The organism is Rhodococcus sp. 66b (genome assembly GCF_002076325.1).
GTDB lineage: Bacteria > Actinomycetota > Actinomycetes > Mycobacteriales > Mycobacteriaceae > Rhodococcus_F > Rhodococcus_F erythropolis.
The window spans coordinates 115344-172350 of sequence record NZ_MUZB01000002.1 but is presented as its reverse complement, the minus strand read 5'-3'; the positions used below and the strand labels follow the sequence as shown (position 1 = coordinate 172350).

General features: G+C 62.6%; 57 protein-coding genes (2 of these 57 only partly in view). 27 read left to right on the top strand and 30 right to left on the bottom strand.

Going from position 1 to position 57007, the window contains the following annotated elements:
• Positions 1-588: the 3' portion of a hypothetical protein gene (locus tag B0E55_RS03795; RefSeq protein WP_060938175.1), read on the top strand. 453 nt of this gene lie to the left of the window's left edge; 588 of the gene's 1041 nt are visible here — the last part of the coding sequence; its start codon lies beyond the left edge, outside the window; the stop codon is at positions 586-588.
• 20 nt (positions 589-608) lie between these two features.
• Here the strand turns inward: B0E55_RS03795 and B0E55_RS03790 are convergent, their stop codons facing one another.
• Entirely contained in the window at positions 609-1880 is a 1272-nt protein-coding gene (locus B0E55_RS03790) for an MFS transporter (RefSeq protein WP_020908746.1), read from the bottom strand.
• 177 nt (positions 1881-2057) lie between these two features.
• Between B0E55_RS03790 and B0E55_RS03785 the strand changes: the two genes are divergently transcribed.
• Both B0E55_RS03785 and B0E55_RS03780 read left to right on the top strand, forming a co-directional pair.
• A complete protein-coding gene (locus B0E55_RS03785) occupies positions 2058-3974 on the top strand; it encodes a propionyl-CoA synthetase (protein WP_080909124.1) in 1917 nt (638 codons plus the stop codon).
• Between the two features lie 93 nt (positions 3975-4067).
• A complete protein-coding gene (locus B0E55_RS03780; protein WP_031333755.1) occupies positions 4068-4913 on the top strand; it encodes a mycofactocin-coupled SDR family oxidoreductase in 846 nt (281 codons plus the stop codon).
• An 815-nt stretch (positions 4914-5728) separates the two neighbouring features.
• Here the strand turns inward: B0E55_RS03780 and B0E55_RS03770 are convergent.
• Positions 5729-6115 (bottom strand): DUF1304 domain-containing protein, encoded by a 387-nt coding sequence (locus B0E55_RS03770; RefSeq protein ID WP_046379045.1) that lies wholly within the window; start codon positions 6113-6115, stop codon positions 5729-5731.
• Between the two features lie 87 nt (positions 6116-6202).
• Here B0E55_RS03770 and B0E55_RS03765 point away from each other — a divergent pair, with 87 nt between their 5' ends.
• Both B0E55_RS03765 and B0E55_RS32535 read left to right on the top strand, forming a co-directional pair.
• Positions 6203-6796: a TetR/AcrR family transcriptional regulator gene (locus B0E55_RS03765; RefSeq protein ID WP_080909123.1), complete on the top strand. Its 594-nt coding sequence runs from the start codon at positions 6203-6205 to the stop codon at positions 6794-6796.
• A gap of 12 nt (positions 6797-6808) precedes the next feature.
• Positions 6809-7036 (top strand): GNAT family N-acetyltransferase, encoded by a 228-nt coding sequence (locus tag B0E55_RS32535; RefSeq protein WP_302622414.1) that lies wholly within the window; start codon positions 6809-6811, stop codon positions 7034-7036.
• Here B0E55_RS32535 and B0E55_RS03755 read toward each other — a convergent pair.
• A complete protein-coding gene (locus B0E55_RS03755) occupies positions 6994-7584 on the bottom strand; it encodes a TetR/AcrR family transcriptional regulator (RefSeq protein ID WP_020970457.1) in 591 nt (196 codons plus the stop codon). The genes B0E55_RS32535 and B0E55_RS03755 overlap by 43 nt on opposite strands.
• Positions 7585-7696: 112 nt before the next feature.
• On the opposite strand from B0E55_RS03755, the gene B0E55_RS03750 reads away from it, so the two are divergent.
• The 3 genes from B0E55_RS03750 to B0E55_RS03740 all read left to right on the top strand — a co-directional run bounded on the left by B0E55_RS03750 (position 7697) and on the right by B0E55_RS03740 (position 10041).
• Complete coding sequence (locus tag B0E55_RS03750; RefSeq protein ID WP_080909122.1) at positions 7697-8935, top strand: MFS transporter; 1239 nt, start codon at positions 7697-7699, stop codon at positions 8933-8935.
• 134 nt (positions 8936-9069) lie between these two features.
• On the top strand, positions 9070-9516 hold the full coding sequence (locus B0E55_RS03745) for a hypothetical protein (protein WP_080909121.1): 447 nt from the start codon (positions 9070-9072) through the stop codon (positions 9514-9516).
• 156 nt (positions 9517-9672) lie between these two features.
• Positions 9673-10041: a VOC family protein gene (locus tag B0E55_RS03740; RefSeq protein ID WP_020970460.1), complete on the top strand. Its 369-nt coding sequence runs from the start codon at positions 9673-9675 to the stop codon at positions 10039-10041.
• A gap of 4 nt (positions 10042-10045) precedes the next feature.
• Here the strand turns inward: B0E55_RS03740 and B0E55_RS03735 are convergent, their stop codons facing one another.
• Together B0E55_RS03735 and B0E55_RS03730 are read right to left on the bottom strand one after the other, a co-directional pair.
• Complete coding sequence (locus B0E55_RS03735; RefSeq protein WP_080909120.1) at positions 10046-11392, bottom strand: cryptochrome/photolyase family protein; 1347 nt, start codon at positions 11390-11392, stop codon at positions 10046-10048.
• Between the two features lie 10 nt (positions 11393-11402).
• Positions 11403-11990 (bottom strand): TetR/AcrR family transcriptional regulator, encoded by a 588-nt coding sequence (locus tag B0E55_RS03730; protein WP_080909119.1) that lies wholly within the window; start codon positions 11988-11990, stop codon positions 11403-11405.
• A gap of 76 nt (positions 11991-12066) precedes the next feature.
• Between B0E55_RS03730 and B0E55_RS03725 the strand changes: the two genes are divergently transcribed.
• Positions 12067-12444 (top strand): DUF952 domain-containing protein, encoded by a 378-nt coding sequence (locus B0E55_RS03725; protein WP_080909118.1) that lies wholly within the window; start codon positions 12067-12069, stop codon positions 12442-12444.
• On the opposite strand, the gene B0E55_RS03720 is transcribed toward B0E55_RS03725, so the two are convergent.
• Entirely contained in the window at positions 12441-13436 is a 996-nt protein-coding gene (locus B0E55_RS03720) for a hypothetical protein (RefSeq protein WP_080909117.1), read from the bottom strand. The genes B0E55_RS03725 and B0E55_RS03720 overlap by 4 nt on opposite strands.
• Positions 13437-13525: 89 nt before the next feature.
• Between B0E55_RS03720 and B0E55_RS03715 the strand changes: the two genes are divergently transcribed.
• The 3 genes from B0E55_RS03715 to B0E55_RS03705 are packed head-to-tail and all read left to right on the top strand — an operon-like array spanning position 13526 to position 16186.
• Positions 13526-14101, top strand: a complete 576-nt coding sequence (locus B0E55_RS03715; RefSeq protein ID WP_029256004.1) for a TetR/AcrR family transcriptional regulator — start codon at positions 13526-13528, stop codon at positions 14099-14101.
• Between the two features lie 40 nt (positions 14102-14141).
• Positions 14142-14846, top strand: coding sequence for a response regulator transcription factor (locus B0E55_RS03710; RefSeq protein ID WP_003939853.1), 705 nt, complete (start codon positions 14142-14144; stop codon positions 14844-14846).
• Positions 14843-16186 carry a sensor histidine kinase gene (locus B0E55_RS03705; RefSeq protein WP_020908761.1) on the top strand — a complete coding sequence of 448 codons (1344 nt, stop codon included), beginning with the start codon at positions 14843-14845 and terminating at the stop codon, positions 16184-16186. The genes B0E55_RS03710 and B0E55_RS03705 overlap by 4 nt, the downstream gene beginning before the upstream one ends.
• Positions 16187-16191: 5 nt before the next feature.
• On the opposite strand, the gene B0E55_RS03700 is transcribed toward B0E55_RS03705, so the two are convergent.
• Positions 16192-18468, bottom strand: a complete 2277-nt coding sequence (locus tag B0E55_RS03700) for a SulP family inorganic anion transporter (RefSeq protein WP_019744889.1) — start codon at positions 18466-18468, stop codon at positions 16192-16194.
• 318 nt (positions 18469-18786) lie between these two features.
• Between B0E55_RS03700 and mgrA the strand changes: the two genes are divergently transcribed.
• Positions 18787-19818: an L-glyceraldehyde 3-phosphate reductase gene (gene mgrA, locus B0E55_RS03695; RefSeq protein WP_080909256.1), complete on the top strand. Its 1032-nt coding sequence runs from the start codon at positions 18787-18789 to the stop codon at positions 19816-19818.
• Between the two features lie 13 nt (positions 19819-19831).
• Here the strand turns inward: mgrA and ppk2 are convergent, their stop codons facing one another.
• Positions 19832-20797, bottom strand: coding sequence for a polyphosphate kinase 2 (ppk2, locus tag B0E55_RS03690; protein ID WP_080909116.1), 966 nt, complete (start codon positions 20795-20797; stop codon positions 19832-19834).
• A gap of 211 nt (positions 20798-21008) precedes the next feature.
• Between ppk2 and B0E55_RS03685 the strand changes: the two genes are divergently transcribed.
• Positions 21009-23426, top strand: a complete 2418-nt coding sequence (locus B0E55_RS03685) for a lysylphosphatidylglycerol synthase transmembrane domain-containing protein (RefSeq protein WP_019744892.1) — start codon at positions 21009-21011, stop codon at positions 23424-23426.
• 9 nt (positions 23427-23435) lie between these two features.
• On the opposite strand, the gene B0E55_RS03680 is transcribed toward B0E55_RS03685, so the two are convergent.
• Both B0E55_RS03680 and B0E55_RS03675 read right to left on the bottom strand, forming a co-directional pair.
• Entirely contained in the window at positions 23436-23726 is a 291-nt protein-coding gene (locus tag B0E55_RS03680) for a hypothetical protein (RefSeq protein WP_080909255.1), read from the bottom strand.
• 21 nt (positions 23727-23747) lie between these two features.
• Positions 23748-23891 (bottom strand): flavin reductase family protein, encoded by a 144-nt coding sequence (locus B0E55_RS03675; RefSeq protein ID WP_060938168.1) that lies wholly within the window; start codon positions 23889-23891, stop codon positions 23748-23750.
• A gap of 122 nt (positions 23892-24013) precedes the next feature.
• Between B0E55_RS03675 and B0E55_RS03670 the strand changes: the two genes are divergently transcribed.
• Positions 24014-25225: a low temperature requirement protein A gene (locus tag B0E55_RS03670; protein WP_080909115.1), complete on the top strand. Its 1212-nt coding sequence runs from the start codon at positions 24014-24016 to the stop codon at positions 25223-25225.
• A gap of 10 nt (positions 25226-25235) precedes the next feature.
• Here B0E55_RS03670 and B0E55_RS03665 read toward each other — a convergent pair whose 3' ends face one another.
• The 7 genes from B0E55_RS03665 to B0E55_RS03635 all read right to left on the bottom strand — a co-directional run bounded on the left by B0E55_RS03665 (position 25236) and on the right by B0E55_RS03635 (position 32815).
• On the bottom strand, positions 25236-26474 hold the full coding sequence (locus tag B0E55_RS03665; protein ID WP_080909114.1) for a helix-turn-helix domain-containing protein: 1239 nt from the start codon (positions 26472-26474) through the stop codon (positions 25236-25238).
• 105 nt (positions 26475-26579) lie between these two features.
• Complete coding sequence (lpdA, locus tag B0E55_RS03660; RefSeq protein WP_080909113.1) at positions 26580-27977, bottom strand: dihydrolipoyl dehydrogenase; 1398 nt, start codon at positions 27975-27977, stop codon at positions 26580-26582.
• A 6-nt stretch (positions 27978-27983) separates the two neighbouring features.
• Positions 27984-29501: a 2-oxo acid dehydrogenase subunit E2 gene (locus B0E55_RS03655; RefSeq protein WP_080909112.1), complete on the bottom strand. Its 1518-nt coding sequence runs from the start codon at positions 29499-29501 to the stop codon at positions 27984-27986.
• A gap of 2 nt (positions 29502-29503) precedes the next feature.
• The gene (locus tag B0E55_RS03650) at positions 29504-30553 is read right to left on the bottom strand and encodes an alpha-ketoacid dehydrogenase subunit beta (RefSeq protein WP_019744899.1); all 1050 of its coding nucleotides are present in this window, start codon (positions 30551-30553) and stop codon (positions 29504-29506) included.
• 10 nt (positions 30554-30563) lie between these two features.
• Positions 30564-31487 (bottom strand): thiamine pyrophosphate-dependent dehydrogenase E1 component subunit alpha, encoded by a 924-nt coding sequence (locus B0E55_RS03645; RefSeq protein WP_044479496.1) that lies wholly within the window; start codon positions 31485-31487, stop codon positions 30564-30566.
• Between the two features lie 236 nt (positions 31488-31723).
• Positions 31724-32185, bottom strand: coding sequence for an RNA polymerase sigma factor SigD (locus B0E55_RS03640; protein ID WP_020970474.1), 462 nt, complete (start codon positions 32183-32185; stop codon positions 31724-31726).
• A 63-nt stretch (positions 32186-32248) separates the two neighbouring features.
• Positions 32249-32815, bottom strand: coding sequence for a hypothetical protein (locus B0E55_RS03635; protein ID WP_020970475.1), 567 nt, complete (start codon positions 32813-32815; stop codon positions 32249-32251).
• A 256-nt stretch (positions 32816-33071) separates the two neighbouring features.
• On the opposite strand from B0E55_RS03635, the gene B0E55_RS03630 reads away from it, so the two are divergent.
• Genes B0E55_RS03630 through B0E55_RS03615 form a run of 4 tightly spaced genes read left to right on the top strand, consistent with a single transcriptional unit; the run spans position 33072 to position 36248 of the window.
• Positions 33072-33728 carry a hypothetical protein gene (locus B0E55_RS03630; protein WP_020970476.1) on the top strand — a complete coding sequence of 219 codons (657 nt, stop codon included), beginning with the start codon at positions 33072-33074 and terminating at the stop codon, positions 33726-33728.
• Positions 33721-34284: a hypothetical protein gene (locus tag B0E55_RS03625; RefSeq protein WP_020970477.1), complete on the top strand. Its 564-nt coding sequence runs from the start codon at positions 33721-33723 to the stop codon at positions 34282-34284. Before B0E55_RS03630 ends, B0E55_RS03625 begins: the two co-directional genes overlap by 8 nt.
• Before the next feature lie 12 nt (positions 34285-34296).
• A complete protein-coding gene (locus B0E55_RS03620) occupies positions 34297-34974 on the top strand; it encodes a response regulator transcription factor (RefSeq protein WP_020908777.1) in 678 nt (225 codons plus the stop codon).
• On the top strand, positions 34971-36248 hold the full coding sequence (locus tag B0E55_RS03615) for a sensor histidine kinase (RefSeq protein ID WP_080909111.1): 1278 nt from the start codon (positions 34971-34973) through the stop codon (positions 36246-36248). Before B0E55_RS03620 ends, B0E55_RS03615 begins: the two co-directional genes overlap by 4 nt.
• Before the next feature lie 64 nt (positions 36249-36312).
• Here the strand turns inward: B0E55_RS03615 and B0E55_RS03610 are convergent, their stop codons facing one another.
• The 3 genes from B0E55_RS03610 to B0E55_RS03600 all read right to left on the bottom strand — a co-directional run bounded on the left by B0E55_RS03610 (position 36313) and on the right by B0E55_RS03600 (position 40481).
• Complete coding sequence (locus B0E55_RS03610) at positions 36313-38028, bottom strand: glycerol-3-phosphate dehydrogenase/oxidase (protein WP_019744907.1); 1716 nt, start codon at positions 38026-38028, stop codon at positions 36313-36315.
• A 48-nt stretch (positions 38029-38076) separates the two neighbouring features.
• Entirely contained in the window at positions 38077-39585 is a 1509-nt protein-coding gene (glpK, locus tag B0E55_RS03605) for a glycerol kinase GlpK (protein ID WP_020970480.1), read from the bottom strand.
• Between the two features lie 65 nt (positions 39586-39650).
• The gene (locus B0E55_RS03600; protein ID WP_021345269.1) at positions 39651-40481 is read right to left on the bottom strand and encodes an MIP/aquaporin family protein; all 831 of its coding nucleotides are present in this window, start codon (positions 40479-40481) and stop codon (positions 39651-39653) included.
• A gap of 239 nt (positions 40482-40720) precedes the next feature.
• Here B0E55_RS03600 and B0E55_RS03595 point away from each other — a divergent pair, with 239 nt between their 5' ends.
• On the top strand, positions 40721-41704 hold the full coding sequence (locus B0E55_RS03595; protein WP_007733475.1) for a sugar-binding transcriptional regulator: 984 nt from the start codon (positions 40721-40723) through the stop codon (positions 41702-41704).
• Here B0E55_RS03595 and B0E55_RS03590 read toward each other — a convergent pair.
• Positions 41639-42442, bottom strand: a complete 804-nt coding sequence (locus tag B0E55_RS03590; protein ID WP_019744910.1) for a TetR/AcrR family transcriptional regulator — start codon at positions 42440-42442, stop codon at positions 41639-41641. The two genes, B0E55_RS03595 and B0E55_RS03590, sit on opposite strands and share 66 nt — an antisense overlap.
• Before the next feature lie 93 nt (positions 42443-42535).
• Between B0E55_RS03590 and B0E55_RS03585 the strand changes: the two genes are divergently transcribed.
• Positions 42536-43489: an ATP-binding cassette domain-containing protein gene (locus B0E55_RS03585; protein ID WP_080909110.1), complete on the top strand. Its 954-nt coding sequence runs from the start codon at positions 42536-42538 to the stop codon at positions 43487-43489.
• Positions 43486-44247, top strand: a complete 762-nt coding sequence (locus B0E55_RS03580) for an ABC transporter permease (RefSeq protein WP_019744912.1) — start codon at positions 43486-43488, stop codon at positions 44245-44247. Before B0E55_RS03585 ends, B0E55_RS03580 begins: the two co-directional genes overlap by 4 nt.
• A gap of 92 nt (positions 44248-44339) precedes the next feature.
• On the opposite strand, the gene B0E55_RS03575 is transcribed toward B0E55_RS03580, so the two are convergent.
• From B0E55_RS03575 to pdxH, 5 genes are all read right to left on the bottom strand, one after another.
• Entirely contained in the window at positions 44340-44702 is a 363-nt protein-coding gene (locus tag B0E55_RS03575) for an FKBP-type peptidyl-prolyl cis-trans isomerase (RefSeq protein WP_019744913.1), read from the bottom strand.
• Positions 44703-44769: 67 nt separating this feature from the next.
• Positions 44770-46068, bottom strand: coding sequence for a citrate synthase (locus tag B0E55_RS03570; RefSeq protein ID WP_003940509.1), 1299 nt, complete (start codon positions 46066-46068; stop codon positions 44770-44772).
• A 358-nt stretch (positions 46069-46426) separates the two neighbouring features.
• Positions 46427-47374, bottom strand: coding sequence for an aldose 1-epimerase family protein (locus B0E55_RS03565; protein ID WP_080909109.1), 948 nt, complete (start codon positions 47372-47374; stop codon positions 46427-46429).
• 41 nt (positions 47375-47415) lie between these two features.
• Entirely contained in the window at positions 47416-48681 is a 1266-nt protein-coding gene (locus tag B0E55_RS03560; protein ID WP_019744915.1) for an MFS transporter, read from the bottom strand.
• Entirely contained in the window at positions 48678-49391 is a 714-nt protein-coding gene (pdxH, locus tag B0E55_RS03555) for a pyridoxamine 5'-phosphate oxidase (RefSeq protein ID WP_007733483.1), read from the bottom strand. The genes B0E55_RS03560 and pdxH overlap by 4 nt, the downstream gene beginning before the upstream one ends.
• 245 nt (positions 49392-49636) lie before the next feature.
• Between pdxH and B0E55_RS03550 the strand changes: the two genes are divergently transcribed.
• The 4 genes from B0E55_RS03550 to B0E55_RS03535 all read left to right on the top strand — a co-directional run bounded on the left by B0E55_RS03550 (position 49637) and on the right by B0E55_RS03535 (position 53904).
• Positions 49637-50764 carry a citrate synthase 2 gene (locus B0E55_RS03550; protein WP_003940025.1) on the top strand — a complete coding sequence of 376 codons (1128 nt, stop codon included), beginning with the start codon at positions 49637-49639 and terminating at the stop codon, positions 50762-50764.
• 63 nt (positions 50765-50827) lie between these two features.
• Positions 50828-51949: a phosphoserine transaminase gene (serC, locus tag B0E55_RS03545; RefSeq protein ID WP_007733484.1), complete on the top strand. Its 1122-nt coding sequence runs from the start codon at positions 50828-50830 to the stop codon at positions 51947-51949.
• Positions 51950-52148: 199 nt separating this feature from the next.
• Complete coding sequence (gene sepH, locus B0E55_RS03540; protein WP_080909108.1) at positions 52149-53072, top strand: septation protein SepH; 924 nt, start codon at positions 52149-52151, stop codon at positions 53070-53072.
• Positions 53073-53118: 46 nt separating this feature from the next.
• The gene (locus B0E55_RS03535) at positions 53119-53904 is read left to right on the top strand and encodes a DUF6928 family protein (RefSeq protein ID WP_080909107.1); all 786 of its coding nucleotides are present in this window, start codon (positions 53119-53121) and stop codon (positions 53902-53904) included.
• A 20-nt stretch (positions 53905-53924) separates the two neighbouring features.
• Here the strand turns inward: B0E55_RS03535 and B0E55_RS03530 are convergent, their stop codons facing one another.
• Genes B0E55_RS03530 through B0E55_RS03520 form a run of 3 tightly spaced genes read right to left on the bottom strand, consistent with a single transcriptional unit; the run spans position 53925 to position 55627 of the window.
• Entirely contained in the window at positions 53925-54185 is a 261-nt protein-coding gene (locus B0E55_RS03530; protein ID WP_019744921.1) for a DUF2537 domain-containing protein, read from the bottom strand.
• Positions 54182-54988: a TrmH family RNA methyltransferase gene (locus tag B0E55_RS03525; RefSeq protein WP_020970487.1), complete on the bottom strand. Its 807-nt coding sequence runs from the start codon at positions 54986-54988 to the stop codon at positions 54182-54184. The genes B0E55_RS03530 and B0E55_RS03525 overlap by 4 nt, the downstream gene beginning before the upstream one ends.
• A 48-nt stretch (positions 54989-55036) precedes the next feature.
• Positions 55037-55627 carry a TetR/AcrR family transcriptional regulator gene (locus tag B0E55_RS03520; RefSeq protein WP_019744923.1) on the bottom strand — a complete coding sequence of 197 codons (591 nt, stop codon included), beginning with the start codon at positions 55625-55627 and terminating at the stop codon, positions 55037-55039.
• Positions 55628-55697: 70 nt separating this feature from the next.
• On the opposite strand from B0E55_RS03520, the gene B0E55_RS03515 reads away from it, so the two are divergent.
• Positions 55698-56246, top strand: coding sequence for a hypothetical protein (locus B0E55_RS03515; RefSeq protein ID WP_020908793.1), 549 nt, complete (start codon positions 55698-55700; stop codon positions 56244-56246).
• On the opposite strand, the gene B0E55_RS03510 is transcribed toward B0E55_RS03515, so the two are convergent.
• Positions 56230-57007 carry the 3' portion of an MFS transporter gene (locus tag B0E55_RS03510; RefSeq protein WP_007733487.1) on the bottom strand. It continues 530 nt past the right edge of the window, so the window shows 778 of its 1308 coding nt (coding positions 531-1308); its start codon lies beyond the right edge, outside the window; it ends in the stop codon at positions 56230-56232. The two genes, B0E55_RS03515 and B0E55_RS03510, sit on opposite strands and share 17 nt — an antisense overlap.

Here is a 57007-nt window from a genome sequence, read left to right as displayed (position 1 = left end):
CTCTCGGACCTCGCTCTCGGTCAGCTAGACGAGATCCAGTACAACCACGCCCTCCGTGTACTCGACGGCGTCGAAGACCGCAGCCTCACCGACCTCGTCGATTCGATCAAAGCCGGCCTGCATTCACAGACTCCGCCGACCGGCGGTATCGAATCGAAGATCACTCGTGGCCGCAACGCGTTCTTCCACCGCGCCGAGGAACTGCTCCGGCACCGTGTCGTCCGCCGACTGGTACTGACCCTGTTCGTACTGCAGGCTCTTCTGGCGATTGTCCAGGTGATCTACGCGTTGGTTTCCGAGAACGTCGTCGAGGCCGACGACGTCTCCGATTTGGTGGTCCAGATCTCCACCGTCGCAACCGGAGTTCTTGTGGTTCTGGGAGTGTGGTTCCTCTTCCGCGGCCCGTACCTGCGAGCCCTGAGACTCCTGCGGGCATCCCTCATCGTGAGCCTCCTGGTGACGCAGGTCTATCTGTTCACGCAGGACCAGTTCGGCGCGCTTTTCGGTTTCGCAGTGTCACTGTTCATGCTCGCGACACTTCGCATCGCGATTCGAAGCGAAGAGGCCGCCGCGGCTCTACCGCGGTAATTCTCTACCGCGGTAATTCTCTACCGCAGCGAGATCGCCGGCCGACTCGGTAGATCGCGGATCCCGCGGAGCGGGCCTAAGAGCAGGACCAATCCACACGGCGCGATCAGGCAGGCCATGATCCACATCGTCCCGCGCGGTCCCACCGCGTCGCCGAGGTAGCCTGCCGTCAGCGCACCGAGCGGAATGCTGCTGTGCAGCAGGAACATACTCGTTGCCACTACTCGTCCGAGGCGGTCCGGCGGACAGTAACTTTGACGGAAACTGCCGAGCACCACGTTGCACGACACGACACCCGCAACCATCACCATGCCGCCGATGCAGAACCAGAACAGGCCGGCACCGTACGTCGTCAGAGGCGCCAACAGGATGAACGGTCCCGTTACCAACTGACAGATGAGAACGCTTCGGGCAGTGCCGAATCTGCGGCCGAGCGGGCGCGCGATCATCGATCCGACAATTCCGCCCACCCCGGCAATCGCCAAGAGAAGCCCGAGTCCGAACTCCCCCACACCAACCGTCTTTTCCAAGAACACGATCTGAATCGTGGTGTACCCGGTGAGACCGAAATTGAGCAGAGTGCCGTAGACGACGATCGACCGCAGATACGGATCACCGGCGACGAATCGCAGTCCGAGCGCAATCTGCCGTCGCAACGGTTCCCGCTGATTCTGTCCGCGATGGACGGTCTCCTGCACACGAATCAGCCAGATGCATACGAAGCAGAAGGCGAACGTGAACGCGTCGACAACCAGACCGGCCGCAAGCCCGACAGTTGCAACCACCAGCCCACCGACGCTTGGGCCGATCACCCGAGTTGCGGCCTCGGCGCCCTGAATCTTCGAGTTCCCTTCGACAAGATCCGCTTCGGCGAGCACCGTGGGGAGATACGAGTGATAGGCCGCCTGGAAGAAGACCGTGGCTGTACCGGTGAGCAGCGCGACCAGGAGCAGGTGGCCGTATGTCATCGCCTCCAGGAAGCCGGCGATCGCGAGGCTCGCGAAGAGCAGCGCGCACGCAGCGTTCGCGATCATCATGATCGGACGCCGTGGCAGCCGGTCGATCCAGGCACCGGCAGGTAGTCCGACGATCAACCACGGCAACCACACTGCCGATGCCAGCACACCGATCTGGAAGCTACTCGCGTCCAGTTCGCGAAGCGCGACCAGCGGCAGTACGACGGTCGTGACACCGTTTCCGATACCGCTGACTGCGTCGCCGGTCCACAGCAGTCGGAAGTCACGCAGAGCGAGGACTCCCCAGAAGCCTGCGCGTTGCGCTGCACCTGTCACATCGATCCCCCTTTCCGTCCCTGGCTTATCCCACCCCTACGCGCCACTGGCCGACGGGACAGGCCCGCCCGGCGCAAAGGGACGGTACCCGCACCGCCACTGAGGCGCACCGCACTGACAGTGACCTAAGGTGTTTCAGGTCACCGGTAAGCGAAGTTCACGAGAGGACACACGTCGATGAGCTCTTCCGAGCAGGCGTCCCACACCACGTATGCCGACGCATATCGCGAGAGCATGGATCAGCCGGAGAAGTTCTGGCTCGACGCTGCGCGGGCCGTCGACTGGGATGTCGCCCCCACGAAGGCTCTCGACGATTCTGCCGCGCCGATCTATCGCTGGTTCCCGGATGCTTCGCTCAACACCAGCTTCAATGCCCTCGATCGGCACGTCCGCGACGGCCGCGGCGATCAGACCGCGCTGATCTTCGACTCCGCGATGGTCCCAGCCAAGACGACCTACACCTACGCCGAATTGCTCGAGCAGGTCTCACTCTTCGCCGGCGTCTTGAAAGATCAGGGTGTGGTGGCGGGCGACCGCGTGATCATCTACATGCCGATGATCCCCGAGGCCGCGATCGCGATGCTCGCGTGTGCGCGAATCGGCGCGGTGCATTCGGTGGTGTTCGGCGGCTTTGCGGCCAAGGAACTCGCAACCCGTATCGACGACGCCGGTCCAGTGGTGCTCGTGACGGCGTCCGGCGGCCTCGAACCCGGACGAACAATCGAGTACCTGCCGATGGTCGAGAAGGCTCTGCAACTGTCCGCCACGCCCGCGCACACCGTGATCGTGAAGAATCGCGAGCAGATTCCCGGCGCAGCTGCCGACTACAAGTCAAGTGCCGCAGCCTGGTTCGACTGGGACGAGCTGATCGCTGATGCAACTCCTGCCGACCCGGTGTCGGTCGCCGCGACGGATCCGCTCTACATTCTCTACACCTCGGGAACGACCGGTAAGCCCAAGGGCGTCGTCCGGGACAACGGTGGCCATGCCGTTGCCCTGACGTGGACGATGAAGAATCTCTACGACATCAGCCCCGGCCAGGTCTGGTGGACCGCCTCAGACGTCGGTTGGGTGGTCGGCCACTCCTACATCGTCTACGGGCCATTGCTCGCCGGAGCTACGACGGTCATGTACGAAGGCAAGCCCGTCGGGACCCCCGATGCAGGTGCATTCTGGCGCATCATTTCCGAATACAAAGTGTCGGCACTCTTCACCGCTCCGACAGCGATCCGCGCGGTCCGCAAGGCCGACCCGGATGCAAAAGAGCTTGCCAAGTACGACATCTCGTCGCTCGACACACTGTTCGCGGCCGGCGAGCGCTTGGATCCCGACACCTACGAGTGGGCTACTCGGATTCTCGATCGCCCGGTGGTCGATCACTGGTGGCAGACCGAAACCGGTTGGGCCATCTGCGCGAACCTGCGCGGCCTCGAACCGATGGAGATCAAAGCAGGCTCACCCACCGTCGCCTGCCCCGGATACCGTGTCGAAATCGTCGACGGCAAGGGCGAACTCGTGGGTCCGAGCACCGAGGGCAACATCGTGATCGGCCTGCCGCTTCCTCCCGGAACACTCGCCGGACTGTGGCGTGACGAGGACCGGTACGTGAAGTCCTACCTGTCGACTTTCGAAGGCTATTACCTCACCGGCGACTCCGGATACATCGACGAGGACAACTACGTCTTCGTGCTCGGACGAAGTGATGACGTGATCAATGTTGCCGGACATCGCCTTTCGACCGGAAGCATGGAGGCCGTCGTCGCCGGCCACCCGGCTGTCGCCGAATGCGCGGTCATCGGCATTCACGACGAACTCAAGGGGCAACGCCCCAGCGGCTACGTCGTGCTCAAGTCCGGCGTCGACATCGATCCCGAAACACTCCGACAGGAACTGGTCGCCCGGGTGCGAGACCAGATCGGTGCCGTCGCCACGTTCCGGGACGTCACCGTCGTCGCTGCACTACCGAAGACTCGTTCCGGCAAGATCCTCCGCAAGACCATGCGGCAGATTGCCGACAACGAGGAGTACACGGTCCCGTCGACCATCGAGGACGCGAGCGTCTTGGACGAGTTGTCCAAACTCCTTCGCGGATAAGGATTCAGAGAATTCCCCTGCCTGGCTCGCACCGAACGTAGCAGTATGAACACGTTCCAGTTTTCAACGATTCAGACGGGCAGGGGAAGTTCGATGGGCAATTTGGACGGTCAGGTCGCATTCATCACCGGAGCGGCGCGCGGTCAAGGGCGCGCACACGCCGTCAAGCTCGCGTCCGAGGGCGCGGACATCATCGCGGTGGATCTGTGCGCGCCGGTCGCAACGGCGGGGTACGACATGGCCACCGAAGCCGACCTCGACCAGACCGTCGCCCTGGTCGAAGCTCAGGGCCGGCGCATCGTCGCATCCGTCGCGGACACTCGCGACCTCGATGCCCTGAAATCAGCGGTCGACGCCGGAGTCGAGAAACTCGGCCGACTGGACATCGTGATCGCCAACGCGGGAATCGCGGCGTCGGCGAAATTGTCCTGGGACCTGAGCGCCGAAGAGTTCCGCGAGCTGATGGACATCAACGTCACCGGCGTTTGGTTGACGACCAAGGTGTCGATTCCGCACATCATGAACGGCAATCGAGGTGGATCCGTCGTGTTGATCAGCTCGATGGCCGGGCTTCGAGGCGTGCCGGGTATCGCACACTATTCCGCGTCGAAGCACGCCGTTCGGGGGTTGGCGAAGTCTCTGGCCAACGAACTCGGCTGGGCGGACATTCGGGTCAACTCCGTACACCCAGGCAATGTGCGAACGACGATGATCGACAACGAACCGATGGTTCGTGCGTTCCGTCCAGACTTGGAGAATCCTGTCCTCGCCGATACCGCTCCGATCATGTCGAAGCTGAATCTGCTGCCCCACCCGTGGGTCGACCCCGAAGTGATTGCGGATGCGGTGTTCTATCTGGTGGGGCCGGCCGGGCGCGGGATCACCGGCATCGCGTTGCCGATCGATCTCGGCACCTCGGAAAAATTCGCCGGCGGCTGAAGGCCCGAACTGATGCAGAATTGCCTCTGCCGGATGGGTCTCGAGCACCATCCGGCAGAGGCAATTCCGGCTTGATCAAGCCTTCGTAGCAACAGAACAAGTAGTCGACAACCTCATAGGCGCTCCTCGTCTGGCGTGGGAAAAACCGTTGTGGGATGCGCAACAAACCCAAGACCCAGCGTAGAAGCATTTGGCCGCAAACGCGCGTCATTCGGCACTATTTTTTTGGATTCGGGCATACTGGACAACGCTCCCACCACGTATTATGGACCCGAGTTCACACTTACAGGGGGTAGGCACAGTGACGGTCAAATACGCCGTAATGGACCCGATTCACGGAAAAGTCGAGATCTCGTTCGATGTCGACACGGGGGTCGTTGACGTCCGAAACGGCAACTCACACGCTCTGTTGACGCGTCGAGTCGATTCCCCGCGCCGTGAAGGCACACCCATCGGAACGCGCGCCGCCGCCGACTTGTTCTTCACTGTCGGTGGCGACGAAGTCGAACTCACTGTCGGCAAAGGGTTTCTGTCCCGTCGCTCGTACTCTGTCTCGGCACTCGTCGACGGCGTGAGTTTGAACTTCGCCCCAGTCGACGACGCGAACAGTGCATTCACCCGCGACGGATTGCGATCGGGCACTTCTCCAAGAACGAGGAATCCGATCCCAGACAGACCGACGCAGTCTGGTCGAGCACGCCGAGCACCGACGAACTTGTCATCGGATACGCCCTGGCCGAAGCCTTCGATTGTGGAGCACTCAACGGGGCTTTTGCCTTGATCGAATCACTGGTGCTCGGCGGCGGATAGAGCACTCAGAGCAGGTGGATTACCAGCAGAACAACGGCAATAACTGGGAAAAGCATCTGCACGACGGCTGCGCGGGCTTTGTCGGGAGACGAGAGAATCAGCACCAATCCCGCGGCAACCATCGATCCTGTGCCCGCCAGGACGAGGGCAATTCCGACCGACGCGGAGCCGGTCGCCGCAATCACGATGCCGACCGCCGAGACGATCGCCAGGAAAAGGTTGTAAAAGCCCTGGTTGAAGGCGAGCGGCTGCGTGGTGATCGCCTCTTCCTCGGACTTCACGCCGAACGTGGCGCGGGTCTTCGGGGCCGTCCAGAGAATCGATTCGAGGACAAAAATGTACACGTGCACTGCTGCGGCCAGTCCCGCGAAGATGTAGCCGGCGACGTTCATCGGTGAGCTCCTGTTGCTTCGAGTGAATTCTGTATCGTTCGGTCCAATATATACTGGACCGAACGATACAGAAAGAGCGAGGCTTTGATGGGCAGATCACAAGAATTCGACACAACAGCCGTGGTCGCTGCCGCCTTGGACGTTTTCTGGGCACGCGGATACGAAGGCGCCTCACTCGGAGACCTCGAATCCGCGACGGGGCTGAGTCGGTCAAGTCTCTACAACTCGTTCACCAACAAGCGCGGATTGTTCGACGCCGCAGCGCAGATGTACCTCGAACATGTCATCCGGCCACGTCTGCGCGGCCTCACGACAAATCCCGGGACAGACGCCGTCGACGACTACCTTTCCTCGCTTGAGCACGCGATCGGCACCATGACCGCCGACTCGCCTCGGCGCGGTTGCCTACTTCTCAATACGGCTGCCGGACTCGGCGCGCACGACGATGCGGCGGCAGCCGTGATCCGCGCCTATCGGCAAGAACTTGCCGTTGCAATTCGCAGCGGGCTACAAGCCACATTTCCGACCGAGACAGACGCCACGCTCTCAGACCGCACTCGAATCCTTCTCTCCTGCACAGTAAGTGCACTGGTCCTCGCGCGAGTTGACACCGAAGAGGCGATCGCAACTCTGGAATCCGCGCGCCGCCTGAACGAAGAGTGGCAGAGCCGGAACACGTAGGCTGTAACCGCACTGTCCGAGTGGGCATTCCGCGAAGTAGGGTTTCATCGCTTGGAACTCGAGCACTCGATCCACAACCCACGATCGTGCCGAGTCGCCACCAAAGCAGGCTTCAGCGAAGAAGGTGTTCGACGAGGCTCCGCCAGGCACGCCGACGGCTGGCACGACATGCATGTCCACGCCCGACTACGTAGCGATCAGCCTTCGGCACCGACCCGCGCCGCGAGCGCAAGTGTCTGATCCACCAATTCCGCAACTCGCTGCGGCGCGACCGGTTCGAGGTCGAACAGAATTCGGTAGATGATCGGTGCCACCACGTGGTCCACTACCGAATCACCATCCACGTCAGCAGCTTCCGGCCAACGAGCTAGTATCACGTCGATCTGTGTCCGACAGAAAAAGGCGCACTTGAACTTCTTCGTGCCGTCCGGTGCGTGCGTCTGGTCGTCGCTCATCAGCACATCTCGCAGCGATGCGCGACCGACGGGTGCAGACATCTCCTCCAGATAGTCCTGCGCCCAGATCGTCAGATCCCCTCGGAGCGAACCCGTTTCACGCGGGTCGGCGTCCGGTCGCAATCTCTCGATCGAGACATCGGCAAAGACTTCGTTGATGTCGCCCCACCGCCGATAGATGGTCGACGGGGTCACACCCGCATCGGTTGCGATCATCGGCACCGTGATCTCTGCCCGATCACGCTGTTCCAACAACTTGCGCGCCGACGCATGCACTGCCTGTTGGATGCGCGCACTGCGGCCACCGGGGCGCGGACCTGCGGACGGACTCATAAATCAATACTAACGCAAAGATGTTGCATTAGGCTACGGCCAGGCGTAGCGTCCCAAACGCAAAGTATTTGCGTTTGAAGTCTTCACCACCCGCACGGGAAGCGCTACGACAATGACAACGACCATTTCACCACCGACCGAGAGCACTTCACGCCCACGCTTGGGGCGAGGCGTCGCTTTCACACTCATCGCCGTCATCATCGCTACGTTCCTGGGCGCCTCCGCGACCCCGACACCGTTGTACGAGCACTATCAACAGTTGTGGGGATTCTCCTCGCTCGCGTCGACGCTCGTGTTCGGCATCTACGCTCTCGCATTGCTCGCCACGCTCTTGACCGCCGGATCCCTGTCCGATCACATCGGCAGGCGCCCGGTCCTGCTCGGAGCGCTCGCCTTGGAGGCGGTCTCGCTCGCCCTGTTCGCGTCGGCCGATGGTTTGACCATTCTGCTGATTGCCCGGGTCGTGCAGGGTGTTGCCACCGGCGCTGCAATCAGCGCTTTGGGTTCGGCGTTGATCGACCTCGAACGCACTCCGGGACGCGGATCGATCATCAACAGCGTTGCTCCGACGGTGGGGCTTGCCGTCGGAGCCGTGGGTTCGAGTCTCATCAGCGAGCACCTGCCCAGGCCAACCAGCACTGTCTACCTGGTCCTTCTCGTACTCGTCGTCCTCGAGATCCTCGGGGTTTGGGCCACTCCCGAGACTTCGGGCGGACGCCCCGGAGCCTGGCAGTCGCTACGCCCCACCCTTGCTGTTCCTCGCGAGGCCCGAACCATGATTGCGCTCACCGCACCGTGCCTGATCGCGGTCTGGGCGCTGGGCGGTTTCTACCTCTCACTCGGACCGGCGCTGGCGCGCAACGCACTTGACGTTCACAGCTCGCTCATCGGTGCCATCATGGTCGCAACACTGACGGGATTCGGAGCCGCAGCGGTGCTCACCTTCCGCAAACTCGGCGGCCGAACCGTGATGCTGATCGGAACAACCGCCTTGGTGCTCGGGGTGGCCGTCACACTCATCGGTGCTGAAACATCCTCTGCAGTATTGATTCTGGTTGGTACGGCTGTTGCCGGGATCGGCTTCGGAGCAGGATTCCAGGGAACCATCCTCACTGTCATGCCGCTGGCCGAGAACCACGAACGCGCGGGGTTGTTGTCCACCGTCTACGTCATCGCATATCTGGCCAACAGCCTTCCGGCATTGCTGGCCGGCTACCTGGTCGGCAAGGTGGGGTTGGTGGATACGACGCGTGGCTACGGCGCACTCGTCATGGTTCTCGCGGCCGCCGCACTGATCGGACTGCTGGTCACCGGCGAGCGAAAGGTCGAAGCTGTCTCCGTGTCGGAGTAGGTGTCCCCCGATCGGTGGACACACCGTTCCTCCTGCACAGGGTCCCGGAAGTGGACATACGACATCGATCCACTCCGACATAGTTGTCTTCGAGAGAGCCAACCGAACGCTCACCCGGACAAAGGACACCGACGATGACGAACCCACGCTACGTAGTTGCCGCAATCACAGCTCTGGCCGCCGGCGCCCTCACTTTGGGATTGAGCGGAATCGCCAGTGCCGGAACTCTTCCCACGACCGGCAACACCATCACGATGACGATCAGCAACGACACCGAACAGACAATTCATCTCGAAGGCGCCGACAACCCCTACGGACAGTGGATGCAGAGCCCACGCCAGTCGCTCGCGCCCCACGAGACCGAGATCGTCACGGCATACAACCAGGACCCGCGCGGCCTGACGGTCGACGTCGTCTATTCCACTCCCGGCGCCGGACAAGCCGTCTTCATGGCCAACGACTATCCGCAGTTCGACACCGACGGAACTCGCACCACCGACCCTGATCACTACTTCATCTCGAGCTACATCGACGGCTACTACCCGAACCTGAGCGTCGGGTACCACCTCAGTGCGGTGTGACTGCAGCAGTCGTCATAAGTAATCCATCTGCCTCTCAGACGCACTCGTTCTTGGACATTCGTCCGGCGCGCGGGAAGTGTTGAACACGGCCCCGCACGACCAGGCACACGCCCCGCTGCCGGTGGCCCGAACATCAACGGGAGAGGGAAAACCACAGTGCGACTACCCAACCAGTTTCTGATCTACGTCAGCGATGCCGCCTCCGCAGCAGCGTTCTACGGCGAATTGTTCGACGCGAAGCCTGAGGTCCTCAGCCCTCGGTACATGACCTTCGACCTCGGCGGCGGCGTGGTCCTTGCACTGTGGAGCGGCAAGTCCCGCGACCTCGATCCCGCGACTCCGCGCAATTTCGAAGTCGGCATATTGGTCGACGGCGGGAGCAATGAAATTCGGGCGATCTACGACGAGTGGGTGGCCAAGGGTGTCGAGGTCGTCGAAGAGCCAAACGAAGATGTCTTCGGTCTGACATTCGTCATTTCAGATCTGGACGGAAACCGCCTCCGCGTAGCGCCCGCAGATCACTGAGCACTCAGCCCTTGATCTCGCCGTACCGGCGCAAGGCTTCCTCACGCTCATGCGCGTGATCGACGATCGGGTGCGGGTAGTCGACCGGGCGCATCGCCTTCAACGAGTGGACGGCCTTCCCGGGAACATCGCGGAGTTCGGGAACCCACCGACGGACGTATGTGCCGTCGGGATCGAACTTCTCTCCCTGCGTGATGGGGTTGAAGACGCGGAAGAAGGGCGAAGCATCTGTGCCCGACCCTGCAGTCCACTGCCACCCGTGCTGATTGGAGGCCAAGTCACCGTCCACCAGATGCGACATGAAGAACCTTGCGCCACGCCACCACGGAATGTGTAGGTCCTTCACCAGAAAAGACGCGACGATCATTCGCACCCGATTATGCATCCAGTTCTCGGCCGCGAGTTGCCGCATGCCGGCATCCACGATCGGGAAGCCGGTCTTGCCCTCACACCAGGCCGTGAAGGCGGCGTCTGCGTCCACTCCACCGTCGTGACGTAAACGGTCGAACTTGTCGTCGTAGTTTTTCCGCGCGCTGTCGGGGCGTTGAAACAGGATGTCTGCGTAGAAGTCTCGCCACGCCAACTGGCGACGGTAAGCCTGAGCGCCGTCGCCCAGTCGCTTGGAGAGATCTGCCAACATCGTTCGCGGATGGATCGTGCCGTACTTGAGCGGAATCGACATCCGGCTCGTGGTGTCGAGGTCAGGCCGATTTCGTTCGTCGTCGTACCGGTCAAGATCGTTCTCACAGTATTCTTTCCACTGTTCGAGGGCGCCGACCTCACCGACGAAATCGCTGACGGCGGCGGATGGCGCGGGGATACTCACCCGCCGCGGGCCACCCTCCTTGTCGCTCGGATCGAACCAACGGACCGTCTGCGCATCGGTCGACGCGGGGCCCCGCCAACCGTGTTCCATCCACTGACGGAAGTACGGCGTGAACACCTTGTACGGATCACCGTCCGCCTTGGTGACGCGTCCGGGCGCCACGGCATACGGAGATCCGGTGGCGATCAACTCCACCTGCTCCGCCACGGCCGCGTCGCGCCGTCGGCCGTAGGGTCCGTAGTCGGCACTGATGTGAACTTCTTCGGCGCCAACGGATTCCGCTACACGGGGCACCACGTCCGCCGGATCACCTCGAACAACCATCAGCTTTCCGTCGAGTTGATGATCGAGCGCCGTCAAGTTGGCGAACAGTTGATCCTGGCGGGGTGAGCCTGCCGGTCCGAGCAGGTTCTCGTCGAGAACGAACAAACCCAACGTCTGCCCGCCGGCATCCGACGCTGCACTCAGGGTGGGAAGGTCACCTACCCTCAGATCACGTCGAAACCAGACCACAGAGTTACTCACCCAGTCGAGCCTACCGATCAGATCCCAGAACGCATCCCACCGCACGAGCTGCAAGTTGCGCAGCTCGTTCTGTTGTCGGTTCGGAAGCGAGCCCGAGCAGTCGCTGCCGGTGCTCCTCCCCGAGCAGCAACGTGTACAACTGATCCGCGCACAGCGCAGCCTTCTGGCCGTGCTGATCGATCAATATCATCTCCAGAAAGGCAATCGACTTGGCCGGGCCGGATTCGTAGAACGCGGCGGCCAGTTCCGGGAACTGCACGGCCTCGCCGATCATCATGCGGTGCAGCGCAATCGAGTTGTCGCTGTGCAGGGCGACGACGATGTCCACTGCAGCGGCGAGCAGGTCCGACTGGTCGCCACCGGCGTTCTCGACATACGCATGCTGACGCGAAACAGCAGCAGCGAAGACCGCGGATTTGTCGCCGAAATAGCTGTACACGGTGCGCTTGGCGACGCCGGCCGCCGTGGCAATGGCGTCGATGGTCGTTCGAGCGAACCCGACTTCTCGAAACGAGTCGACCGCAACGTCGAGAATCTCGTTGCGTCGATCAGCTCGCTCCGCGTCGCTGGTTCTCCCACGTCTTCGCGGTTGCTCCATCAAGTCCCCTACTACCGTGCCACTCAATTAATGCTACGTTGACGTTTCATTATTTCGAACACTACAGGAGCACTGCATGACCGGACAACGACTCGTCCACGTCGCCATCGCCGACGACTGGGAAGCGTGCAAGCGTTTCGGTGAGTACGAGGTCTCGACGCGCGGAATCAGTTACGACGAGGCGGGATTCATTCGCGCAACCACCCCGAACGCGCTCGCTTCGGTGCTCGATCTGGTGTTCGGCGACCTCACGTTGCCACTGATCGTCGCCGTCATCGACCAGGACGCTCTGACCTCCGCAGGCATCGACGTCGAATGGGAGGCGGAAAAGCCCCGAATCCTCCGACCTCTACCGATGGACGAGGACACCGTGGTCGTCGAACTGGTCGTGGAACGCGTTGACGGGGCCTGGCCGATTCCCGACCTGACCCCGTACGCAAGCCCCGCCGGCTAGACCAGCGCAGCCTCGGGTTCGACCACGGGGGTCGACGCCTTCTTCCGGCCGGCGGCGACGCACAGCGCGATCCCGACGGCAATCCAGCACACCAGCACCAGAAGTGGCGTGGCGGCGCCATGGCCGTCGAAGAACGCCATCGAACGGACGGATGCTCCTGCGGCGCCAGGTGGGAGCAACTGCCCCAATGCACCCCAGCCTGCGGGCAACCACGCGGCAGTTGTCGCCATCCCCGAGAGTGGGTTTCCGATGAACATCATCGTGACGGCACCCAACGCGAATCCCTTCATCCCGAGCAGGGATTCGAGTCCCAGAATGGGCAGCGAGATGGCCGACATGCCCATGGTGAGTGCGAGCGCGGTGAGCAGGTAGTTTCCGTCAAAACTGTTGGTGCCGAACTGCAGAATGGCAGTCAGTGCAAAACCCGCGACAACCGCGACGCCGGCAGCGCCCAACACTCGCTTGACAATGCTGCGCGGAAACAGTTGCACGAGAACAACAGCAGGCATGATTCCGCCGAACACCAAGGGCAAGGCCAATGCCGTGAGCCCAGCACCGGTCGGGTCGTCCGCAGTCAGCGGCACAACGTCTTCGACGGGCACCTGTGCCCCCGAGGCCTTCGAGAGGCCGTTGGCCACGCCGGTCAGGGTCTGGGCGATCGGGGTTCCGCCTGCAGTCGCGATCAACACGTGAGGACCGTTGGCATCAACGGCGATTCCGCCGACCACGTCGCGATTCCGAATCGCGTCACGCAGGGCGTCGGCGTCGGCGAATTCTCGAGTATCGAAGGCGCCTTGCTTACTCGCCTCGAGCGAGGTGCTGATCTGTTCGGTTGCCGCAGCTGGACCGGTGATGCCCAACTTCAGTTCGTGCGGGCCACTGTTGACCGAGGGCAGTACGAAGGCAAGCAGCATCAGCCCGATCACGGCGGACAAGCCCAACACCACAGCCACCAACTTCTTGCGGTCCCGTGCTTCAACTTCGGCGTTCATAACTACCTTCCCTAAGTGGAAGTTTTTCCTCCACTATTTGTGGAAGATATTCCTCCGGTTATGATGAACTGTCAATACCGGAGGTGAATGTGCGAGCCGATGCACGTGAACGCAGAAACGCAATAGTCGACGCCGCACGAGCGGTGTTCACCGAGCGCGGGCACGACGCGCCCCTCGACGCAGTCGCAGAACTCGCGAAAGTGGGCATCGCCACGCTGTATCGGAACTTTCCGACGCGCGAGGACCTCGTGACCGCCGTCGCCGTCGCAACACTGACCGATGTCCGCGAGGCTGCCGACATCGCACTCACGGCAATGTCCACCGATCCCACAAACGCGTGGCACACGCTGGTGGACCGCCTCGTGGAACTGCGCCTGGGTGCTCTCATTCCCGCACTGGTGGAACGCAGTTTCACCGAGCTGGCGCCCGAAGTTCTGGCGGTGCGTGAGGTGACGAAAACGAAGATGACCGCGACGATCGGCGCCGCTCAGAGCGCCGGACTGGTTCGCGCCGATCTGCAACCGCTCGAATTCGTCATGGCTCTGGCCAAACTGACGCGCCCGCAAATCGAATTGTCCGACGAGGCCATGCCGAACCTGGTCCCGCGGTTGGTCGCGGTGTTCATGGCCGGTTTGCGTCCGGACGGTACCGACTTGCCGGTCTGATCGGCGAAACCCGACGTACCAGGCAAGGCACAATGGGGCTGTGACCGAGATACCGAAAATCCTCGTAGTCGACGACGACGCAGACGTCCTGACCTCACTCGAACGCGGATTGCGGCTCTCGGGATTCACCGTACTGACGGCAGTGGACGGCGCCGACGCGCTCCGAGTGATCTCCGACAAGCGACCGGACGCGGTAGTCCTCGACATCAACATGCCGGTGCTCGACGGCACCGGCGTGGTGACGGCGCTTCGTGCCGCCGGCAACGAAATCCCGATCTGCGTGCTCAGCGCACGCAACTCGGTCGACGATCGCATCGCCGGGCTCGAATCCGGCGCAGACGACTACATGGTCAAACCGTTTGTCCTCGCCGAACTGGTTGCCCGGATCCGCGCAATGCTCCGTCGCAGTAACACTCCGGCCGGCGATCACTCCGAGGGAACGAACACCCTGCGGGTCGGAAACCTCGACATCGACCTCTCCGGCCGCCGGGTTCGCGTCGACGGCAAGGAAGTACCGCTCACCAAACGCGAATTCGAGCTACTCGAAGTGCTCGCTCACAATTCCGGCATCGTGCTTACTCGCGAACGTCTCCTCGAACTCGTGTGGGGCTACGACTTCGTCGCCGACACCAACGTCGTGGACGTCTTCATCGGCTACCTGCGTCGAAAGTTCGAATCCGGCGGTTCACCTCGTCTGCTGCATACCGTTCGCGGCGTCGGGTTCGTGCTTCGGGAGAACCCGTGAAGCGTCGCCGCTTCTCACTACGAACTCGCGTTGCCGCGGCCGCGGCACTGGGGGCGACGTTCATCGTCATCGCACTCGGTGTGGTCGTTGCATTGGCTATCGCACGAAACAATCTGGCGCAGTTGGACCGTCGATTGGAGACGGCATCGACGGTCATCGTGGCCAATGCGGCTACAGCGGGACCTTTTCTCGGCGCGTTCGGAGACGGCGGAGCGTTCTCCGTGACCATCCGCTCCGACACCGACGGAACCGTCAAATCCAGTACCCCGACGCGACTGCCCGAATTACCGGTGGGCTCGGCGACCGTCGACGTGGACGGTACGAAGTACCGGGCTTACACCGCCGAGGCCGACGGGATCAATGCCCTGGTCTCGCTGGCGGTTCCCTATGCCGAGGCGCGGGACATCACGGTCGACCAACAGCGTCAGGTTGCGTTCTTCGGCGTCGGAGCCGTAGCGGCCGCAGCCGCGTTGGGATGGTTGTTCGGTGGCCCGGCGGTGCGCCCACTCGTGGAATTGACCCGCCGGATCGCCAGGCGAGATCCCGATCTCGCCACCGAGGTTTCCGGCATCCGTGAAGCGGACGAGCTTGCCGCAGCAGCAGAATCGATGCTCAGCGACGTCGCCCGGGCACAGGCCGCGACCAACTCGGCCCTTGCTGCCGCTCGGGACTTTGCTTCCGCGTCGGCTCACGAACTCCGAACTCCGTTGACGGCGATGCGAACCGACATCGAAGTGTTGTCCATTCACGATCTCGACCACGAGCAGCGACGTGAGATCCTCACAGATCTGGCCCGCGCACAGGGCCGCGTCGAATCGACTCTCCGGGACCTGGAGCGACTGGCGAAGGGCGAGTTGTCGACGGCTGAGGACTTCAAGGACACCGATTTGACCGAGGTCTGCGACATCGCGGCCGACGATGCACGACGCCACCACCCGAGCGTCGATGTCAGCGTCGTCACGGTGGATTCCCCACTCCCCTATTGCATCCGGGCCCTTCCCGGCGGAATCCGGTTGATCCTCGACAACGCGATCACCAATGCAGTCCGCCACGGCGGCGCGAGCACGGTGCGCATCACCCTCGCCCGCCCGGTCGATTCACCGGACACCGTCACGATCACGATCGACGACAACGGTTGCGGAATACCGGCCGAGGAACGCTCGAGCGTCTTCGAACGCTTCACTCGCGGATCGACGGCAGGCAAGACGGGTTCCGGTTTGGGCCTGGCCCTGGTGGCGCAGCAGGCGGCCCTGCACGGCGGACGCACGACATTTCACGACAGTCCGCTCGGCGGGGCTCGCCTGCTGGTCGAACTCAGGGATCAGCCCGGACCCGAATAGCGCCTTCAGGTCTCGATCAACTCGCCGATCCCTGATGCTGTCACTTCGATGACCCGAGCCGAGCCGATGTCGAAGAACAGTCCGGCGATACGCAGGCGACCATCCACACGGGCCTGACCCACCAGAGGATGCCGTTCGAGAGTCTGCAATTGGACTGCAACGTTGACCATTCCGAGCTGATCGACCTCCGAGAAACCCGCCTCGGCCGCAGCACGCGCGACCGGATGGCCACTCGTGTACGCCTGCAGACTCGTCTCCGCATGCCGCAGCCATTCCCCGACAACTCCCGATTCCGACGAACTGTTCGTCAGGAGTGCTTGCATCGCTCCGCAGCCCGAATGTCCGCACACGATCACCGAACTGACACCCAACTCGTCGATCCCGAAGGCCAGTGCCGCTTCCACCGACGTATCGCGGCCGCCGGCAGGAACCAAGTTTCCGACGTTGCGCACAGTGAACAGGTCACCTGGGCCACTGCTCGTGATGATGTTCGGCACCACTCGCGAATCTGCGCAGGTGAGGAAAAGGGAGTCGGGATTCTGTCCGTCGCGCAACTGATCCATGTGCGGCCGTATCGCTTCGGCGCGATGGCGATGATAGTTGGACACCCCGTCGAGAATGGGTCGCAAGGCTGGCGGGCTGCTCAGATTCCTTCCCGAAGCCTGTGGTTGCCAACTACCCCACGGAGCGAGCAATCCGCGCAGGTCGGTGACTGCGGCGCCGCGCTTCGGCGGACCGGTGGTCGCGCTCTCCATACTCACCGAGCCAACTTCGTCGATGATCACCGAACCACCTGCCAACTCGTACTGCCTCGCCCACTCTTCGATGACGTCGAAGACGGCATGGTCGAGGAAGTCGACGGACAACTCGACGGTGACGTCGGACCGCGGCGGGATGCCGGCGAGTACCGAGGTGAGCTTGGGCAGCACCAGGAAGGTGCACGACCCTTCGACCAGCACCCGCCACTTCCCGGAATCCTTGTCACCCAACTCTTCTGCCGTGACCGATGCGCGGATGACACGCCACACCAGGAGGGCGATCGCCAACGCCAATCCGATCAGCACGCCCTCGAGCAAATTCAAGAACACGACGCCGACCACCGTGATGCCGTACACCCACAGATCACCGGTCCGTCGCGCCAACCGGATATGCGCCAGCTTGACCAGTTGAATGCCGATGACGATCAACAGTCCGGCAAGCGCAGACTTCGGAATCTGCTGCACCAACCCGGCGAGCGCAGCCGAGAACAGCAGAATCCACAGGCCGTGCATGATCGACGACGCACGGGACTTCGCCCCGGCTTCGACATTGGTGGCGCTGCGTACGATCACACCCGTGACGGGCAGGCCGCCAATCGCCCCGGACACCATGTTCGCAGTACCTTGGCCGAGCATCTCGCGATCGAAGTTCGAGCGCGGGCCCGAGTGCATCTTGTCCACAGCCACGGCCGAGAGCAGACTCTCGACGCTGGCGATCAGGGCGATGGTCAGGATGCCGGTTGCGACGCCGAGCCACTGGCCGTCCGGCAGAGCGGGAAGTCCGATCGAGTCCAACAAAGATCCGTCGAGAGCAATACGTTCGACGTCGATCGGCAGCAGGAGCGAAGCGAGAGTTGCCAATACGATGCCGACCAATGCCGCAGGCACCTTCCGGACGCCCGCGGGGAGATAGCGCCACCCGAGAAGAGTGGCGATGACAACGAGTCCGATCATCAAGTCCTCGACGTGCAGGGCACCGATCTGTGCGGGCAACTGCCGTAGATTGTCCAGCGCCGAACTGGCCGAACTTCCGCCCAACAACACGTGAACCTGTTGTAGCGCAATGGTGATGCCGATACCGGCGAGCATCGCATGCACCACCACCGGCGCAATAGCCAGTGCCGCACGGGCAATTCGGCTGAGCCCGAACACGATCTGCAAAATTCCGGCGCCGACGGTGATCAGGCAGGTGACTTTCCACCCGAACTTGCCGATCAGTTCGGCGACCACCACGGTCAGACCGGCTGCGGGACCACTGACTTGCAGCGGTGAACCTCCCACCGCTCCGGCCACTACTCCGCCGACGATGGCGGCGATCAGACCTGCCATGATCGGCGCCCCGGAGGCGATCGCAATTCCCAAGGACAAGGGAAGCGCCACCAGGAAGACGACCAGCGACGCCGGCACGTCGTATCTGATCAGTTGCTCGAGATAACGCCGGCTTCCACCACCCGGCGGAGACGAATCCCCCACGACGGCTTCGTCTGCGGATGATTGTGCGTGCACTACGGACTGCGTCGACATAGATCTCCTCACCGGACCCCGGATCCGGCTGCTGGGCAACATGTTCGAAGCGAATCGGCGATCGGTATCGCCGATCGACTGTGACCATGGTAACCGCGATTCCTTACTGTTCCCTTAGATGCGAACCCAGACGTGGTCGACGTCACCGCCGCCCGGCACTGTGACTCGAACCTGAACGTCGGTCCAGAAGAGCGATCGAATTGCTTTAACCCGCAAGCATTTTCGTACGGGCCGCCCGAGTGTTCAGCACACCTGAATGCCGTCGGCGATAATGGTCGGGAGTAAATGCTCAACCACAACGATGTGAAGGCAGGCACCATGTCCGATCAGTACGTCGCCGCGCAGGACCGCTACGAAGCCATGCCCTACCGCCGAACCGGTCGGAGCGGTCTCAAACTCCCGGCGATCTCGCTCGGGCTCTGGCACAACTTCGGCGACGACGTACCGATCGAGAACCAGCGCGCAGTCCTGCGGCGGGCATTCGATCTCGGAATCACGCACTTCGATCTGGCCAACAACTACGGGCCGCCGTACGGAAGCGCCGAGACGAACTTCGGCAGGATCCTGCGTGAGGATTTCTCTTCGTACCGCGAGGAATTGGTCATCACGTCGAAGGCCGGGTGGGACATGTGGCCCGGCCCTTACGGGTTCGGCGGTTCCCGCAAGTACTTGCTGTCATCCCTCGACCAGTCACTCGGCCGACTCGGAGTCGATTACGTCGACATCTTCTACAGCCATCGCCCCGACGCCGAAACTCCGATCGACGAGACCGCAGGCGCGCTGATCAGTGCCGTCCAGCAGGGCAAGGCGCTGTACGCGGGTATCAGTTCGTATTCGCCGGAGCGCACCCGTGAAATCGCCGCACTGCTCGCCGCTGCGGGGGTCCCCTTGTTGATCCACCAGCCGAGCTATTCGATGCTGAATCGGTGGATCGAGCAGGACCTGCTTTCGGCTGTCGACGATCTCGGCGTGGGCGTCATCGCGTTCTCACCGCTCGCGCAAGGTATGCTCACCGACCGGTATCTGAACGGCGTCCCCGAGAATTCTCGCGCCGCCCAAGGTAAGTCACTCGATCCGTCGTGGTTGACCGACGACGCTCTCACCCACATCCGCGCGCTCAACGACATCGCGGCAGACCGCGGCCAGTCGCTGGCTCAGCTGGCACTGAGTTGGGCACTCCGCGATTCGCGGGTCACCTCGGTATTGATCGGTGCATCCAGCGTCGCCCAACTCGAAGCCAACGTCGGCGCGCTCGACAATCTCGAATTCAGCACAGCCGAACTGGCCTCCATAGATCAGCACGCAAAGGACAGCGGCATCAATCTGTGGGCAGAGGCCAGTTCGATCTGAGCGATCACCTGCGCTAGAGCTGAGGCAACTCCACGTTCACGTGCTCGCCCTCTTCGAATACGGCCGAAGCAGGCCCGACGATCAAGGGATCCGGAGTACCGACTGCCCGGTGATCCTTGTTGGGATAGTCGAAGCTGGCGAGCACGTGACGCATCGCTTCGAGGCGGGCGCGCTTCTTGTCGTTGCTCTTGATCACCGTCCAGGGCGCATCCCCGGTATCGGTGTAGAAGAACATCGCTTCCTTGGCCTGCGTGTAGTCGTCCCACTTGTCGAGCGAAGCCAGATCAGTCGGTGAGAGCTTCCACTGACGCACCGGGTCTGTTCGACGGGCTGCGAATCGCGCCAACTGCTCTTCCCGGCTGACCGAGAACCACAGCTTGTGCAGATGGATCCCGGAGTTGACGAGCATCCGCTCGAAGTCCGGGGTCTCTCTCATGAACTCGAGGTACTGAGTCGGCGTGCAGTAACCCATCACTCGTTCGACACCGGCGCGGTTGTACCAGGACCGGTCCATCATCACGATCTCGCCGCCGCTGGGTAGGTGTGCGACATACCGCTGGAAATACCACTGCGTTCGCTCGATGTCTGTGGGCTTCTCGAGCGCGACGACCCGGGCACCACGAGGATTGAGATGCTCGGTGAACCTCTTGATCGACCCACCCTTACCGGCAGCATCGCGACCTTCGAAGATGATGAGCACTTTCTGCCCGGTTTCCTTGACCCACAGCTGCAGCTTGAGCAACTCGATCTGCAGACGCCGCTTCTTCCGCTCGTACTCGCGGCGCGACATCTTCTTCTCGTACGGATAGCCCTGCTTCCAGGCATCCGCGAACTCTGAGGGCGCGAGTCCGCCGAGCTTGTGCTTGAGACTCGAGAGCTCGTCGATCTCGGCCGCATAGTCCTCGGTGACGGAAATTCTGGTCGACGGGGTCGGCAGGTCAGGAACCCGACCGTCCACACCGCTGGAGTCGGGGCTCATGAATACGCACTCCCTGTCGTCGAAATGAACGAACGTCCGGAAAGTGAATTTTACGCGCCGAAGCCCTCCGCCGCGGGGCCGAAGCGAATGTTGCTTGGCATCGAGGAGGTAACGACAGGTCCGGCTTCCCAGGCGCCGAACCCCCACGCGGTACCTTGATCGAGGTAACTGAGACGGTCGGTAACCCCCGAGAGAAGAGAGTTCTGGCGAGATGCGAGTAGACGGACGGGAGATCCCGGTAACGGGAAGCCTCCTGCCACCACTGCACCGCCGTACGAGCGACATCATGCGGGTCGCGATCGCTGCCGTGCTGCTCGGCGGCGTCATCGCGGGCTCTCTGATCACCCGAAGTCAGTGGGACGCCCTCGAAACGTCGGTGTCCAACATCGTCGGAGTGCTGTCGCCGAGCCTGTCCGACACTGTGTACCTCCTCTACGGCATCGCAATCCTGGCGCTACCGTTTGCCATTCTGATCGGGCTCATCGTGGGGCGCCGATGGAAGTTGCTGGCCGGATACGCCGCTGCCGGCCTGTGCGCCGGACTCGCGCTGTCGTTCACCGGTACAGGACTCGCCGCACCCAAGTGGCACCTCGACGTCCCTGACCGACTCGACGCCACGTTCCTGTCCCAATTTCTCGACGATCCGCGGTGGATTGCGATGCTCGCGGCGGTGCTCACCGTCTCGGGTCCGTGGCTACCGAAAAAGTGGCGACGAGCCTGGTGGACGCTGCTTCTGCTGTTTGCGCCCATTCACCTGATCGTCAGCTCGATCGTTCCCGCCCGATCGATGCTGGGTCTCGCCGTCGGCTATCTGATCGGCGCGGTGATCGTTCTTGCCGTCGGCACACCTGCCCTCGAAGTGCCGTTGGACTCTGCAGTACGCGTGCTCGCGCGGCGTGGTTACCGCGTCACCGCTTTCCGCGTCGTGAGTCCTTCGGGAATCGGCCCGCTGGTCATGTCCGCCGACATCGACAAGGCTCCGGACGACGAACCGTTCGACGAACTGATTGTCGAGTTGTACGGACAGAACCAGCGAAGCAGCGGAGCAATTCGACAGACGTTCCGCTGGATCTCGTTCCGGAACCGTGAAACTCCTCCCCCTTACGGATCGCTTCGGCGCGCCGTCGAACATCGCGCGCTGATGGGTATCGCGTTCGCCGACATCGGTCTGGCCAGTTCCAAAGCCGTCGCCATCTCGGTGCTCGATCGCGGATGGGAGATGTACGCCCGCCCGAGCCCCCGCGGTATCCCACTTGCCGTCGCCGTCGAAAACCAGGCGGACGAGGAAGAATCCTCCAAACTGATCGACGCGTTGTGGCAAACACTGCACACCATTCACGTACATCAGATGGCGCACGGTGACCTGCGCGCTTCCGAGATTCGCGTCGAGGGCGGAACGATCCTCTTCGGCGGCTACGCGTACTCCGAATTCGGCGCCACCGAAGTTCAGATGCAGTCCGACAACGCCCAACTTCTTTTTGCCACCGCATCACTGTTCGGCGTCGACGCAGCGGTGGACGCCGCGATTCGTGCGCAAGGCGCAGACACGATTCTCGCTGCCTCCGGCCGATTGACCACCTCGGCGTTGCCCAACCGAATTCGGCGGACCGCCGAGGATTCCGCAAAATTGATGACCGAGATCCGAGACGAGGTCGGCGCGAAGAACGGGATCGAAAAGGTCGCTCCCGCACAGGTCACCCGGTTCAGTCGCAATCAACTGATCCAGCTCGTTCTGCTCATCGGATTGGTCTACGTCGCCTATCCGTTCATCAGCCAGGTACCCGCATTCATCACGGAGTTGAAGACAGCCAACTGGTGGTGGGCACTGCTCGGCCTCGGCGTCTCCGCACTGACGTACGTCGGCGCGGCAGCGGCCCTGTGGGCCTGTGCGTCGTCGATGGTCAGTTACCGCAACCTCCTGATCATGCAGGTGGCCAACACCTTTGCCGCGACGACAACTCCGGCCGGAGTCGGCGGGCTCGCCCTGAGTGTGCGGTTCCTGCAGAAGGGCGGGCTTGGTACCGTCCGTGCAACGGCCGCAGTCGCGCTTCAACAGACGGTTCAGGTGGTCACCCACGTCGGCTTGCTGATCTTCTTCTCGATCGTCGCCGGACGCGATACAAACCTCTCGCACTTCATCCCGGGATCCACTGTTCTGTATCTGGCGGGTGGCGTCGCGCTCGGAGTTCTCGGTGCATTCATGTTCATTCCGAAACTTCGTGGGTGGCTGCGCGACGATCTGCGTCCTCAGATCACCGAGGTGTTGGGTGAACTGAGCCAACTCGCACGAAACCCGACCCGATTCCTCATCATCGTGGGCGGCAGCGCTGCAACAACTCTCGGTGCCGCCCTGGCTCTGTGGGCAAGCGTCGAGGCATTCGGCGGCGGAACGACGTTCATCACCGTGACCATCGTGACGATGATCGGTGGAACCCTCGCCTCGGCAGCTCCGACACCGGGTGGCGTCGGAGCCGTCGAGGCCGCCCTCATCGGTGGCCTGTCCGCGTTCGGATTGCCGGCAAGCATCGCTGTGCCGTCGGTTCTGCTCTACCGAGTCCTGACCTGCTGGCTCCCGGTGTTCTGCGGCTGGCCGACCCTGCGATGGCTGCAGAAGAACGACATGGTCTGAGCGTTCCCGCTACTGCCGGCGAACGATGTGGGCCTGCAACGCTTCACCGTCGTCGTCGACCCAGCCCTTGCTTTGGGCGTAGTCGACCATCGCCGCCACTCCGTCGACGTCAGTGGTGCTCTCGCGAACACGGGCTACCGAGATGAATGCACTTCCGCCGCTGACGTATCCGTAATTCCGAAGGCGCAAGAGCTCGTCCAGTTCGGAATCGGCGATGTCGCCGGTCACCTCGACGTGAAAGGCCTTCAGGTTGTCCACATCGCGGACGCTGACGCGGCCGTTGTCCACCAGTACATACATGGCTTTCCTTTCCTGGATCACTCACGACGGTGAGTGCGTACCGAATACACGCCGGTGATAGGTCAGTGGATTCGCCTCGCAGTGCCAGGCGTCGTCCACCGATCCTGTCACGATCTTGTGATCACCACCGTCCACGACGGCGTCCACGGTGCACGCGATCCAGATGGGAGCCTGCCCCTCCCTGACGGCATGCGCGTGAGCGCGGACAGCATAAGCACTACTTCAAAAAAACGGACAACTTCGCTGCCTACCAGCACTGTTGATGCCGATAACCGATACTGAGCTTTATGTCGGAACTCGGAAATGAACCAGACTCGAAGCAGAAGGCGGTGCTCGAGCGACACGCGTCATGGATCGAATTGTTCTTCGACCTGGTCGTGGTAGCCGGTATCGGTCAGCTGGCTCACCTGCTCCACGGTTCGCCGTCGTGGTCGGATGTCGCGCTCTACGCCTTGCTCTATCTCGCGTTCTGGACCGCATGGGCGACGTTCACGATGTACGGCAACGTTGCCGGCGACCGCGTCCGAATCCCGAGCATGCTGATCGCCATGTTCGGACTGGCAGTCATGATGGCGGCCGTGGCCGGCATCCACGACAACCATGCGCTGGCCTTCGCTGTCGCCTACGTGGCCGTACGTCTGCTCGCGAGTCGGGTGTGGCACAACGGCCAGATCGTCGTGGACTGGCCGATCGCCCAGATGTCTCTCGGTGTGATCCCGTGGATCGTCTCGTTCTGGTTCGAGGGTGAAACTCGGTTCTGGCTCTGGACTGCCGGTGTGACCATCGATCTGCTGATCATGTTCGTCGTCTCCGGCAGCGCGATCATGGAAGACGCGCAGGAAAAGCTCGACCGCATCATCAAGGTTCGCGGGTTCAAGGACGACCGGATGCCCGAACTCGAAGCCCTGCACTCCGATCGGGCTCATCTTGCCGAGCGGCTGGGCCTGTACGTCATCATCGTGCTGGGTGAGGGTGTGATCCTCGTGATCTCTGCGGCCTCGAAGCTCACCTGGGACTCCACGGTCGTCAGCCTCGCAGTCGGATCGTTTGTCCTGCTCTCGGGTATGTGGGCACTCTCGCTTCTCTACGGCCACGCCGGTGTTCCGCACCTGCAGCCCGAGAAGTTTCCCGCTCGCATCGACATGGCACTGCACTGTTTCACCACCGGCGCTATCGCGGTTCTGGTCGCAGGACTCGGAGCGGCAACCGAACACGGCGCGGAACACACACCCGCGAACCTGCGGTGGTTGTTGTGCGGAAGCATCGCAGTCTATTTCGGAATCAGCACCGTGGCGGGGCTGTTTGCGCGATCGGACCGACGGTGGCTGCTCGGCTGGGCGCTCCCCTGCACCGCCATCCCCATCGTCATGGGCATTGTCGGCACGCACATGAGCGCCACGTGGATCATCTGGGTGCTGGTGGCCACCGTGACCTGGCAGAACGGCTACGAGTACGCGCAGGTGCGGCGTTCGCGCCGCTCTGCTGTGCGCCTTTATTAACCGCGGGGGGTTAATAAAGGCGCACAGCAGGGACGGTTTTTACCCTCACCGCCGGGTCGAAGCGATAGGGCTGAGCCAGCACGATTCCAGCCAATCGCTTACGCAACCTCGACATCTCGGCCCGGACGGTCACCGTCTTACGCGGATCGCCGAACAACTCTGAGGCGAGCTGCGAGGCCGTGAGACCCTCGGGCGCCTGTGTCAGAGCCAGGAGGATCTGCGAATGGCGCGGGCTGAGGTCGATACTCCAACTTCCCAAGTCCGAGGAGTACCGCAGTTCCATCGCATTCGGATCTCGCAGGTCCAATTCGACTTCGGCACAGACATTTCCAGACGCCGGGTTCACCTGAGGACGGATGAGCCAGCCGCCCGGCAGTGGCTCGCACATACACAATCCGAGTGACGGGAGCCAATGCTCGCCGCTGCTCATCGCTTTCGGTAGTGCAATTCGGTAGATCGGCGCCATCGAGTCCACCGCAGCAACCCAGCCACTACGGTCCACAACCATTGTCGGCTGACTCGCGCGAGCCAGCGTCGACGCCGAGATCATCCGAAGCCGATCCAATCCGATTCGATGCTTCTCCCGCAGTGCGGATTCCGCCAGCCTGGCCACACTGTCCACCAAAGCGAGAGTGGACGGGTGGACAGTGCCTGCGGCGCCGGCGACGTTGACGACGGCGAGCGCCCGGCGACTACGCGGATCCCGAACCGTCGCCCCGGAGCAAGTCCACGGATGCTGCGAGCGCGAGTAGTGCTCGGCCGAGAACACCTGCACTGCCGAACCTGATGCCAACGAAGTACCGATCCCGTTGGTACCGACAGCTTCCTCGGTCCACGACGCACCCTCGATCATCCCGAGGCGTTCGGCCCGATCCAGCATTCGACCGGGCCCGTGGCGCCAGAGGATGCGACCCTGTCGGTCCGCCACCACTATCAAACTCGCGTCGTCCGGGCCGACGAGCGGTGCCAGACCGCGTACCGCCTCGTCGAAGATCTCCGTCATTCCGGCCGCGCCCCGACTCTCTTCGATCTCCGAGGCACGAGTGGTCTTCGTGATCGAACACCGCTCCGGATCGAGACCGAGGGCGCGCAGACGCGACCACGAATCGGCGATCACGGAGCGCGGGCGGGCGGGCGGTTTGCGCCCGGACATCGTTGCTTCGTACACGGATTCGAGAACACGTGCGTACTGCGCCGGGTCTTCACCACTACCCAGGGCCGGTTCGAGTCGATTCGTTGCGCCGATCACACTCCAGTCCTATGTGATGGGGTCATCGAAAGCGAGCGTTGCACCCGGTTGCAGAGTTGTCCGCGTGCGTGAACGTAGGACGGCGTTCACGCACGCGGACTGTGCTCATGCGTTGAGGGGTCTCCCCAGCGCCGAGAGCACAGACTCGTGCATTGCCTCCGAGAGCGTCGGATGAGCAAACACGACCTCGGCGAGATCATCGCCGGTGGCTTCGAGGGATCGGGCGATACCGAAACCCTGGATCTGCTCGGTCACATCCGGACCGACCATGTGCGCGCCGAGCAGTTCCCCGGTATCGGCGTCGAAGATCGTCTTGACGAAGCCTTCGGCCTCGCCGATCGCCAATGCCTTGCCGTTCGCCTGCAGGTCGAAGTGTCCGACCCGCAGCGTGCGACCAGTACCGGTGCACTGCTTCTCCGTCAGACCCAGACTCGCCACCTGCGGGCGGGCATACGTGCATCCCGGAACGTAGTCGCGATCGAGCGGATGAACATCGGGCACGCCTGCCAGCTTTTCGACGCACAGGACAGCTTCGTGACTTGCCTTGTGCGCCAAACATGGAGCGCCCGCGACGTCACCGATCGCGTAGATCCCGAAGGCACTGGTACGGCACCACTGGTCGGTGACGATCGCACCGCGCTCGATCTCGATGCCCAGAGCCTCCAACCCCAGATCCTCGACGTTGCCGGTGATCCCGGCAGCCACCAATACCCGGTCCACGGTCACCGCCTGGACACCGTCGCTCGTCTGCACGTTCACTTCGACGGTGTCGGCGCCGACGGTCACCGCCGACACCGAGGCTCCGGTGTGAATCGTGATGCCACGCTTCTCGAACTGCCTGCGAACGAACGCCGAAATCTCTTCGTCCTCCACCGGCATGATGTGTGGTGCCATCTCGACGATGGTCACCTCGGTGCCGAGATCGCGGTACAGGCTGGCGAATTCGACTCCGATCGCGCCGGACCCGATCACGAGCAGCGACTTCGGTAGTTCCTTCGGGACGAGTGCGTCGAAATATGTCCACACCCGATCACCGTCGGGGGCAACCCCGGGAATCGAACGCGGCCGGGCGCCGGTTGCAATGATCACGTGGTCGGCTCGATAGGTATGACCTTCCACGGACACGACGCCCTTGTCCACCAACTTCGCGGTGCCTGAGATGACGTCTACGCCATTCTTCTTCATCAGATAGGCAACACCGCCGGACAATTTCTCCGAAACCCCTCGGCTGAACGACACCAACTTCGAGATGTCGAACTGGACAGACGCCGAACTGAATCCGTATTTGTCGAGTTCGCTCAAGGTATGCGCGACGTCCGCGCCGTGAAGCATCGCTTTGGTGGGGATACAACCCCAGTTGAGGCAGATGCCGCCGAGGCGATCACGTTCTACCAGCGCAACGTTCAACCCCAACTGGGCGGCCCGGATCGCCGCCACGTAACCACCGGGGCCACCACCGATGACAAGAACGTCGTACTTCTTCGACGTATTGCTTTCCACCACAGCCCCTTACACCAACATCAGCGCGGGAGAAGCGACAAAGCGCTGGAGTTCCCGAAGGAAGGTCGCGCCCAAGGCTCCGTCGATCACCCGGTGATCGCACGAGAGGGTCACGGTCATCACGGTCCGGACGGAAACACTGTCGCCGACCACCACGGCCCGCTTCTCCCCCGCACCTACGGCGAGGATCGCTCCCTGGGGCGGGTTGATGATCGCGTCGAATGCCTTGATCCCGAACATGCCGAGGTTGGACACCGTGAACGTTCCGCCTTGGAATTCTTCGGGACGGAGTTTGCCGGTCTTCGCCTTGGTGGCCAACGAGAGCACCTCACCGGAGATGTCCGCCAACGACTTGGTGTTCGCACTACGCACGATGGGCGTGATCAGTCCGGTCGGAAGTGCAACTGCCACCGAGACATCCGCCGACGCGAATCGAAGAACCGATTCGTTCGCGGCATCGAACTGGACGTTCACGTCCGGCACCTTCATCAGCGCAGCCGCGCAGGCCTTCACGATGAAGTCGTTGACCGACAGCTTGACCGCCGGGACAGTCGAATTGATCTCCTTGCGCAGAGTGAGGAGCGCATCGAGCTCGAGATCCGCCGTGAGCCGGAAATGGGGAGCCTGCTGCTTGGACGCCTGCAACCTGCCCGCGATTGCCGATCGCATGGGCGTGAACGGAATTGTGTCGTACTCGGGTTCGACGGCAATGGTTCCCGTCTGAGCCGCCGCTTCTGGCAGGAGCTGCGCGGAACGAGCGGCGTCGTGCACGTCGGCGACGCAGACGCGTCCCCGCGAGCCTGTCGGACGGCAATCGTGCAGGTTTACGCCCAGCGATCGGGCAGTTCTGCGTGCGACCGGGGTGGCAGGCACGGCACTGTCGTCGGCGGTTGATCGCAGCGGGAGGCCGGATCTCGTGGCCGGCGCTACTGTCGCAACAGTGCCACCGGCGTCACGAATCGCGTCGTCGATGTCTCGGACACTGATCCGCCCGAGTGGGCCGGTACCCACTACGGCGGCGAGATCGATTCCGAGCGCTTCGGCACGTCGGAGTGCTCGAGGACTCGCAAACACGTCGCTCTGCGTCGTGCCCTGCAGAACACTCGGTACGACGGTGGAACCGGTTGGTGCAGGTTTCGCTGCAACAACCACCTTCGCAGCGGGCGTAGCCGTAGGTGTCGCGGGAGCCTCCGGTTCGGCAGCTGGTGACGGTGCCGGCTCTTCCGCCGGCGCGGTTGCGCCGCGAGCGGCGAGGAACTGCTCGATCTCCGCATCCGTCGTGGACGCATCGGCGGACACACCGATCACGGCACCGACGGGCAGAGTCTGCCCCGGTATGCCGACGATCTTGCGGAGAACACCGTCGAACGGCGCCTCCAGCTCGTTGGTGATCTTGCTGGTCTCGATCTCACAGATCAACTGGCCCTTGGTGAACGAGTCACCTTCCTCGATGAGCCACGCGTTGACCAACCCCTCCTCCATGGAGAGCCCCCATTTGGGGATGTCGATAGCTTTGATGTCAGCCATGATCAGGCTCTCACCAGCTTGCGAACCGACTCTTCGATGCGCGCAGCGTCAGGCAGCCAGGCAGTTTCGAGGGTCGGTGAGAACGGAACCGGAGTATGTGGCGGCGTGATCAGTTCGATCGGCGCTTTCAGGTAGTTGAATCCCTTGGTGGCGATCAGCGCGGCCACGTCGTGCCCGAAACCGCAGCGGGCGGCGGATTCGTCGACGATCACGACGCGTCCGGTCGATGCGACGGATTCGAGGATGCCGTCCTCGTCCAATGGTGAGACGGTACGAGGATCGACAACCTCGACCGAAATACCCTCGGCGGCCAGCTTGTCCGCTACGTCATTGGCGCGGTTCACCATTGCGGACAAAGCGATGATCGTGACGTCGTCGCCCTGCCTGGTGTAGTTGGCGACGCCGAACGGAATCGCGTACGGCTCGTCCGGCACCTCGCCCTTGAGGTCGTAGAGCACCTTGTGCTCGCAGAACACAACAGGATCGTCGTCCCGAATAGCCTGGATGAGAAGGCCTTTGGCGTCGTAGGCGTTGGACGGAGCGACCACTTTCAGGCCAGGCACCGCAGCAAACACGTTGTACGGAGACTGAGAGTGCTGCGCAGCGGCGGAGAAGCCGGCGCCGATCATTCCTCGCACCACCAGCGGAGTTCTGGCTTTGCCACCGAACATGTAGCGGAACTTGGCAGCCTGGTTGTAGAGCGCGTCGTAGGAGACTCCGAAGAAGTCCATGAACATCAGCTCGGCGACCGGCCTCAGTCCGGTCAGTGCGGCTCCGGCAGCCATTCCGATGATCGCGGATTCGGTGATCGGGGTATCGATTACACGCTCCGATCCGAACTCCGTCCACAATCCCTTGGTGACACCCAGGACACCGCCGAATGCCTCGATCTTCTTCGTCTCCAGATCGGGATTGGTACCGGCATGCCCACCGCGTACGTCCTCACCGATCAGGACGACGCTCGGATCTCGTTGCATTTCTTGAGCGATGGCCTCTTTGACGGCCTCGCGGTAGGTCTTCTTCGACACGTTTGTGGCTTCCACGCTTGTCATCTCGGGCTCCTCAGTACGACACGTAGACATCGGTCAGCAGATTTTCGACTGGTGGGTACGCTGCGGCGCGCGCCTTCGCCACCGCCTCGTCCACCAGCACTCGCGACTGCTCGTCCACCGCGTCCAGATCAGCGGTGCTGACCTTCTTCGCATCCACACTGCTACGGAAATTCTTGAGCGGATCCTTGGTTTCCCGTAGTTGCGCAACCTGTTCCGCCGTGCGATACAGCTGCGCGTCACCCTCGAAGTGGCCGTGCCAACGGAATGCGGCCGCCTCGATCGTGGTGGGGCCACCGCCGGTCCTGGCTCGCTCGGATGCTTCCGCCATCGCGTCGTAGACCGCGAAGAAGTCGGTGCCGTCCACCTTGACGGCAGGCATTCCGAAGGATGCAGCGCGGGCGGCGATGTCGGGTGCGCCCACCGCGTAGTCGGTTCCTGTTGCTTCACCGAATCCGTTGTTCTCGATCACGAAGACGATCGGAAGATCCAGCACCACAGCCATGTTCATCGCCTCGAAGACGGTTCCCTGGTTGGATCCACCGTCTCCCGTGAACGACGCTGCGATGACGCCGTTTCGAAGTGTCTTGCCACTCAGTGCAGCGCCGATCGCCAACGACGGTGCTCCGCCGACAATCGCATTGGCACCCAGCATTCCCACGGACAGGTCGGCGATGTGCATCGACCCACCCTTACCGCGGCACAAGCCGTCGTCCTTGCCGAAGATCTCGGCCATCATGCCGTTCAGATCGCAGCCCTTGGCGATGCAGTGCCCGTGACCGCGGTGAGTGGATCCGATGTAGTCGGCGTCGCTCAGGTTCTCGCACACTCCCACCGCGATGGCTTCCTGGCCCGAGTAGAGGTGAATGAAGCCGGGGATGTCACCGGTTGCATTCTCTTCGTGCAATCGATCCTCGAACGCGCGGATGCGCGACATCTTCTCGTACGCCTTCAGCAATGCATCCCGGTCCAGCCCTGAATGAGGCTTGGCCCCGGTCTTTTTCGATCCTGACGTTGCCGGCTTCTGCGCCGTCCGTTGAACCACCGTCACACTCCTCGTTCTCGATCACTCGTCGCCATGCAGTGTCGTGTAGGTCACGGGCGAAGAGAAAGAGTTGCGTGAGGTTGCCGGGAGTTGCGAAGGGTTGCAGCTGTTGACTTTCGAGCGTTGACTCAGGCGCCGCTGAGGCTGCCGCGTCTGATCTTGGACAGCGCGCGGTGTTGTACGAGTTCGACGGCGCTCGTTGTTGTTCTCAGTGACAGCGCCGTCTCGCGCACGTCGAAACCGACAACGATGCGAGCTACCAAGACATTGCGTTCGACGGCCGACAGATCGCCGAACGGCAGAGTGAGTCGACTGGATGCGGGTAGCGAATCGATTTCGCGACTGATCGCGTCGTACAGATGCGCGAGGAACGCTTCTCCGGCGCGGCGTCGTCGCTGGATATCGGCCAGGACGGAACCGCAAATGCCGACGGCAATACGGTCAGCGTCGACCGGTCGCAATTCGGCACGACAGCGCCGCGTCACCAGAGGCACGATGCGTTGAAGGAGTTCCGCAATCGCGTCACGATCCCCTCGGGACGCATCGTCGGCAACACCGTCGATCGAACGTCCACCTGCCCTGCTTGTCATTCCGATCTCCCCCTGGTTCCACCCTTGGTCGAATTCCCGACTACTGCTCAGGTTTCGAGCTCGCTAGGGGCGTATCGGCTCGGGGCAGATCCCGGTTTGTTCCCCGATGATGTTGATCTCGGCGTTGGAACGAGGGTCAGCGCCGTAGTTGATCTGGTCAGTGCACTTCTCGGGGGGTTCGACGGCACCGGATGGGAGCGGGGCCGGGCATGAACCCATCTGCTCTCCGATGCTGTTGATCTCTGCATTCGAACGAGGATCGCCCGCATAGTTGATCTGATCGGTGCACTTGGTCGACCCGGTAGCCGGACCAGGGGCCGCAGGGGCAACTGTGCTGGCCGAGACCGGCGTCCAGGCCGGTGCTGCTCCACCCGCCGGGACTCCCGGGGTGGATTCGTCCGCGCTGCCGGCCGAATTCGAATTTTCGACTGTCTCCGACGTAGGTGCCACCGTGGTCAGCGGGGGTGTGGTCGCGGACGCCGCGACCACTGACGTAGCCGTCGAACCGTTTTCAGGTGCAGTGGTGTCTTCACTCGAACACGCGGTCATGGCGCACGCGCTTCCGATCGTCAGTACGGCAAGGAACACTCGCAGGCGCCGAGACTTGTTGGTCAGCAAAACATCAGGCATGTGCTCTCACGCTCCTCGATACAGAAATTCGGGTCCGTTCACCTCAAATGGCGAACATCGACGTGACTCACTCTAAAAGCCTGATTCCATCGGTTTCGTAACAGAATTCCGGCGGTCGCGTACCAACTCTCAACGGTCCCGACATTCATACGATTACGTAACGGTGGGTGGCGAAACGCCGATATCGAGATCACGTGTGATCCTATGAAAAGTGCGCATGCCGATGAGACAGTTCGCACCGGCCGGGGAGGGGAAAGTGTTGTATCGGAATGAGATCTGCGAGGGCCGAACAGGCCGCACTCGCAGGCTGTTCGGTACGGCACTCGCGACAGCGGCCGTCGGAGCGTCCGTGATCACCGGATGCGGGTCCACCCAGGGTGTTGTGATCGAAGGCGATGTCGCTTCCACCGGATTGTCCGTCACACAGCCCGCCGACCTGGCCAGACGGGTTGCCGAGAATTCGAGGCTGGGCCGTGCGCTTCTCGACGACCCCGGGGTGTCGGAAGGCGTGAAGACAGAACTCCGATCGTGCCCTGATTGGTATCCGATCTCTGTCGGATCCATCCTTCTCGATCCAGGCGCACCTCGTATCGTGCCGGAGACCGAACTGGTCGTCATGAATGTGTATCCGTGCCAACCTGCCCACCAACCCGGGACCGGAGTATCGATTTCGGTCAACCTCGCCGGCTACGTCTACCGCAGCGGCAAGGCCGGTTCGAGTGAAGACAATCCCGAACTGGGTGAGCGCCTGTTCTCCGTCGAAGAGCGCGGAAAATTCATCGTCAGCGGTCAGCGCGCCGCGAGTTTGTCTGTCCTGGAAACGGATCCGCGACCACCGGAGTTCGAATGTTGCCCGCGTCCGCCGCTGCGAACCGAGTTCCACTGGGATGGAACGGAGTTCATCCGTGATTGATCGCCGTCGCCGCGCGATGCTCGCCGGTCTTTGCCTGCCGGTCGCGTTTGCTCTCGCCTCCTGTTCCACCGAGCCTGAATCAGAACCCACTCCGAATATCGCAGCATCACTCGACCCCTCGGATCTCTCACAGGGCTTGAGCATCGATCCTGTTGCCCTCCTCAGAGCAGACCCGGAAGTGTCCGATGCGGTCAAGGACAGTCTCCGACTGTGCGGGGATGCGAACTTCCCCTTCGAAATCCGGTACTCCCACGTGACGGACGCCGTTTGGCAAGATGCCGTCGTCAATGTCTTCACCTGCGAGTCTGTCGGCATCTGGGGACGACCGGCCCCACCGGTCAGCTTCATGGTCGCCGGATTCGTCTACCAGATCGACGAGTCGGGCGCTCACAAAGTCTTCGGAGTGCAAGACCCAGGACGCTACGTCGTCGGCTCAACCGGAGGATTGTCGGTCATGGTCGACCTGTGCAAAGACCCCGGCATTCCGGAGTTCTGTCAATCGTCGACTGCATACAAGTGGACCGGTGAAGGGTTTGAGAGTGTTCCGTTCCCATGAAAGCGAAGGCCGATGACCGATCCGTTGATTTTGCTGGTCGAAGACGACGCTGTCATCCGCGAAGCAACGCAATTGAATCTCGAACGCAACGGGTTTCGGGTGATCACCGCATCGGGTGGGTTGACTGGAATGGATTTGGCGGTCGACGCCAAGCCGGATATCGCCGTCCTCGACGTGATGCTTCCCGACCTGAACGGAATCAGCCTGTGCCGACGCATTCGTGAGGAACTGTCGGTGCCGGTCATCATGCTGTCCGCGCGCGACGACCCGGTCGACATCGTTCTCGGATTGGAAGCCGGTGCCGACGACTACGTCACCAAGCCCTTCGACAGCGGTGTCCTGGTGGCCCGTATCCGAAGTGTGCTCCGGCGGGTCGAATCCCATTCCGGTACGGAGAAAGACATCGTGACTCTCGGCGATCTGGAGATCGATCGCGAGTTGGTGACCGTCACGCGTTCGGGCGCCGAAGTGGCACTCACCCCCACTGAAATGAAGCTGCTCCTGATCATGGTGAGTGTGCCGCGCAAAGTCTGGTCTCGCTCCGAACTGCTCTCGGACGTCTGGGATTACGACTGGGGCGGCGATACGCGCATCGTCGACGTTCACATTCAGCGATTGCGCACGAAGATCGGCTCCGAACAGATCCGAACCGTCCGGGGGTTCGGCTACACGATGGACAACCATCGGTGAGATCGCGGGATCTCGCCGCCAAGCTCCCGTCCACCGGGAGGCGGTTGTCGTTTCAGTGGAAGATCGCGGCGGCCATCACGTTCGTGATTGCCGTCGCCTCGATCACGCTCAGTACCGTGATGCATCAAACCTTTTCACACAACCAAGAGGATGCAGCGCGGGCGGCAGCTGATCGCAATCTCCAACTGGTGCTGCAGGACGAAACGGGCAGCATGCGTGCGCTGTTCCGCGCCACCACAGATGGTCTCGACGTTCCGGAAGAGTTGCGTCAGGCCGTGGCGGGCGGCAAACGTGCCACCTACCTTGTCAACAGCGGGGACCAGCCATTTGTCTGGGCTGCTGCCGACGTCAACACTCAGGTGGTGGCGATTCGCGTCCCGTACACCGCGCAGCGGGAATCGATCGCCAGCGTCGATCGGACACTTCGCAACGCCACCATCGCAGTGATCGCAGCGGGTGCCGTCCTGGGTGTGCTGCTTGGACTCGCGATGTCGTACCGATTGCGCTCGGCCGCCCGTGCGGCTCGCAAAGTGTCCACCGGAGCGAACATCCGCGTCCGCTCGGTCACCTGGTCGCTTTTCGACGACGAGATCACCGAGCTGGCGGATGCGGTCGACGCAATGTCGGATGCGCTGCGGGGACAATTGGACGCCGAGAAGCGCGTGACAGCCAACATCGCGCATGATCTCAGAACACCCATCTCCGGACTGGTCGGCGCCGCAGAGCTTCTGCCGCCAGGTAGGCCTACCGAATTAGTGCGCGACGGCGTCCATAAACTCAGGAGGCTTGCCGAGGACGTCATCGAAGTGGCCCGCCTCGACACCACGTCCGAGCAGGCTGACATCCAATCGGTGGAACTGGCACCGGTGGTTCACCACGCGATTTCCACCACCGGGGTGGAGTGCGAAGTGAGAGTTCACCGGACGCCTGTGTCGTACACCGACGCACGTCGGCTCGAGCGGATCATCGCCAACCTGATCTTGAATGCACAAAATCACGGAAAGCCGCCGATCAATGTCGACGTCGACCACTCCCGCATCACGGTGCGGGATCGGGGCAGCGGGTTCACTGAAGAGTGGCTTCGTCAGGGGCCGAAGAGATTTCAGACCGATTGCGTCGAACGCGGCCCGAACTCGGGCCTGGGCCTCGGCTTGACGATCGTAGTCGGGCAAGCGGCGGTCATCGGCGCTCGTATCAACTTCTCGAACCATCCGAACGGCGGCGCTGTGGTGACGATCGACCTCCCCGAATGCCCGTCAGACGAGTTCGATTGACACCGAGCCAGTTCGGCCGATCGGCCGGGACGCAGAGCCCCGGCCGATCAGTGGTGTCTCAGGTTCAAACCTGTCCGACAGTGACTCCGGTGCGAACGTCCGGTGCACCAAGGCGCGCCGCATCAGCGGTCAGGTCATCGGGCTGCTCCTGCGATTCCCGCTCGGCTGCAACACGCAACCGGTAGTGTTCGATCTCCTCGGCAATGTGCTCCGGAGTCCAACCCAGCACCGGCGCAACCAGTTCGGCTACTTCCGCGGCTGCCGCGTCGCCGCGGTCGGTCACCTCGATGGAGATGCGGGTACGACGGGTGAGGATGTCGTCGAGATGCTGCGCACCCTCGTGACTCGCGGCGTAGTGAATCTCCGCCCTGAGGTACTCAGGGGCGGAGTCCAACGGCTGCCCCAGTTCAGGCCTCGCCTCGATGAGTTCGAACAACTCGTCAGCCAAAGTGCCGTACCGCCCGAGTAGGTGCTCGATGGTCGAAACGTGGAGCCCGGTGCGCTCAGCGGTGAGATGCCGATTGTTGTGTGCGGCAAAATAGCCATCGGCACCCACCAGCTGGATACGCTCGGTGCAGGACTTCGGCACCTTCTGTTCGAGTCCGTGTACCGCGGAATCGACTGCGTCCTTGGCCATCACGCGGTAGGTCGTGTACTTGCCACCGGCGACCACCGTCAACCCTCGAACCGGACTCGACACCGCGTGCTCACGCGAGAGAGTGCTGGTCGAGTCCGATTCGCCGAACAACAACGGACGCAGTCCCGCGTACACACCGACAACGTCCTCGTGCGTCAACTCGTCCTGGAGCAGCTTGTTGACATGTCCGAGGATGTAGTCGATATCGCTTCGGCTCGCTGCCGGATGCGCGAGGTCGAGGTTCCAGTCGGTGTCCGTCGTACCGATGATCCAGTGGCTTCCCCACGGGATCACGAACAGCAGACTCTTCTCGGTCCGCGTGATGATTCCGGTAGAGGAGTTGATGCGGTTTCGCGGGACGACCAGGTGCACACCTTTCGAAGCGCGAACCTGGAATTGCCCTCGCCCACCGACCATTTCCTGGATCTCGTCGGTCCAGACCCCGGCGGCGTTGATGACCTGACGAGCACGGATCTCGAACGCGCGACCCGTTTCCAGATCCACTGCCTTCACTCCGACAACGCGGTCCTCCTCACGGAGAAAACCGATTACGCGGGTGCTGTTGACGCACAGTGCGCCGTATTCGGCTGCTGTGCGCGCCAGCATCATCGTGTGGCGGGCGTCATCCACCTGGCCCTCGTAGAACTTGACCGAACCCCTGATAGCAGAGCGCTTTCCGGAAGGGAACGACTCGAGAGTCTTCTTCTTTCCCACATGCTTGTGGTGTGAGGGAACCCCGCGGCCTGCGCCCATCACGTCGTAGACGCCGATGCCCAGACCGACGTACGGCCGGTCGATCAGCTTCTCGAGCGGGTAGATGAACGGCACCGGCTTCGCGAGATGCGGGCACAGCGAGTTCAGAACGAGCGACCGCTCACGCAGTGCCTCGAACACGAGCGCAAAATTGAACTGCTCCAGGTAACGCAGTCCGCCGTGGAACAACTTGCTGGACCTGCTCGAGGTTCCGGACGCGAAGTCACGAGCCTCCACCAAGCCCACCTTCAGACCACGAGTTGCGGCATCGAGCGCGCTACCCGCGCCGACCACGCCACCGCCGATGACCAGGACGTCGAGTTCGGTTTCTTCCAACTTCTTCAGCGACTCCGCCCGCGAGGACGGACTCAATGCTTGTGCTGTGCTCATGAAAAGGGTTCCTTCACTTGAAAATAGGTAGAAATTCGGGCGCCGCTATCAGTCTGCGTCGACCCAGTCGAGTGTCCGAGTGACGGCTTTCTGCCAGCCTGCGTACAGCCGCTCACGCTCGGCCGAATCCATCGACGGCGTCCAGCTCTTGTCCTTCGCCCAGTTGCTGCGAATGTCGTCCTCGCTCTCCCAGTACCCGACCGCGAGACCAGCGGCGTACGCAGCGCCCAATGCCGTGGTCTCCGCAACGACAGGGCGGATCACCTCGACGTCGAGCAGATCGGCCTGGAATTGCATGAGGAGTTCGTTCGCGACCATTCCGCCGTCGACCTTGAGTACCTTCAAGTCGACACCCGAGTCGAGGTTCATCGCCTCGATCACCTCACGGCTCTGGTACGCAGTCGCTTCGAGTACCGCCCGGGCAAGGTGCCCCTTGTTCACGAACCGGGTCAGACCGACGATGGCACCGCGGGCATCCGCGCGCCAGTGCGGTGCGAACAGACCCGAGAACGCAGGCACGAAGTACGCGCCACCGTTGTCGTCCACAGAGCGCGCGTTGACCTCGATGTCGGCCGCGTTGTCGATCATGCCGAGGTTGTCCCGAAGCCACTGGACCAGCGAACCGGTCACGGCGATCGATCCTTCCAGCGCGTAAACCGTTGGCTGCTCACCGATCTTGTAACAGACCGTAGTCAACAAACCGTTCTTGCTCATCACCTTTTCGGTGCCGGTGTTGAGGAGCACGAAGTTGCCGGTTCCGTAGGTGTTCTTCGCTTCTCCGGGTGAGAGGCAGGCCTGACCGAAAGTCGCTGCTTGCTGATCGCCGAGGATTCCGGCGATCGGGACGCCGGACAACGTTCCGCGTTCGCGTACGAATCCGAAGGTTTCGGACGAGCTGCGAATCTCGGGGAGCATCGATTCGGGGATGCCCATGTCGGCGCAGATCGCCGAATCCCAAGCGAGAGTGTCGAGATCCATCAACAGGGTGCGCGACGCATTGGTGGGGTCGGTTGCGTGCACTCCGCCGTCGACGCCGCCGGTCATGTTCCACAGCACCCAGGTGTCCATCGTGCCGAAGCACAACTCTCCTGCGTCGGCCTTCTCACGCGCACCCTCGACGTTGTCGAGAATCCACTTGACCTTGGGACCCGAGAAGTACGTGGCCAACGGCAATCCGGTGACTTCGGTGTACTTCTTCGGCCCGTCCTCGCCGGCGAGTGCAGTACAGATTCGATCGGTGCGTGTGTCCTGCCAGACAATTGCGTTGTAGACGGGTTTTCCGGTGGCGCGTTCCCACACCACCGCTGTCTCACGCTGATTGGTGATGCCGACGGACGCGATATCGGCCGCGGTCAGGTCTGCGTTTGCCAAAGCGCCCGCGGTGACGTTGCGGACGTTGTCCCAAATTTCGATCGGATCGTGTTCGACCCAGCCTGCCTGCGGAAAGATCTGTGTGTGCTCGTGCTGTTCGACAGCGACTACGTGCCCACTGTGATCGAAGATCATGCAACGTGTGGAGGTGGTTCCCTGGTCTATCGCGGCTACGAACTGCGTCATCGTGCTACCCCTTTGGTATCGAAAGAAAGTACGAGAGATTGACTGTCAGAGATAATGTTTCGCGGTCACGCCGGTATCGACGCCGGCTCTTCGGTCGCTTCCTCCGCCGACTCGTCGTCAGGCAGGAATCTTCCAACCAGCTTGTCGTAGAGAAACACTCCGATCGGAGCGCCGATCAGGGGTCCCACGATGGGCACCCAGAAATACAAGCTCCCGTACTGATCTCGCCAGGCGCTGCCGTAGCCGGTGATGAAGGACGCCAGTCGTGGCCCGAAGTCGCGCGCCGGGTTGATGGCGTACCCCGCGTTGGTCGCCCAGGCGAATCCGATTCCCACCACGATCAATCCGACGACAAACGGCGCGAGATTCGCGAGCGGCGGAGTTCCACGAGAATCGGTGACTGCAACGATGAGGAACAACAGGATGGCGGTGCCGATGATCTGATCGATCAGAGCCGAGCCGAGACTGACCGGAAGCGTTCCGTTTCCGGGCATCGTCGAGAAGATCGTCTGGGTGGCGGTTGTGTGTCCGGGATCGATCGCATTGAGCATGTCGTTGTAATTCCACCGGACTATCAACGCGGCGACAAAGGCTCCAGCGGTCTGCGCCAGGGTGTACGGCAGCACCTTGCGCCAGGAGAATCCCCGGAAGATCGCGAAGGCGAAGGTCACTGCGGGGTTCAGATGAGCACCCGTCACCCGGCCTGCGACATAGATGCCGAACATGACGCCGAGTCCCCAGGCCCACGCAATACTGTCGTGTCCGCCGAGACCCCCACCGCTCCCGCCGGACACAACCTGCGCCACAACTCCGACGCCGAACAAGATCAAGATCATCGTTCCGGCGAACTCGGCTGCCAACTCGCCTGGAAGCCCCAATCGCTTGGCTTTCTCCATCCCCACCCTCACTTCGTTGTGATGCATGTCATAGTTTGGATTGCTGCACCCGTAGCGTAAAGCCCATTGCACATTCACACATAACTCGTGCACATATGTGCAAATGCGTCATTTGCGCACCGTAACGCGGGTAACAGACACACTTCTGGGACTTTGCGTGATCGAGCGGCTCAACCTGGTCCGACTCGGATAAGATTCGGTTCAGTGCTCTTGCACGTACGTGCAGACAGGACGAACCCATGGAAACTCCCACTTCCGACTCCGCTACCTCCGATCCGGCGGACCCTCGCATCGCCGACGCCGTTCAGGCCGCACGCCTCTATTACTTCCAGGACCAGACCATGGCTGCCATCGGCCGCGACATGGGGGTGTCCCGATCCACCGTCTCCCGATTGATCACCTACGCGCGCACCTCAGGCCTCGTCGAGATCAAGATCAGCACCCCGCACGGCCAGGCTCCTCGCATCGAACGCGAGTTCTCGGAACGATACGGAGTGCGTGCCCACGTGGTGACGGTGCCGGAACTGGTGGGCGATCTCGAGCGACTCGAGAAGGTCGCAACCTTTGCCGGACGCCTGCTCGCGTCGTTCTTCGACAGCGACATGGTGATGGGGATCGCCTGGGGAACCACTCTCAGTGAAGTCAGCAAGCACCTTGCCCCCAAACGCACGTACAACTCGTACGTCGTGCAACTCAACGGCGCAGCGAACACTCGCACCACCGGAATCTCGTACGCCAGCGACATCATCAGAACCATCGCCGACGCCTACGGCGCTCTCCCCCAAGGATTTCCGGTCCCCGCATTCTTCGACTACCCGGAGACCCGGGAGCAGTTGTGGCGCGAACGAAGTATCAAACGCGTACTGGACATGCAAAAGCGAATGGACCTGGCAGTCTTCAGCATCGGCGTACCGGGCGGTAACGTCCCGAGTCACGTCTACACCGCCGGATACCTCGAACCCGATGAAGCAGAAGCACTTCGACGCGACGGAGTAGTCGGCGACATCGCAACCGTATTCTTCCGATCAGACGGAAGCTACCGCGGAATCGAACTCAACGAGCGCGCGAGCGGCCCACGACTGGACCTTTTCGAGAAGGTCGCCAGGCGCGTGTGCATCGTCGCCGGAACAGCAAAACTGCCCGCGCTGGAGGGCGCACTACGGGGCGGGCTGATCACCGACCTGATCATCGACGACGTCAGTGCCACCGCGCTGGTGTCCTGACCGCTGCACCAGCTTCTCGATTCCGTCGAGCAGTAAGCCAAGCGAGAAACTGAAATCGAAGGCATCGTCGCCGGCGGCCTCACCCTCCGGGCTGCCGTCCTCGAAGCCACCCTCCTCGATTGCGGCACTCAGGTGGGGGAATTCCTCCCGATTGATGACACGAGCAATGAGAGCACCGTATGCGACGTCGTCATCTTCCGACTGCGCTGAACGAGTAGCCAGGTCAGCCGAGAATCGGGCGCGGCCGATGACGAACAACGACACGTTGGTCACCACCTGGAACTTCGACGCGGCACTCAGGGCGACACCGTCGAGGGCGCTCAGACCCGCGTCGAGCCACGCCATGTTGTTGGGCCCGGTCGGCGGAGCCGTGATGGGCAGCTTGAGCCACCACGGTCGACTCAGCATCGTGGCATACTCCTGATTCGCCCACGCCTCGAGCTTGACGCGCCAGGTCACGCCGTCGGGAATCACCGGCGGTGGCCCGATCACCCGATCCGAAATCAGTTCGATCAGTTCGTCTTTGCTTGCCACGTAGCGGTAGAGCGACATGGTCGTGAACCCGAGCGCTTTGGCCACGCGGCCCATCGACAGAGCCGTGACACCTTCCGCGTCGGCCAACTCGATCGCGGTGTCGAGAATTTGCTCGAGACTGAGCCCCTTCTTGGGACCCCGCGTTCCCGGCTGGTCCAATCCCCAGGCCAGTTCAACTGCTCTCGGTAGCGCTCCGCGATCCATAAGCTCCCACTCTTCACTCTTGCCATCATCCTAGAACTGTGTACGCTATAAACACGAGTTTATGACATACACAGTTCTTACTTGGAGGTCTCGATGTCAGGAACGATCCCAGCAATCTCGGTCCGCGGACTCCGTAAGCGCTACGGCGATCAACAAGTACTGGGTGGACTCGACCTGTCGGTCCCGGCCGGATCGGTGTACGCACTCCTCGGCGCGAACGGCGCCGGAAAGACCACGGCCGTAAGAATTCTCACCACCCTCATCCCCTTCGACGGAGGCGAGGTCACGGTCGCGGGGCATTCACTGCCCGGAGATCCACAGAACGTTCGGCGGCGCATCAGCGTGACGGGGCAGTACGCGGCCGTCGACACCTTGCTGACCGGATTCGAGAACCTGACCCTACTGGGCGAACTGAATCACCTGGGCCGGAAGAACTCCCGTCGCCGTGCCGAGGAATTGCTCGACCAGTTCGATTTGACGGACTTCGGCGACAAACGCGCCGGCGACTACTCGGGCGGCATGCTCAGACGACTCGACATCGCAATGAGCCTCGTCGCCCGACCGGACGTCGTCTTTCTCGACGAACCCACCACCGGCCTGGACCCGCGGAGTCGCCACGAAATGTGGTCGATCGTTCGAGGACTTACAGCGTCAGGCGTCACCATCTTCCTCACCACCCAATACCTCGACGAGGCAGACGAATTGGCCGATACAGTCGGCGTGCTGAGCGGCGGTCGCCTCGTCGCCGAGGGAACACCGGACGAACTCAAACGCCTTGTTCCCGGCGGCCATGTCGCTCTGCAATTCGAGAACCTGGCTCAACTCGAACTCGCCGCGGCATCACTGCCGCAGGCGCATTCGAATACCGAGACCTTGACCCTGCACATCCCTTCCGACGGGGCGGTTCCGTCGATCAAAGCCATCCTCGACTCGATCGACGATCCGTCGATCACCGTCGAGAAGTTCTCCGTTCACACTCCGGATCTGGACGACGTGTTCTTCGCGCTCACCGGATCAGGCCAACCCGAGATTGCGAGCGTTCGATGACCTCCACCATTGCAATCGATTCCGCGGTGATGCTCCGCCGGAATCTCAAACACGTTCTGCGCAGTCCGGATTCGATGATCACCGCGATAGCCCTTCCGGTCATGCTCATGCTGCTGTTCGTCTACGTCTTCGGCGGCGCCATCAACACCGGTAGCGAGTACATCGACTACGTCGTGCCAGGAATCATCCTTCTGTGCGCCGGATTCGGCGCCTCGACCACCGCGGTCAGCGTCTCGAGCGACATGAAGGACGGGATCATCGACCGTTTCCGGACCTTGGCGATCTCTCCGTCGTCGGTCCTGACCGGTCATGTACTGGCCAGCGTCGTCCGCAACGTCCTGACTACGGCGATCGTGGTCGTCGTTGCGCTGATCATGGGATTTCGCCCGACCAGCGATCCGTTGCGCTGGCTCGGCGTCGCCGCTGTGATCGTCGCCTTCGTCTTTGCCATGTCGTACCTCTCGACAGCTTTGGGGCTCTTGGCCAAGAACCCGGAGGCTGCAAGCGGATTCACCTTCGCCATCATGTTCCTGCCCTACGTCAGCACTGCTTTCGTACCGGCTGAGACCATGCCGTCATGGCTGCAGGGATTTGCCCGGCACCAACCGGTAACCCCGATCATCGAGACGGTGCGCGGACTCCTGATGGGCACGCCGATCGGGAACAGCGCGGCCATCGCCCTCGCGTGGTGTCTGGGCATCGCCGCCGCGGGATTCGTGTGGTCGAACTGGCTCTACCGACGAAAGACCGCGAGCTGACCACACAAGAAAGCCCCACACCTGACGGTGCGGGGCTGCTTGTGCTGTGCGCCTTTATTAACCGCGGGGGGTTAATAAAGGCGCACAGTGAATTACTTGGCTTCCAGCAGATCGATCACGAAGACCAAGGTCTTGCCGGAAAGCTGGTGCCCTGCACCGGCGGGGCCGTATGCCAGCTCCGGCGGAATGGTGAGCTGGCGACGTCCGCCGACCTTCATGCCCGGGATGCCGTCCTGCCAACCCTTGATCAGGCCACGAAGCGGGAACTGAATGGACTCGCCACGGCTCCAGGAAGAGTCGAACTCTTCACCGGACTCGAACTCGACTCCGACGTAGTGAACGTCGACGGTGCCACCGGGAACGGCTTCGGCGCCTTCTCCGACAACCAGATCCTTGATGACCAGATCGGTCGGCGCGGGGCCTTCCTGGAACTCGATTACGGGCTTGCTACTCATGGGTCCTCCTCGTTGAGGCGAATATAGGGGCAGAAAGCTAGCGGGTTGTAATATCGCTAGGTCCGCGTCAGCGGGACGTAATGTCTCTGTAGTCACGCTCGGTGTAGCCGGTGTAGATCTGGCGCGGGCGGCCGATCTTCGTAGCCGGATCCTCGTGCATTTCACGCCAGTGCGCAATCCAGCCGGGCAGACGGCCCATGGCGAACAGCACCGTGAACATGCGCGGCGGGAAGCCCATCGCGCGGTAGATGAGGCCGGTGTAGAAGTCGACGTTCGGGTAGAGCTTGCGCTCGATGAAGTAGTCGTCCGTGAGGGCGGCCTCTTCGAGTTGCATTGCGATGTTGAGCAGTTCGTCGTCGCCGCCGAGCTTGGCGAGGATGGTGTGCGCGGTTTCGCGGACCAGCGCAGCGCGCGGATCGTAGTTGCGGTAGACGCGGTGCCCGAAGCCCATGAGCTTCACGCCGTCTTCCTTGTTCTTGACCTTGCGGACGAACTCGGCTGCGGTGCTGCCGCTGGCCTTGATCTCGTCGAGCATCTCGAGCACTGCCTGGTTCGCGCCACCGTGCAGCGGGCCCCACAGTGCGTTGATGCCGGCAGAGACGGAGGTGAACAGGTTGGCGTCCGACGAGCCGACCATGCGCACGGTCGACGTGGAGCAGTTCTGCTCGTGGTCCGCGTGCAGGATCAGCAGCATGTCGAGTGCCTTGGCGACCTCGGGATCACCCTGGTACGGCTCGGCCGGGAAGCCGAACGTCATACGCATGAAGTTCTCGACCAGGTTCAACGAGTTGTCCGGGTACAGGAACGGCTGTCCGACGGACTTCTTGTACGCGTACGCAGCGATGGTCGGCAGCTTCGCAAGAAGACGGATGGTGGACAGTTCCACCTGCTCCGGATCCTCGGGATCGAGCGAATCCTGGTAGTACGCCGACAGTGCGTTCACTGCGGACGAGAGAACCGGCATCGGGTGAGCGTTGCGCGGGAATCCGTCGAAGAACCGCTTGAGGTCCTCGTGGAGCAGGGTGTGTCGACGAATGCGGTCCGTGAAGGACTCGAGCTGGGCGTCGGTCGGCAGTTCGCCGTAGATCAGCAGGTAGCTGACCTCGATGAACGTCGACTTACCTGCCAACTGCTCGATGGGATATCCGCGGTAACGCAGGATTCCCTTCTCACCGTCGATGTAGGTGATTGCAGAACTGGTGGATGCAGTGTTCACAAAACCGGGGTCAAGGGTGGTGTACCCCGTTGTGGCCAGCAGCTTTCCCAGCTCGATGCCGTCATTGCCCTCTGTTGCCCTGGCAATGGACATCGTGTACTCACCACCGGGGTAAGTAAGCGTGGGCTTTGTGTCATTGTCAGCGGGCACGAAGGATCCCTCTCAAGCTCGAACCAACGAGTAACTACATGCGATCAACTAGAAACTAGTCGCACGGGAGAGATCGTGCCGAAGGAGGGTCGCTCCACGGCTATTTTTCGGGTACTCACGAACCCGACATACCCACCGAAACTGAAACACGTTCCAGGCTGGGTTTTCCCACTCGCGTGACCGGTACTCCAGTCTACGGAATCGCGCATTTACCCACACTGATCTGCAAATCTCGGCAGCAATCCGAGAATGGGACCAATGTCGGACCGTCCGGAGCACTGACACGAGGTACCGAAAACCGATTGTTATCGGCCGATGCCTACTCGGCGTTACACGATCCCACGGTATGAGAGCCGGATCACAGAGCCTTGATGCCCCAGCTACCCGTCCACGTCTGCCCCGGGTGAAGCACCAGGAGGTCGATGCCCGAATTGAAGGCGTCAGGCGGGCAGGTCATCGGTTCCAAAGCCAATGCGCGGCCGCGATCGGGATACCCCTTGTCGTTGGCGGGATCTGCGATGAAGGCCTGAATCCACGGGAACTCGCGGTTGGTCCACAGGGCAGTGCCCGTTCCATCCGGAGCCAGCAGCTCATGTTGCGTCCGACCACTGCCGTCGACGACGTCCAATGCGCTGTACGGCGTGTCCAACTGAACCCCGTCGAGCAGTCTCGGTGCCCGGAAGTCGTAATCCGTACCGGCGACTGCCTGCGAATACGCGTTCGGCAGCATCCTCGCCGGATCGATCGGCAACCGCGTGCCTGCGGCCAGATGCAGCGCACATTCGTCGAGCGGAAAGTCGCCGGCGCGAATGAAAGTGTGCATTCCGAGCCCGAACGGAGACGAGGTCGCACCCTTGTTCGTGGCCGTATGCGTGACGGTCAACCCGTCGGCACCGACCTCATAGGCGATCGTCAGCTGCAACGGATACGGCCAACCCTTGTGCAGTCCGACGTCCACCGACAGTTCGACGCGCTCGTAGGTGTGGTCCACGAGGCTCCAATTGCGACGACGGACGAACCCGTGGCTCGCGTTCCCCAGCGCAGGTTCGGTGATCTCGAGTTGATGCTCGATGCCGTCGAACATGAAGTGCCCGTCGCGAATTCGGTTGGGCCACGGCGCGAGAACCAATCCGGCCGACAGCGGTGGCTTCGATCCGAGCGCCCAGGTCTCGGTCAGCGCGCGCTGACCGTTCGGACCTTCGTGGTCGAGAAGCCGCAACCCGGCACCGGCCGCGGCGATCTCGGCTCGATAGCCGCCACCACGGATCTCGAACCCTCCCCTACCCGTGCTGTGCGGCGCAGTCATACGTACCAGTTTCCACCACGAGCGACCGGTTAACCAGGACGTCAGACGGCGCGTCCCACCTTGTAGCGAACGAACGCCGGAAATGCGAGGGCAGAAAGGACAACACCGACAATCACCAGGAAGCCGCCGCCCGCTGCCGCGACACCGGTCCCGAACAGGAAGGCCGCACCGCCGTGCAGGACGTCACCGATGCGCGGACCACCTGCCACGACCACGATGAACACGCCCTGCAGTCGTCCGCGCATGTCATCGGTTGCCACTTGCTGAAGCATCGTGCTGCGGAATGCGGCCGAGACCATGTCGACGGCGCCGCCGAATGCCAGGAATGCAACCGCCACCCAGAGCAGAATCACACTGGAACCGGGACTCGCGAAGTACACCGCTACGCCGAAGCCGACCATGGACAGCCCCCACAGCGCGATGCAGACCAGCACGGCCCGCCCCTGGTACTGAACCCGTGGCAACCAACCCGAGAACACTCCGCCCAGAACGGCTCCCACCGACATCGCTGCGAACAGCAGTCCGAGCGCAAAACCGCCGCTGGCGGGGTCACCGAAGGATTCGTGTGCGATTTCCGGGAACAGCGCTCGCGACATCCCGAACACCATCGCGATGATGTCCACCACGAACGACGCGAGCAGAACCTTCTGCGTCGCGAGATACGTGAAACCGCCGAGGACCTCGCTCAGCCCGGCCCGCCGAGACGTGCCGGTCGGCGGAATCGCCGGGAGCTTCCATACTGCCCACAACGTGGCGATCAGAAAGATCGAGTCGAGCAGGTACAGCAGTTGCAGACCGGCCGACGGTATGAGGACACCCGCCAGTAGCGGGCCGGCTATTGCACCGAACTGCACGACAGTCATGTTCAGCGAGTTCGCGGCAGGTAACTGCCTGCCCGGAATCAACCGAGGGATGATCGCCGCTCGCGTCGGTTGGTTCACCGCGAAGAACGCCTGTTGAACCGAGAACAATCCGAGCACCAACCACACGTTGTTCACGTTCAGAGCAGCCTGGATCCAGAACAGCACCGACGTGACACCGAGTCCGATCGAGGTGATCATCAACAGCCGTCGTCGATCCATGACGTCGGCCAGTGCGCCGCCCCACAGACCGAAAACGACCAGCGGGACCAGACCGAAGATTCCCGTCAGACCGACGTAGGCCGAGCTTCGGGTGATCTCGTACACCTGTTGCGGTACGGCGACCACACTGAGCTGAGCGCCGATGACGGTGACGATGCCGGCCGTCCACAGCCGTCGATAGTCGCGATTCTCGAGCGGAGTCGTGTCCGCGAGTAACCGACTCACGGCTGGAGACGGACGGCGGACCACTGTCCGTCGACCAGGCTCGTGCGAACTCGATTGTGCATGCGGTTGGCGCGTCCTTGCCAGAACTCGACGGACTCGGGCCGAATCAGAATCCCGCCCCAGTTCGGTGGCACCGGAATTTCACCGTCCACGCCGAATCGGGCGGCGACCTCACGCAGTTGCTCGTCGAGATCGGCACGCGAGTCGATCGGACGAGACTGCGACGACGCCCACGCGCCGAGCTGCGATCCACGAGGCCTGGTTCGCCAATACTCCTGCGTCAGTTGAGCACTCACGCGCTCGGTGGTGCCGCGGACGATCACCTGCCTGGCAAGGGTCAGCCACGTGAAGTTGGCCGACGCGTACGGGTGCGCGTCGAGGTGACGAGCCTTGTCGGATCCGTAGTTGGTGAAGAAGAGGACACCGTCTTCGCTGAGCCCTTTGCAGAGCACGGTGCGCGACGCCGGACGGCCACCGTCGTCCACCGTCGACAGAGTCATGGCGTTGGGCTCCGGCGCGTCAGCTTCGACGGCGTCCACGAGCCATTGACGCATGAGGGGCAGCCAACCGGTCTCGACGACCGAGGTATCCAATTCCGCACTCATGCGGTCCTCGACGGACTCCGATTCGCTGCCTGCTTGCGGATAGCCCACGCGCATGGCCGCGAGTTCGTTGTCCACCGCCTGCGGGTCCTGACGTTCATTCGACACAGCCGAGAACGCTACTCCCGGGTACTCACTGGCCAACGGCTACGCGGCACGCGCTAAAGTTTGCCGTGGCTAGACCCGACCCGGACCGCGAGCCGCACCAGCGACAGCAACCGAATCGGGACGAGACGATTGCGCAGTACAAAACACGGTGCGTGCTCATCCCTGCGAGCACCGAGGCGCAGTCACTGAAGCTGAGGCAGTGCGACTGTAGACCTGGCGCACTCGAACGAGGAGAGTCCACGAGAATGGCAGCGAGCGCAGCAATACCGGACGATTTTGTGAGCGGACTCGAAGGCGTCGTCGCCTTCACCAGCGATATCGCAGAACCCGACAAGGACGGCGGCGCACTGCGCTACCGCGGTGTCGACATCGAAGACCTGGTCGGCCAGAGGGTCACCTTCGGCAACGTATGGGCCCTTCTCGTCGACGGCCGCTTCGGCCCCGGCCTCCCGCCGGCCGAGCCCTTCCCCCTCCCCATTCACACCGGCGACGTCCGTGTCGACGTCCAGGCCGGACTGGCGATGCTGGCTCCCATCTGGGGATACCAGCCGCTCCTCGACATCGATGACGAGACCGCCCGCGACCAGCTCGCCCGCGCATCCGTCATGGCCCTGTCGTACGTCGCGCAGTCCGCTCGCGGCATCTACCAGCCTGCAGTCCCCCAGAGCCGCATCGACGAGGCCAAGACGGTCACCGAGCGCTTCATGGTTCGCTGGAAGGGTGAGCCCGATCCGGCACACGTCGAGGCAATCGACGCGTACTGGGTCTCGGCAGCCGAGCACGGCATGAACGCCTCCACCTTCACGGCCCGCGTCATCGCCTCCACCGGCGCCGACGTCGCTGCCTCGCTTTCCGGCGCCATCGGCGCGATGTCCGGCCCGCTGCACGGCGGCGCACCGGCCCGCGTTCTTCCGATGATCGAAGAGACCGAGAAGACCGGCGACGCCCGCGCACTGGTCAAGGGAATCCTCGACCGCAAGGAAAAGCTCATGGGCTTCGGACACCGCGTCTACCGCGCCGAAGATCCCCGTGCTCGCGTGCTCCGCGCTACCGCCAAGCGCCTCAACGCTCCCCGCTACGAAGCTGCCGCAGCTCTCGAGCAGGCTGCACTGGCAGAACTGCGTGAGCGTCGTCCCGATCGCGCGATCGAGACCAACGTCGAGTTCTGGGCCGCCGTCATCCTCGACTTCGCCGAGGTTCCCGCGCACATGATGCCTGCCATGTTCACCTGTGGCCGCACCGCCGGCTGGTGTGCACACATCCTCGAGCAGAAGCGTCTCGGTAAACTGGTACGCCCGGCCGCCATCTACACCGGCCCGGCGCCCCGTACTCCGGAGTCGGTCGAGGGCTGGGACCAGATCAGCCACGCGTAGTACCCCGCTCGAATTCGCCAATCACGGTAGTACAGAACACAAGTGAAGGAACAGAAAGAAGCGATGACCTCCACACCGATCATCCCCGCCGACCTCAAGCCCGCCGACGGACGCTTCGGCTGCGGTCCTTCCAAGGTTCGCCCCGAGCAGCTGCAGTCCCTGGTCGAGGTGGGCGCTTCGGTGTTCGGCACCAGCCATCGCCAGAAGCCGGTCAAGAACGTTGTGGCCAGCATTCGTTCCGGCCTCGCCGATCTGTTCTCACTGCCCGAGGGCTACGAGGTCGTCCTCGGCAACGGCGGAACCACTGCGTTCTGGGATGCGGCCGCATTCGGCCTCATCCGCGAGAAGTCGCTGCACCTGACCAACGGCGAATTCAGCTCCAAGTTCGCTTCGGTCGCCAAGGCCAACCCGTTCATCGGTGACCCGATCGTCGTTTCCGCCGATCCGGGCAGCGCACCGGTGCCGGTCTCCGACCCGTCCGTCGATCTCATCGGCTGGGCGCACAACGAGACCTCCACCGGTGTGTCGATCCCCGTCTCGCGTCCCGCGGGTTCGGAGAACGCTCTGATCGCCATCGACGCCACCTCGGGCGCCGGTGGACTTCCGGTCAACGTCGCCGATTCGGACGTCTACTACTTCGCTCCGCAGAAGTGCTTCGCTGCAGACGGTGGACTGTGGATCGCGCTCATGAGCCCGGCCGCCCTCGAGCGCGTCGCGGAGATCAAGGATTCGGGACGCTGGACTCCTGACTTCCTCTCGCTGCCCATCGCCGTGGACAACAGCTCCAAGGATCAGACGTACAACACCCCGGCCCTGGCCACCCTGTTGCTCTTCGCCAACCAGATCGAGTGGATGAACAGCAACGGCGGCCTCGACTGGACCACCGCTCGCACCGCGGATTCGTCCTCGCGCCTGTACAACTGGGCTGAGGCCAGCGAGTTCGCAACGCCGTTCGTCGCTGATCCGGCACACCGCTCGCAGGTTGTCGGCACCATCGACTTCAACGACGACGTCGACGCTGCCGAGGTGGCAAAGATCCTGCGCGCCAACGGAATCGTCGATACCGAGCCGTACCGCAAGCTCGGCCGCAACCAGCTGCGCGTCGGCATGTTCCCGGCCATCGACCCCGATGACGTCACCGCTCTCACCAAGAGCATCGACTGGGTCGTTTCTCAGCTCGGCTGATTTTCATACTGATTCACCGCTCGGCCCCCGACATGATGTCGGGGGCCGAGCGTCGTTTGCGCCAAGCCTTGTGAGCTACCACACCGGTGGTCGGATCCGAGGTCATCTCGCCCTGCGTGTCCTGCCGAGTCCATGGTCACGAATGAATTACAGTTGAGCGCGGCGCAAAGTCGCGAGCCGGCGCGATAAGGAGGTCAATGTGCGAGAGCTTCGAGTGATCGGACTTGAACCCGATGGATCGCATGTGGTGTGCGCAGATGCTGAAACCGGCCAGAAATTCCGGCTTCCCGCCGATGACAAACTTCGTGCAGCTTCCCGCGGAGACGTGGCTCGACTCGGCCAGATTGAGATCGAAATGGAAAGCCAACTCCGTCCCCGCGAAATTCAGGCGCGCATTCGTTCCGGTGCTTCCGTAGAGCAGGTCGCCGAAGAAGCGAAGATCCCCATCAGCAAGGTCGAGCGCTTTGCGTACCCCGTTCTGCTCGAGCGTTCCCGCGCCGCGGAAATGGCGCAGGGCGGACACCCGGTGCGTGACAACGGCCCGACAGTTCCCACCCTCTCCGAAATCGTGACCCACGCATTCCGCGCCCGCGGCCACAGCATCGACGAGGCCACCTGGGATGCCTGGCGCGACGAGGACAATCAGTGGGTCGCGCAGTTGCAGTGGCAGGCCGGCCGCACCACCAACGCCGCACACTGGCGCTACCAGCCCGACGCGCACGGCGGAACGATCGTCGCACTCGACGACGCGGCATTCGACTTGATCGATCCCGACTTCGGTCGCCCGCTCCGCGGCCTGGTACCGGTGGTTTCGAACGAGCCGCAGCAGCTTGAACTGTCCCGATTCGACGTCGAACCGGTGGCGGAGATCGAGCCGGAGCCCGCAGCAGTTTCCGAGCGGACAGCAGTTTCCGAGCGGACGGTGGTGGCTGAACGAATCGTGGCGCCCGAGCCGATTGCTGTCGAGCCGGAAACCGTCGTCGACGAAGAGGTTCCCGAGCCTGCACCGGACGTGACCCCGAAAACCGCTCCGCAGCAGACGCAGACCAAGGACAAGCGCGGACGGCCTGCTCTTCCCTCGTGGGACGACGTACTCCTCGGGGTCCGCAGCAGCGGTCGCTGACCCGAAGTATTCTTCTTTCGAGCGAGGCGAGGAGAGAGGGCTGCCGGTGGCTGCACGGGTATCGACGATCTGGTTTCTGGGCGGCGCAGACGCTCGCACCGAATTGAGCAAGTACCCACAGCCGGATCAGACCGAGGCGCTGAAAATCGCCATGTCGCTGTACCCGGACAAGGAGTTCGAGTCTCTCGGTCCTCAGCCGCTGTCGATGGCCGCGACGGTGAGCCCCGGCTACGTCTTCGTCGGCGCGTACGGCCGAGTGAGCGTCGTCTGCAGCTTCGAACTCAGCACATTTGTCCCCTCGAAACTGCCTGAGTCCTGGCACCTTTCGGCCGAGGGTGGCTCGACGCTGTTGATCAGCTCCGTCCCCGAAACCGCGCAGGGTTCGTTTGCACTGTGGGAGAACGGCGAGCTACGACGCTCGTTCAGTGCCATCCCGATCGACATCGTCGAAAATCTGGGGATCCCGCAGACGTGGGAACTGGAATTCTGGGCCGGCAACCATCCCCTGCGTTACCCGCCCGGGATCCTGCCCGATCCGCAGTCACTTCCGTTCCACCCGCAGCAGTTCGCGGAGTCCGCCAACCTCGAGTGGCTGGGATTCCGATACACCGGCGCGCCGCGAGAACACGAACTCGACACAACGCAGATTCTCCTGTGGGGCTTCAAGATTCACCGCCCCGGCGAGGCACCCAAACCTGCGCCCCCAGCTCCCGTACCGGTACCCGAGCAGGCGCCGACAGAGATACCCATGCCCGAAAACATGCCGCCGATCCACGACGCACCCGTGGCCAAGCCGCGCGGTCGCCTCGCCCGGTACTTCGGGTTCAAGTAGCGCGAACAAGCATCACACAGTCACGCGGCTATCGCTGCGATCCACCCGAGCGGAACGCCGACTACCGCGCCGTAGACCACCCATCGCCACACGGGGACGGCTCGCCAGCGCCAGACGGTCGGCGCAAGTCCGCCTACCGCAATGATATTGACGACAACCGCCAGGAGCACGTTCACGTTGCCGAGCGCGACGCAGAACGCCGCGACGGCGCTGGTCGAGAGCATCGCGGCGAATACCGACACCGCGATTCCGGTGAACCAGGGCGTGCGGTCCAGAGTCACCGGCCGGTCCTGACACGTTCGTAGAAGGCCATAGCCGCTGCGGTTGCGACGTTGAGCGAATCGGTGCCGGGTGCCATCGGTATCTTGGCACGAATGTCGGTGGCCCGCATCGCATGTTCGGTCAGACCTGGCCCCTCGGCTCCCAGCAGTAGCGCCACCTTCTCCCCGGTCATCGCTTCGGCCAAAGTGACCGCTTCCGGATTCGGAGTCAAGGATATGAGCTGAAAACCGTTGCCACGCAGCTCATCCAAGTCGTGTGGCCACTTTGCCACATGCGCGAAGGGCACTCGCAGCACGTGCCCCATCGACACACGGACCGACCGCCGGTACAGCGGGTCAGCACAACCCTTCCCGAACAGAACGGCGTCCACGCCGAGCCCTGCAGCGTTGCGGAACATCGAGCCGAGGTTCTCGTGATCGTTGACGCCTTCGAGGACCACGACGGTCTTTGCGTCCTTCAGCACGTCCGAGACCGCGAGTGGTGCCGGGCGCGCTGCTGCAGCGAGGACGCCACGGTTCAGGTGGAATCCGACGACCTCGGCCATCACTTCGGCGCTCGTACGGTAGAACGGCACGTCCACACCGTCGAGATCGTCAGCGAGCTCCAGGAGCCGTCGTTCGACGCCGAGAAGACTGATCGGCTGGAACCGCGACGTCAGCAGTCGCTGAGTGACGAACACTCCTTCGGCGATGACCAGTCCCTTGCCCTCCGGCAGGTCGGGGCGCCGATCCGAGGAGTTGAGATCGCGAAAGTCATCCAACCGGGGGTCGGCGGGATCTGAGATGTCGATGACGTGAACCACGGGTCTATCGTGCCGTACGCACCGCGGTCCCCCGTCACTACTCCCGACCTAGCGCAGCAGCGTAGCGAAATGCGCGTCGAGCACCTGGCCGATCACCTGCGGATTGGTTCGCTCGGGATTGTCGACGCCGTGCGACGCGAGCCCGTCGGCGAGCGCATGCAACCTCATCGCCTCGATGTCGACCGAAGCGTCCGGCTGCAGGAATCCTGCATCGTGTACGGCCTCGACAAATGTTCGATAGTGCTCGAACAGCGTCCGGTCCGTCTCGTCACGCACTGCGGTCAACGTCGAATCGGTCTGGGCGGCAGCAGCAAACGCCTCCCAGACCTGCATTTCTTCACGCCGATCTTCGTCGAGGGGAACGAACTGATCGGTGAACTGGCGGATCGCGCGGCGGATGTCGGGATCGAAGTCGATGCCGGCGATTCTCTTCTCCACTCGGACGGTCACGAGCGTCATCGCGAACAGCAAGAGTTCGGACTGCGTCGCGAAGAAGTGCCTTAGCGACCCCGTCGACATCTTCGCCTCGTCCGCGACGGCCCGGACGCTCGCGCTCGCCACACCATCGCGACGGATCACACGCCAGACAGCCTCGGCGATCTCTTCCCGTCGCTCATCGGGGCTGCTTCGTTTCACCACTTCACAAAACTAACACAGCTGTGCTAGTTTTCGACCACTAACACAGTCGTACTAGAAATGAGCTGATGTCATGATCGTCCATCTGATCATCGCGTGCGAAATCATGTTCTGGGTGTTCATCGCCGCCGGTCTCGCCGCCCGCTATCTGCTGCGCCGCAAGACGCTGGGTGCCGCACTGCTCATCTGCGCACCCCTGGTCGACGTCGTCCTGCTCGTCGCCACAGCCCTCGATCTTCGGGACGGCGGCGAGGCGAACTTCACCCACGGGCTCGCTGCGGCCTACATCGGCTTCTCCGTTGCGTTCGGGCACAGTCTCATCTCCTGGGCCGACGCCAGGTTCGCCTACCGATTCGCCGGCGGCCCGGCTCCCGTCGCGCCACCCAAGTACGGGAGTGCGCGAGCACTGCGCGAATGGCGCGAGTTCGGCAAAGCCGCGATCGCCTGGGCCATCGCGTGCGGACTTCTCGGCGCGGCCATCTTCCTCGTCGACGACCCCGCACGTACGGGTGCCCTCGACGGATGGATCAGCAAGCTGACAGTGGTGCTGGGAATCTGGGGAGCAATCGCCCTGAGCTACACGGTGTTTCCCAAGCGCGAGAAGGTCACGGCGCGCGGCTAGCCTCGACTGCCTGCTCGGTCGCGTCGCACACGATCACCGGACGCAGGACGAACACCGGCAACCTTCCACCGTCTTCCGGCCTCGCAAGACGAAGTTTCAGCCCTTCGCTACGTAGCAGGTACACCCCGGCCACTGTGCCTGAGACGAGCGAGATCACTCCGCCCACGATCAGGGGCGCACGGGGATCCACGGAGTCGGCGAGCCAACCAAGCAGCGGGCTTCCCAGCGGTGTGCCACCGAGGAAGCTGAGCATGTAGATGCCCATCACCCGCCCGCGCATCTCGGAGGGGACCGACATCTGCAGGATGTTCATCGCGGACGTCGTGAACGTCAACGTCAGTGCGCCCGTGGGAATCAACATCAGCGCCACCAACGCGTAGGTAGGCATCAATCCCACCGCGACCTCGAACACGCCGAAAGCCACTGCGGCACCGAGGAACGTCCGCAACCGCGGCGCTTCCTTGCGCCTTGCGGCATACGCAGCGCCTGCAAGGGTTCCCACGGCAAGCGTCGTGGACAGCAGTCCGTAACCGTCGGCCTCGAGACCGAACGTGTTGCGCGCCATCACCGCCAGGCTGATCGCGAAGTTCAGGCCGAACGTCGAGACCATGAAGACGGACACCATGATCACCCGAAGGTCCTTGCGACCCCACACATATCGGAACCCGTCGCGCACCTGCCCCTTGGTACGCGGCGCCGGTTCGGACGGGATCAGCTCCTTCTTGTTCATCAGGTACAGCGCGATGAGGACCCCACCGAAC

What these genes read in the sequence shown, in the direction of transcription:
- B0E55_RS03785 (WP_080909124.1), top strand. Translation starts at nt 2,058, where the DNA reads ATGAGCTCTTCCGAGCAGGCGTCCCACACCACGTATGCCGACGCATAT.
- B0E55_RS03610 (WP_019744907.1), bottom strand. Translation starts at nt 38,028, where the DNA reads ATGAGCACAGCACAAGCATTGAGTCCGTCCTCGCGGGCGGAGTCGCTG.
- B0E55_RS03635 (WP_020970475.1), bottom strand. Translation starts at nt 32,815, where the DNA reads ATGCCTGATGTTTTGCTGACCAACAAGTCTCGGCGCCTGCGAGTGTTC.
- B0E55_RS03720 (WP_080909117.1), bottom strand. Translation starts at nt 13,436, where the DNA reads ATGAACGCCGAAGTTGAAGCACGGGACCGCAAGAAGTTGGTGGCTGTG.
- B0E55_RS03750 (WP_080909122.1), top strand. Translation starts at nt 7,697, where the DNA reads ATGACAACGACCATTTCACCACCGACCGAGAGCACTTCACGCCCACGC.
- serC (WP_007733484.1), top strand. Translation starts at nt 50,828, where the DNA reads ATGACCTCCACACCGATCATCCCCGCCGACCTCAAGCCCGCCGACGGA.
- B0E55_RS03580 (WP_019744912.1), top strand. Translation starts at nt 43,486, where the DNA reads ATGACCTCCACCATTGCAATCGATTCCGCGGTGATGCTCCGCCGGAAT.
- B0E55_RS03620 (WP_020908777.1), top strand. Translation starts at nt 34,297, where the DNA reads ATGACCGATCCGTTGATTTTGCTGGTCGAAGACGACGCTGTCATCCGC.
- B0E55_RS03650 (WP_019744899.1), bottom strand. Translation starts at nt 30,553, where the DNA reads ATGACAAGCGTGGAAGCCACAAACGTGTCGAAGAAGACCTACCGCGAG.
- B0E55_RS03600 (WP_021345269.1), bottom strand. Translation starts at nt 40,481, where the DNA reads ATGGAGAAAGCCAAGCGATTGGGGCTTCCAGGCGAGTTGGCAGCCGAG.
- B0E55_RS03745 (WP_080909121.1), top strand. Translation starts at nt 9,070, where the DNA reads ATGACGAACCCACGCTACGTAGTTGCCGCAATCACAGCTCTGGCCGCC.
- B0E55_RS03685 (WP_019744892.1), top strand. Translation starts at nt 21,009, where the DNA reads ATGCGAGTAGACGGACGGGAGATCCCGGTAACGGGAAGCCTCCTGCCA.
- ppk2 (WP_080909116.1), bottom strand. Translation starts at nt 20,797, where the DNA reads ATGAGCCCCGACTCCAGCGGTGTGGACGGTCGGGTTCCTGACCTGCCG.
- B0E55_RS03725 (WP_080909118.1), top strand. Translation starts at nt 12,067, where the DNA reads ATGACCGGACAACGACTCGTCCACGTCGCCATCGCCGACGACTGGGAA.
- B0E55_RS03730 (WP_080909119.1), bottom strand. Translation starts at nt 11,990, where the DNA reads ATGGAGCAACCGCGAAGACGTGGGAGAACCAGCGACGCGGAGCGAGCT.
- B0E55_RS03640 (WP_020970474.1), bottom strand. Translation starts at nt 32,185, where the DNA reads ATGACAAGCAGGGCAGGTGGACGTTCGATCGACGGTGTTGCCGACGAT.
- B0E55_RS03700 (WP_019744889.1), bottom strand. Translation starts at nt 18,468, where the DNA reads ATGTCGACGCAGTCCGTAGTGCACGCACAATCATCCGCAGACGAAGCC.
- glpK (WP_020970480.1), bottom strand. Translation starts at nt 39,585, where the DNA reads ATGACGCAGTTCGTAGCCGCGATAGACCAGGGAACCACCTCCACACGT.
- mgrA (WP_080909256.1), top strand. Translation starts at nt 18,787, where the DNA reads ATGTCCGATCAGTACGTCGCCGCGCAGGACCGCTACGAAGCCATGCCC.
- B0E55_RS03655 (WP_080909112.1), bottom strand. Translation starts at nt 29,501, where the DNA reads ATGGCTGACATCAAAGCTATCGACATCCCCAAATGGGGGCTCTCCATG.
- B0E55_RS03645 (WP_044479496.1), bottom strand. Translation starts at nt 31,487, where the DNA reads ATGTCGCGCATCCGCGCGTTCGAGGATCGATTGCACGAAGAGAATGCA.
- B0E55_RS03770 (WP_046379045.1), bottom strand. Translation starts at nt 6,115, where the DNA reads ATGAACGTCGCCGGCTACATCTTCGCGGGACTGGCCGCAGCAGTGCAC.
- B0E55_RS03755 (WP_020970457.1), bottom strand. Translation starts at nt 7,584, where the DNA reads ATGAGTCCGTCCGCAGGTCCGCGCCCCGGTGGCCGCAGTGCGCGCATC.
- B0E55_RS03595 (WP_007733475.1), top strand. Translation starts at nt 40,721, where the DNA reads ATGGAAACTCCCACTTCCGACTCCGCTACCTCCGATCCGGCGGACCCT.
- B0E55_RS03565 (WP_080909109.1), bottom strand. Translation starts at nt 47,374, where the DNA reads ATGACTGCGCCGCACAGCACGGGTAGGGGAGGGTTCGAGATCCGTGGT.
- B0E55_RS03515 (WP_020908793.1), top strand. Translation starts at nt 55,698, where the DNA reads ATGATCGTCCATCTGATCATCGCGTGCGAAATCATGTTCTGGGTGTTC.
- B0E55_RS03680 (WP_080909255.1), bottom strand. Translation starts at nt 23,726, where the DNA reads ATGTATGTACTGGTGGACAACGGCCGCGTCAGCGTCCGCGATGTGGAC.
- B0E55_RS03590 (WP_019744910.1), bottom strand. Translation starts at nt 42,442, where the DNA reads ATGGATCGCGGAGCGCTACCGAGAGCAGTTGAACTGGCCTGGGGATTG.
- B0E55_RS03585 (WP_080909110.1), top strand. Translation starts at nt 42,536, where the DNA reads ATGTCAGGAACGATCCCAGCAATCTCGGTCCGCGGACTCCGTAAGCGC.
- B0E55_RS03575 (WP_019744913.1), bottom strand. Translation starts at nt 44,702, where the DNA reads ATGAGTAGCAAGCCCGTAATCGAGTTCCAGGAAGGCCCCGCGCCGACC.
- B0E55_RS03550 (WP_003940025.1), top strand. Translation starts at nt 49,637, where the DNA reads ATGGCAGCGAGCGCAGCAATACCGGACGATTTTGTGAGCGGACTCGAA.
- B0E55_RS03780 (WP_031333755.1), top strand. Translation starts at nt 4,068, where the DNA reads ATGGGCAATTTGGACGGTCAGGTCGCATTCATCACCGGAGCGGCGCGC.
- B0E55_RS03670 (WP_080909115.1), top strand. Translation starts at nt 24,014, where the DNA reads ATGTCGGAACTCGGAAATGAACCAGACTCGAAGCAGAAGGCGGTGCTC.
- B0E55_RS03765 (WP_080909123.1), top strand. Translation starts at nt 6,203, where the DNA reads ATGGGCAGATCACAAGAATTCGACACAACAGCCGTGGTCGCTGCCGCC.